The organism is Arthrobacter sp. fls2-241-R2A-200 (assembly GCF_030209745.1).
Taxonomy (GTDB): Bacteria; Actinomycetota; Actinomycetes; order Actinomycetales; family Micrococcaceae; genus Arthrobacter.
Window position 1 is genome coordinate 287,409 of record NZ_JARVRJ010000001.1, and the last position, 57,671, is coordinate 345,079.

Sequence of the window (57,671 nt, forward strand, 5' to 3'; positions counted from 1 at the left end):
GATTCCCAGCAGGTTGTCATCATCGTGGCAGCAGTAATCCTCATGGTTGCCACGGACCAATTCATCCGGCGTTCCCGGACAGGTCGCGGTATCCGAGCCGTGGCGCAGGACCCGGATACGGCCACCTTGATGGGCGTCAACAAGGAAAAGATCATTGTGACCACGTTCATCATCGGTGGAGTCCTCGCCGGCGCAGCCGCCTTGTTCTACGTCATGAAGATCCCTTCCGGTGTCCAGTACAGCGGTGGCTTCATTCTGGGCGTCAAGGCATTCGCGGCAGCTGTCCTCGGTGGCATCGGCAACGTTCGCGGTGCATTGCTCGGCGGCCTGCTGATCGGCCTGATCGGCAACTACGGCCAGGTTCTCCTGGGCAGCTCACAATGGACTGACGTTGTTGCCTTCGTTGTCCTGGTTTTGGTATTGATTGTGCGGCCTGAAGGTATCTTGGGCAGCTCGCTAGGAAAGAGCAAAGCATGAGCACTACAGAAGGACCTACCCTCATTCCGGACGATGCTGCTGCTCAGGCCATGATGGACCGGGAAGCCAAGATGAAGCCTCGAAAGGGGTGGTTTCCGGGGCTTGGCGAGAAGTGGAATACCCTCTCCCGCCAAAAGCAATGGTTGATCCTCATTGTGGTGGTGGTGATTGCCTACCTGCTTCCCATCCTCAACCCGCCGTTGATCACCACCGAGCCCGGCAATAACTGGCAGATCGCCCTGGCGCAGATGTCTGTTTATGCCTTGGTGGCGGTAGGCCTGAATGTCGTCGTGGGTTATGCGGGCCTCTTGGACCTCGGGTACGTGGCGTTCTTCGCCGTCGGTTCCTATACCGCAGCGATGTTCACCAGTCCGGACTCGCCCTATGTGCACATTCCGTACCTGTGGACGCTGCCGTTGGCGATGGCCATCACCATGTTCTTCGGGGTCATGCTGGGTGTGCCTACACTACGATTGCGCGGTGACTATCTGGCAATCGTGACTCTTGGCTTCGGTGAGATTGTGCGAATCCTGGCCACGATCATCCCGGCCATGAAAGGCCAAGTGGGTTTCCAGAACGTGGGTCACCCGCCGGGAACGGACTCAGGCGGGCAGCCCATCTTCCTGAACTCCAACGGAACTCCCTGGTATTGGCTGACGCTGACCATCATCATCCTCGTTCTCCTGGCCGCCGGAAACCTGGAACGCAGCCGGGTTGGACGGGCCTGGATTGCCATCCGCGAGGACGAGGACGCGGCCGAAATCATGGGCGTTCCCACCTTCAAGTACAAGGTGTGGGCGTTCGCCATTGGAGCCTCGGTCGGCGGCCTCTCCGGGGCCTTGTTCGCAGGCCAGGTGGGGTTCGTGAACAATCAGAAGTTTGATATCGCAACCTCCATCCTGTTCCTCGCTGCCGTGGTCATGGGAGGCACCGGCAACAAGGTAGGCGCCATCCTGGGCGGTTCCTTGGTGGCGTACATTCCGCTCAGGTTCACCGCAATTGCCGAATTCAAATACCTCATCTTCGGCGCCGCACTGGTGCTCATCATGATCTTCCGCCCGGGTGGCATCTTGCCGGCACGTCAGAGCTTGCTCGCGTACGGGCGGATCGCGTACAACAAAGTCAAAGCCTTGGCCATGAAGAAGCCGGGTACCGGGCAGTTGACTACAAGCACAGGAAAGGGGGCCGGCGATGAGTGAGGCAATTGAACCGGACATCGACGTCGAGGCCCTTAAGGAACAAGGTGTCGATCTCGAAGTTGCTGAGAAGGTTGCTCCGGAGCGCGAAATTGCAGTCAGCGTGGGCGATGCCCTGGTGCAGGTCCAGAACCTCACCATCAAGTTCGGCGGACTCACTGCGTTGGATAACGTGTCCTTCGATATCAACCGTGGCGAGATCCTGGGCCTGATTGGACCGAACGGCGCAGGCAAAACCACCTGCTTCAACGCGATGACCGGTGTGTACAAACCGACCTCCGGGAAGGTGCTGCTGGAGGGGCGGGCCCTCAACGGCTTGGCCCAACACAAGATCACCCGGCGCGGGCTTGCGAGGACATTCCAGAACATCCGCCTCTTCGGTGAGATGACGGCTCTGGAGAATGTGGTGGTGGGCTTGGACGCCCGGCACAGGACCAGCGTCGGTGGGGCCCTGCTGCGTTTGCCCACGCACACGCGGGAGGAAAAGTCCGCCGTCGAGCGTGGCATGGCCCTCTTGGAGTTCGTCGGCATCGCTGATCACGCGCATTTCCTGTCCCGCCACCTGCCTTATGGTTACCAGCGGCGCTTGGAGATTGCCCGGGCGCTCGCTACGGACCCTAAGGTTCTCTGCTTGGACGAGCCTGCTGCCGGCTTTAACCCGGCGGAAAAAGAAGAACTGATGGCGCTCATCCGCACCATTAGGGATGACGGCTACACCGTGCTCCTCATTGAGCACGACATGAAGCTTGTCATGGGAGTCACTGACCGGATCGTTGTGCTTGAGTTTGGCAAAAAAATCGCCGACGCCGAGCCCAAGGTGATTCGCGATGATCCCAAAGTTATTTCCGCCTATCTCGGGGAGCCTGAAGATGACGTTGCTTGAGCTCAAGAACGTTTCCGTCCACTACGGCCGGATTCAAGCCATTCATGACATGTCCTTCAAAGTCGATGAAGGGGAAATTGTTTCGCTGATTGGCGCAAATGGTGCTGGGAAGACCACCACCATGAGGACTGTTTCCGGGCTTTTGAACCCGTCGTCCGGATCGATCACGTTTGCGGGGCAGGACATAACGCGAATGAAGGCCCATATCCGGGTGATTCGCGGGATATCGCAGGCACCGGAAGGCCGGGGCATCTTCCCGGGGATGACCGTCATGGAGAACTTGGACATGGGTTCCTACGGTAGGAAAGACAGGTCCGTGGTCGCCAATGACCTTGAGCGGGTGTTCGACCTGTTTCCTCGCCTTAAAGAGCGCGCCAAGCAGTTCGGCGGAACCATGAGTGGTGGCGAGCAGCAGATGTTGGCGATCGGGCGGGCCTTGATGTCTAATCCGAAGTTGCTGTTGCTCGATGAGCCTTCCATGGGGCTGGCTCCGCAGTTCATCCGGCAGATCTTCAAGATCATCACCGAGATCAACAAACAAGGAACAACCGTTCTCCTCGTCGAACAGAACGCGAACCAGGCCTTGGCCCGCGCACACCGGGCCTTCGTCCTGGAGACGGGGGAGATTACGCATAGCGGCACCGGAAAGGACTTGCTGGCCAATCCGGCCATCAAGGAGGCCTATCTCGGCGTTGGGTAGTTCCCGGCGGCGCCCGTTCCTGGACGGGTGCCGCCGTCGTCGGTTGTTGGGTCCGCCGCTAGTTTTAGGGTCACAGTTGCGTTTCTTCCTGTGAACAAGGGAACTAACCCAACGGGGCAGCCGTGGTAATTGGTACCGTGAATTATCACTCAGCCCTTTCAGGAGGACATCCCCCATGGCACTAGGCGGCAACCCCATCTTCAACGGAAAGAACTTCCGTCGAGCCACGCAGGCCCCGCCTGTTTCGCAAAATCCCTACGGCCAGCCGTTCAACCAAGGTCCTGGCCGGGTCCAGGGACAGGTCATGGACGGCCAGGCGGCTTGGTCCGCCCAGCAGCAGAACATGACCAACGAACAGCTCCAACACCTCTACAACCAGCCATCAGCCAGCCCCGCGGACACGGGGCGCATGACGTTTGACGACGTTATCATGAAGACCGTTGCCTGCCTTGTGGCATTGGTGGTTGGCGCCGGGATCACGCTCTTCGTTGCCCCGGGCCTGTCCAGCGGACTCATGATTCTGGGTGCTTTGGGCGGATTCGTGCTGGCATTGGTCAACACCTTCAAGAAGCAGCCATCACCGGCGCTGATCCTGGCTTATGCCGGACTCGAGGGCCTGTTCCTTGGTGGTCTCACGCGCGTTTTGGACAACATGTACCCGGGTGTCGGAATGCAGGCCGTCATTGGGACTTTGGCAGTTTTTGCCGTGACGCTGGTGCTTTTCAGGAGCGGCAAGGTCCGCGCCACGCCTAAGATGGTCCGCTTCTTCATGATCGCCACCATCGGCTACGCAGTGTTTGCCGTCATCAACCTGGTCATGATGTGGACCGGCGCCGTCCAGGAACCCTTCGGTCTCAGGAGCAGCATCCACATTGCCGGGATTCCGCTGGGCGTCTTCATCGGCATCCTGGCCATCGGGCTAGCTGCGTTCTCGCTGATCATGGACTTCACCAACATTGAGCACGGCGTCCGTGCCGGTGCGCCTGAGCGTTATTCGTGGACCGCCGCGTTCGGCCTGACTGTGACCCTGGTGTGGCTCTACGTTGAGATCATCCGCCTGCTCGCGATCCTGCGGGGCGACGACTAGCTCAAGCGCTCCAAAACCACGGCCATCCCTTGGCCGCCCCCGACGCACAGCGTCGCCAGGCCAAGGGTGGCATCGCGCTCCTTCAACCCGTTCAGGAGCGTGGTGGTCATCCTCGCTCCGGTCATACCGAACGGGTGCCCGAGCGCGATCGCGCCGCCGTGGACGTTGAGTTTGCCTGGATCGATGCTGAGCTCGCGGGCACTGGCGATCACTTGCACCGCGAAGGCTTCGTTGAGTTCCACGAGGTCGATGTCATCCGTGGTCAGGCCAGCCAATTCCAGCGCCCTCCGCGATGCCTCCACCGGGCCCATGCCCATCAGTTCGGGGGAGAGGGCGCTAACACCCGTGGAGACCACCCGGGCCAAGGGTTGCAATCCCAGTTCGCGCGCCCGGGAGTGGCTCATGACAACTATTGCTGCAGCGCCGTCGTTCAGGGGACACGCGTTGCCGGCAGTAACCGTGCCTTCGGCACGAAATACTGGCTGGAGCGCGGACACAGCGTCCATGGTGACTCCTGGCCTGGGGGAGTCATCGCGGTCCACCACGGACCCGTCCTTCCGCGTATAGGGAGTGATCTCCCGGGAATAGAACCCGGATGCGATAGCCGTCTCCGCCCGGTTCTGGCTTAGAACGCCCCACTCGTCCTGTTCCATTCGCCCGATTCCATAAGTGGTGGCGACGTTTTCCGCCGTTTGCCCCATGGAGATGTAGATGTCGGGGAGCCGGCCACCCAGCCGGGGATCGGTCCACGGAGTATTCGACGCCGTTCGGGCGGCAGTGCGTTGGGCCGCGGCGGCAAAGCGGGGATTGTGAGTTGAGGTATCTGTCTCACCGGCGCCCACCCAGTTCTGGTACTTGGACACGCTTTCCACTCCGGCGGCGATGACGGCGTTGGCCTCTCCTGATCGGATCGCGTGGAAGGCCATCCGCAGGGCCTGGAGGCTCGACGCGCAAAAACGGTTGACAGTCGCTGCCGGAACACGGTCCAGTCCGGCCAGCACGGCAACTACCCGCGCCATGTTGGAGCCGGCCTCCCCGCTCGGTTCCGCACAGCCCAGCAGAAGATCATCCAGCCCTTGGCCATCCCCGTTGCCGGGCTCGAACGCAGGAATTTTTGCCAATGCTGCCTCCACCATGGCAGTGGCGAGATCATCCGGACGCTCATCCTTCAGGGCACCTTTGAAGGCTCGGCCAATGGGACTTCTGGCGGTAGAAACAATGACAGCCTCAGTCATGGCCCCAGCATACGCCCGGCCACGGCAACCAGACTCCCGTGGCCTGTCCGGTCAATGCTTTACGCGAGCCGGCGTGCTCCTGCTGCGGGCGTAACAGTAAAGACATCCGGTGCGGTGAAGGCCGCCTGGGCAAAGGCATGTACGACGGCGTCACGCACCTGTTGCTCCTGGGCCACTGGAGTCAACGCGATCGCCGAGCCGCCGAAACCACCTCCGGTCATGCGGGCCCCAATGGCACCGCTCGCTCGCGCAGTTTCAACAGCGAGGTCGAGCTCGGGGCAGGAGATCTCGAAGTCGTCACGCATGGAGGCATGGCTCGCGTCCAATAACCTGCCGATGTGGGCCGGACCCTGGCGGGCCAGAACGTCCACGGTTTGGAGGACACGATCGTTTTCCGTGACCACATGCCGGACCCGTCGCAACGTGGTGTCGTCCAGGAGCGTCGCGGCTTCAACCAAATCAGCCACGCCGACGTCGCGCAGGGCTTTGACGCCTAATGTCTTGGCACCCAATTCGCAGGAAGCGCGGCGCGAGGCGTAGCCGCCGTCGGCGTGGGAGTGTGAGACCTTGGTGTCGATGACCAGCAGGACCAGGCCCGACGCTTCGGCGTCGAACGGGACGAGGTCCACGTGCTGGTCGCGGCAGTCCAAGAAGACGGCCCGCCCTTTCGCGCCTCGGAGGGAGGCCGACTGGTCCATGATTCCGGTGGGTGCGCCGACGAAGGCATTCTCGGCCCGTTGGGTAGCCAGCACCAATTCCTCCGCGGCCAAACCCGCGCCGGTGAGCTCGTTCAGTGCAGTAATAACGGCGCACTCGATCGCGTGGGAGGAGGACAGCCCGGCCCCGAGAGGCACGTCTGAGTCGAGAAGGAGGTCGAATCCGGGTACCTGCACGCCGCGTTCTTTCAGGGCCCAAGCAACCCCCAGTGGGTACCGCGACCAGCCACGGCCGGACCCGGGCTCCAGCCCTGCGAGATCGTCCTGAACCAGGCCATGGCCACCGAAGGTGGAAAGAAGGCGCACAGTGGAATCGCTGCGCAGCCGCAAAGCCACTTTTGCGGTCTTGTCGATCGCGAAAGGCAGCACGAATCCCTCGTTGTAATCGGTGTGCTCACCGATCAGGTTCACCCGTCCTGGTGCCTGCCAGACGCCGTCGGGAGTTGCGCCGAACGTCTCCTCGAAGCGGGAGGCGAGCATGCCGGTGCTGGAATCGGTGGTCCTCATGCGGACGAGCCCTCCAAGGTGGTGGATACGGTCTGGGTCGGGGCGGCACTGCCGGGCGCCACACTGCTGGGCGCCACACTGCCGGGCGCCACACTGCGCAGCCGCTCCGCGACTGCTTCCGGTGTGGTGTCGTTGATGAATGCCCCCATCGCAGCTTCCGAACCGGCCAGATACTTCAGCTTATCGGCGGCTCGCCTGGGTGAGGTCAATTGCAGGTGGAGCTGACCTGCCGGTCGAAGCGCCGGATCCAAGGGCGCTTGGTACCAAGCGGAAATGTAGGGCATGGGCGTTGGATAGAGGGCATCCAAGCGATTGAGCAGGTCCAAGTAAACGGTGGCCAGCTCATCCCGTTCTTCGCCTGTCAGCCCGGCCAAATCGGGGACACTGCGGTGCGGGACCAGATGCACTTCCAAGGGCCAGCGAGCGGCAAAAGGAACGTAGGCGCTGAAGTGGTCGCCCTCGAGGATCATGCGGCTGCCGTCTTCCCGTTCAGCCTTCAATAGCGACGCCGCGAGCGTCTCTTTCGCGTCGACGTCGTCGTAATACTTCCGCGCCACCGCACCCAGTTGCGCTGCACGGGGCGTGAGGTACGGGTACGCGTAAATCTGCCCGTGCGGGTGGTGCAGGGTGACGCCGATGTCCGCGCCACGGTTCTCGAACGGGAACACCTGTTGGACACCGGGAAGCCCGCTGAGCGCCTCGGTTCGCTGAGCCCACGCCTCGATGACCGTACGGGCCCGCGTTTCACTGAGCTTGGCAAAAGCGCCATTGTGCTCCGGTGTGAACGCGATGACTTCACATCGCCCGTGCGCGGCGCCTTTGATGCCATGCCGACGCACCGCGGGCAGTTCCGGGACGTCTCCTGCCGTGGGGCCGAGGGAGGGGAAGCGGTTCTCGAACACCACGACGTCGTAGTCGGGAGCCGGAATTTCCGAGGGGTTCGCGGCAGTGGTGGGGCACAACGGGCATTGATCCGCTGGGGGCAGGTGCGTCCGGGACTGGCGGTGTGCAGCCACGGCCACCCAGTCGCCGGACAGGGCATCGTACCGAACCTCACCCGGTTCACCCCGCGCTGGAAGGGCCCGGTGGTCAACCAAGGACTCCGCCTCCCGGACAGGGGTGGTGGGGTCATCGAAGTAGATAAGTTCCCGGCTGTCCGCAAGGCGCGTGCTGGTGATTCGGCTCATGATTCGATTATTCCATAAGCAACCAAAAGCGCATAGAAGCGAACATTAGTTAACATTTGCTAGGAATGATCCAGGCAGGCCAGTCCGAAGGCGTGCGCTCCGGGAGATGCAGTACGGTAATGCCATGCATGCTTCCGAGCCTTCCGTGCCCGCCGTTGCACCGGCCCCACCTGCCGAAGAAACAGCAGCGCCATACCGTTCCCGACGCTTTGCCACGGGGCGGCAGTTCGAACTCCGTCGCGGCGACGCGCTCGCCGTCGTCGTCGAACTTGCCGCCGGCCTGCGCCTCTACTCCCGAGGCGGTGTGCAGTTGACCGAGAGCTACGCGGATGATCAGATACCGCCTGGCGCCGCAGGGATTACCCTTGCGCCGTGGGCCAACCGGATTGCGGGCGGCCTATGGCACCTCGACGGCAAGAAGCAGCAACTGGATATCACCGAAGTATCCCGGAACAACGCCAGCCACGGGCTGCTGCGGAACACCGGTTACGCACTGGTGGATGAGTCCGAATTCTCCGTGACCTTGGAAGCGACCGTCTTTCCCCAGCACGGCTACCCGTTCCTGGTCCGGCATCGAGTGCGCTACGAACTGGATGCGAACCTTGACCTCCGAGTGGCCCAAACACTGGTGAATGACTCCACCGCGAAGGCCCCGTTTGTCTTGGGTGCCCATCCGTATCTCCGCGTTGGTGAGGTTCGGCCGGAGGATCTGGTCCTGACTGTCGCCGGCGCTTCGCTCTTGGTGACGGACGAACAATTGATTCCACAGAGCTCGGCACCCGTGGACGGCGATTCCGATTTCCGGACGGGAGTCACTGTGGGTGATCGCCTCGTGGATGTGGCACTGACGGATTTGACGTTCGACGACGGCGTGGCCCGGCACACTCTGACGGCGCCGGATGGCCGGAGCGTGAGTCTTGAACATGGAGAGGCATGCCAGTATGTGCAGGTCTTCATCACGGACACGTTCCCCGGACGATCCAGGGCCGTCGCGATTGAACCCATGACGGGGCCAGCCAACGCCTTCAACAGCGGCACCGGCTTGCGCTGGCTCGAACCAGGGGAGGAATTTACCTCCCGCTGGGCCATCACCGCGTCCCTCTAGGGGCCCGGTTTCCGTTAGGGGGCGGGCTACGGAATTATGGGGTCATGACGCCACAACCTGACGCCAAACCCCGCACCGACCGCCAAATCGCCGAGGACATCCCGTATGGGGTCCGCATTGCCGCCGCTTGGTCGTGGCGCGTGGGTTTGATACTGCTCATGATCGGCGTCCTGGTTTGGCTGCTCAGCCAGGTCAGTTTCCTCATGATCCCCCTGATGGTCGCCGCACTCCTGGCTGGTTTGTTGTATCCCGTTGTCGCGTTTCTCCGTGACCGGAAAGTACCCAACGGCGTCGCCGTCGCTATCACCGTACTCGGCTTCATCGGCGTTATTGGCGGGGCGCTGGCATTGGTTGGCAGGCAGCTCATTTCCGGAATTGGTGAGCTATGGCAGGAAGCGCTGGTTGGAATTCAACAGGTCCAAGGGTGGTTGGCAGACGGACCGCTGCACCTGACCGCGGACCAGATCGACCAGTACATTTCCGACGGCGTCAACGCCCTCCAGAACAACAGCAGCAGCATCGTGAGCGGTGCAGTGTCCGTTGGTAGCACGGCAGGCCATTTCGCCGCGGGACTCGTACTGTCGCTCTTCATCCTGATTTTCTTCCTGTTGGAAGGCAGCCGCATCTGGTCGTTCCTCGTGCGCCTGATGCCCAAAGCCGCCCGCAGTGCCACCGATGGTGCCGGCCGCCGCGGCTGGACGTCCATGGTCAGTTACGTGCGGATCCAGATGTTCGTAGCTTTCGTTGACGCGGTGGGCATAGGCGTCGGTGCCGCCATCATCCAGGTGCCCTTGGCCCTGCCCTTGGCGGTCCTGGTGTTCATCGGCTCCTTCATCCCGGTGGTAGGGGCCCTGGTGACCGGCGCCATCGCGGTGCTGCTCGCCCTCGTGGCCAATGGACCGGTCAACGCGCTCGTCATGCTCGCAATCGTCTTGCTGGTGCAGCAGCTCGAAAGCCATATCCTCCAGCCTTTGGTCATGGGCAAGGCAGTGTCCTTGCATCCAGTGGCCGTGATCTTATCCGTGGCAGCTGGTTCCTACCTTGCAGGGATCCCGGGAGCGTTGTTCGCCGTTCCGTTGCTTGCCGTAGTAAACACGGCAGTTCGCTACATCGCGGGCCGGACATGGGAACATAATGAAGGGCGTGGCACGCCCGACGTCGGAGCTGATCATGGCGCCGACAGCAAGACCCTTGCATCGGGGGACCCCTCCGAGGACCCTGCGGCCGCCACCAACAAAGGAGAATAGTCAGTGAATACCCTCGAAACCCTGCCCGTCACCCTGGACGATGTCCTTAAGGCGCAGGAACTGCTCGAGGGGATTATTACTAAGACTCCGGTGGAAACGTCCCGGGCCTTGGGCAGTCTCGTCGGTGGCAACGTCTACTTCAAGTGCGAAAATCTCCAACGCGCAGGCTCCTTCAAAGTCAGGGGCGCCTACGTTCGCATGGCCCGGCTCACCGATGAGGAAAAGAAGCGCGGCGTCGTAGCTGCTTCCGCCGGTAACCATGCGCAGGGTGTCGCCGTGGCAGCAAAGAGCCTCGGAATCAACGCCCGCATCTACATGCCCCTTGGCGTGGCACTGCCGAAGCTCGCCGCCACGCGCAGTCACGGCGCGGAAGTGATCCTGCATGGACACAACGTGGACGAGGCCTTGGCGGAAGCGCAGCGCTATGCCAACGAAACCGGCGCCGTTTTTGTCCATCCCTTTGACAACGTGGACGTTGTTGCAGGACAAGGGACCATTGGGTTGGAAATCCTTGAGCAGATCCCCAACGTGGACACCATCCTCATGGGCGTCGGCGGTGGCGGGCTGTTGGCCGGCGTCGCCGTCGCCATCAAGGAGCGGGCCAAGGAGCTTGGCCGTGAGATCCGCGTCATCGGCGTGCAGGCGGAGAACGCCGCAGCCTACCCGCCATCCTTGGCTGCTGATGCGCTGGTGCCGCTGAAGAAGGTGTCCACCATGGCTGATGGCATCGCGGTGGGCCGGCCAGGCCAGCTTCCGTTCAGCATCATCCGCGAACTGGTGGACGACGTCGTCACCGTCAGCGAAGACTCACTGGCGCGGGCCCTCATTTTCCTGCTGGAACGGGCCAAGATGGTTGTGGAGCCCGCTGGAGCGGTGGGAGTAGCCGCCCTGATGGACGGCAAAATTGAGAACCCGGGGAACACCGTCGTCGTGCTTTCCGGCGGCAATATCGATCCCATGCTCATGCTGAAAGTGATCCAGCGAGGCCTCTCCGCGGCAGGGCGTTTCATGACTGTTCGCATGATGCTCGATGATCGCCCCGGCTCGCTGGCCACGATTGCCCGCATCATCGCCGAAAACGATGCGAACGTGACCGGCTTGGACCACACCCGCCTGGGCGGTGCCATCAGCATGGGTGACGTCTCCATCACCATCAACCTGGAAACCAAGGGTCATGAGCACGGCGAGCAAGTCCTCGGCGCGCTGCGGGCCGAGGGCTTCCAGCCGATCGTGGTGCACTAGCAAGGAAGCGCCCATGGTCATCGACACGCCCAATGGGCCCGACGCCGCCAAGGAAACACTGGCCGGCCGGGCCAAGGGCGGGTTGCTGTTCATGGGCGGCTTCGTGATCCTGCTCTACGGAATCGAGTTCCTCAACTCATTCCTGGCGCACAGGCTCAACGCGGACTTCGGACTGAGGCCGCGGAACGTTGCCGGAATCCTGGACATAGCGACCTTTCCGTTGCTGCACGCCAACTTCAACCATCTGCTCTCCAACACGCTGCCGTTGATCATCTTCGGGTTCCTGGCGTTCCTCTCCGGCTTCCGCGTCTTCATCACTGCGCTGGCATTCAGCTGGTTAGGATCCGGGCTCACCGTGTGGTTGATCGGCGAGGGAGGGGTCACGGTGGGGGCCTCAGGGCTCGTCTTTGGACTGTTCGCGTTCTTGTTGGTACGCGGGTTTTTCAACCGAAGCTGGTGGCAGATCTTACTGTCGGTGGTGCTCTTCCTCGCCTACGGAAGCATTCTTTTTGGCGTCCTGCCCACGGTGATGGGATATGTCTCGTGGCAGGCCCATCTTGGCGGGGCAGTCGGGGGGATTATTGCAGCCGTTCTCCTCCGTCCCAAAGGGCATTCCTAGCGACGTGCCTGAGCCGACGTGGAAAGGCGGGGACGCGAACCGCCCGGGACGCAAAAACGCCGGCCCGCCCATGAAAGGGGGGACCGGCGTCGTGCGTTGCTTGGGCCTTGCGAGCTGCGGGTTAGGCGACGTACGGCTTCGCGGAAACGATTTCCACAGGAATCTCTTTGCCGTTAGGGGCGACGTAGCTCAATTTCTCGCCCTCTTTGTGGCCGATGATGGCCGCGCCGAGCGGGGATTTTTCGCTGAAGACATTCAGGTCTGAGTCACCTGCGATTTCGCGGGAACCGAGCAGGAATTTCTCTTCGTCGCCGGCGATGCGGGCAACCACGAGCATTCCGGGTTCGACGATTCCGTCATCTGCCGGTGCCTCGCCCACCTGGGCGTCGCGCAGAAGGACGGTCAGCTGGCGGATGCGGGCCTCGATCTTGCCCTGCTCTTCCTTTGCCGCGTGGTAGCCGCCGTTTTCCTTGAGGTCGCCTTCCTGGCGTGCGGCTTCGATCTTCTGGACGATATCCGCCCGGCCAGCGCCGGAAAGGTGGTCCAGCTCAGCCTTCAAGCGATCGAAAGCTTCCTGGGTAAGCCAAGCTGCTGTGGCGCTGTTGGTGGTAGACACGGATTTCTCCTCTTGATCTGACAATGCAAAAAGCCCCGCCTAGGTGGCCACTCGTGGAACTCAGTAACCAACTTAACGGGGTGAAGGTTTCATCCATTGTAGTAAATCCTTTGGACGAACCCAAACCGGATGAGGGGCAGGTCACACGATTGTTATTTACCCTTGTCCACGATCCAACAACTGTCCACGACGCCGGACACCGCGGGGGACTCGGTCCGGAGGACCGCCCGTTGGCTGGTGGTGCTGCCACCGTCCGCACCCTGACGGGGATCGTTCGGCCCTATTTCCTCCACCTTCCAACCCACCACCGCGAACTTTGAATCCAGGGCCTTGACGGCGCACTTTGCTGTGGCCGAAGGGTTCTTGGTGACTTGGTAGTCCACCTCAGCTTGGGTTCCATCGACGGCACTGTAGCCGATGTCCTTCGACGTGACCGGTGCTTGCGTGGAGCTGGTGGCAAGCCAGACCGTGAAGGCGATGCCGACTATGAGTGCGGCGATGACGATGATCCGCTTGGCCGTTCGGGTCAGGCCACGCTTTTTACCGCCGTAGCGATTGGCTAGGCTGTTATCTGCTGGCACGCCGGTGGCCGAAAGATCCTTTGAAGTCACCTGTCCAGTTTAGTGCGGCCATTGCTAGGTGCCGCACTGCCCGGGAATTGTTCGATCCATGAAAGAGGAGCCGTCACGTGACAGCGTCCAGCAGTTCCGACCAGCAGCTCCGGCTGTTGGCCGTCCACGCCCACCCTGACGACGAGTCAAGCAAGGGTGCGGCGACCATGGCAATGTACGCCGCTGCGGGAGTCGATGTCATGGTCGCTACCTGCACCGACGGTTCCCGGGGAGACATCCAGAATCCCGCCATGGAAGATGCTCCGCACCCCAAACGGGACATGGCCGGAGCCCGCCGCCTCGAAATGGCCAATGCGGCGGCCGTTCTTGGCATCCGCCAGCGGTGGCTCGGATTTGTCGACTCCGGACTTCCGGAAGGGGATCCACTCCCGCCACTGCCGCCCGGATGCTTCGCACTGCAACCGCTGGAACGGGCCTCTGCGCCGCTGGTTCATCTGGTGAGGGACTTCAAGCCGCACGTCATGATCAGCTATGACGAAAACGGCGGCTATCCGCATCCGGACCACATCATGGCGCACAAGGTGGCCGTCGAAGCGTTCGAAGCCGCGGGCGATCCCACCCGTTACACGGACATGGGGGAGCCGTGGGCTCCGAGCAAGCTTTACTATGACCGCGCCTTCAGTCCCGATCGCTTCCGGGCACTGCACTTTGCGCTCGAAGAAGCCGGCCTTCAGTCTCCTTACGCTGAACGGCTCGCCAAGTGGTTGGAGGCCGACGCCGAAGGCCACACCCCGCCGGAACCGGCGCACAAAACCACAACGCAAGTGGATTGCGGTGCCTTCTTTGAAGCGCGGGATGATGCGCTCCGTGCCCACCGCACGCAGATCGATCCGCTGGGCTTCTTCTTTGCGGTCTCATCCGAGTTGCAACGCAAAGTCTGGCCGTGGGAGGACTTCACCTTGATCCACTCCACGGTGTCCTCCGAGCTACCGGAGAAGGACCTCTTCGCCGGTATCAGATTCGCGGCATAAGATAGGTACCGGCGGTTTCTATGGTTTGTAGAAATCGCCGGGTGGCCGTCCAGTTCCGGCCACGTACTGATCCCTCCGGCACGCACCGGCGCCCACAGAAGGTTTGAACGTGCACCACTTGATTCTCGCCCTGACCGTCAGCCCGTCGCCTGATCCGACACTGTCCGGTTTGCGCCCCGGCCTGTCGGAGGACCAGGTGACGCCGGGTACCTGGGGCTTTGTCCTTACGGCCTTCATCGTCGTTCTGACGACCCTCCTAATCGTGGACATGGTCCGCCGCATCCGCCGCGTCCGCTACCGGGCGCAGGTCGAAGAAGCCCGCTTGGCGGCCGAGTCGGACGGCTCCGTGAACGGTGGCGACCGGGCGGACAACAACGGCGATACGGGTTCCTCAGCCCGCTGACCGGAGCGCCGCTGACTCTGGCGGGCAGTGGGCGCAACGCATTCCCCCCGGAGCTCGCCGCCGGGAGGCTCTGACTAACCCGTATGCATCACAAGGTCAATGGGTCGCGCTCGCGGAGGTCTGGGCGATGATGGAACTGTGAACCGACTTGCCAGCGCCTACAGCCGCTACCTCCTCCAGCACAAGGACAACCCGGTGGATTGGTTTCCGTTCGGGGATGAAGCCTTTGCCGAAGCAACGCGCCGTGACGTTCCGGTGTTTTTGAGCATCGGGTATGCGGCCTGTCATTGGTGCCACGTCATGGCGCACGAGTCCTTCGAGGACACCCAGACAGCCGAGTATCTGAACGCCCATTTCGTGTCGGTGAAAGTGGACCGCGAGGAACGGCCGGACGTTGATTCGATCTACATGGCGGCGACGCAGGCCATCAGCGGCGAGGGCGGATGGCCCATGTCCGTCTTCCTGACCCCGGACGGCTTGGCTTTCCATGCCGGGACATATTTCCCGCCCATTCCTTTGCCGGGCAGGCCGTCGTTCCGCAATGTGCTTGAGGCAGTGCATGAGGCTTGGGTGGAGCGCAGGGATGCGGTGGAACAGAACGCACGGGGACTGGCAGCGAACATGGCTTCTGCCCAGTCGGCCGGCGTCGTGCGGCTTGACGGGCCGCCCGAACTGCTCGATGCCGGGCTCCTTTCAGAAGCCGTCAGCGTCCTGGCCCGCTCCGAAGACGCAGACGCCGGTGGGTTCGGCGGCGCCCCTAAGTTCCCGCCGTCGGCCGTTCTGGAATTCCTGATCCGCCACGCCGCTGTCCCCGACGACGGGGATGGCACCGCCAAGACGGCAGCTGACATGGCCGCTCGCGCGTTGGCCGGCATGGCCCGCTCCGCTTTACGCGACCAGCTCGACGGCGGATTCGCCCGGTATTCAGTCACGGCCGATTGGTCCGTGCCACACTTCGAAAAGATGCTGTACGACAATGCCCAGCTGCTCCGCGCCTACTCGCACTGGGCGCGCTGGGGCGGCAATGAGGTGTTCGGGGCCGAGGAAGCGGCACGCGTGGCGTCAGCGTGTGCGGATTGGTTGCTCGGGTCCCTCCAGCTGCCCGGGGGCGCCTTGGCCTCGTCGCTCGATGCCGACACGGTGGTCGATGGCGTCCACGAAGAGGGCGCAACCTATCTTTGGGCGCCAGGGCAAGTGAAAGACGTGCTCGGGCCGGAGTTGGGCGGGGCCGTGTGCGCCATGATGAACGTGGACGTAAAGGGGACCGTCTCGGAGCTGGGATCCCCGCTGCACCCTGCACGGCAGTTGTCTCCGGACGAGCAAGGGCTCTGGAACCGGGCCCAACCCGCGTTACTGGCTGCCCGTACCCGCCGGGATCAGCCGGCCCGGGATGAGAAGGTGGTCGCCGGATGGAATGGCATCGCCGTCGGGGCCCTCGCGGAAGCCGGCGCCATCTTGGACCGCCCCGAGCTGGTCGAGGCCGCTGAGGCCGTTGCGGGTTACCTTCACGACGTCCACTGGGCGGACGAGGAACAGCTCCTGATTCGGGTCTCGCACGAGTCCCGGGCCAGAGGCATCGGTGGGTTGCTGGAGGATTACGCGTTCTGCGCCGATGGACTTTTTGCCTTGTTCGCCGTGACCGGCAGAAAACGGTGGTACCGGCTCGCTGAACAGCTCATCGAGGCTGCATGCACGCGTTTTGCCAGCAACGGCCAACTGGCCGACTCCGCCGCGGAATCCGCGCAGGTCTTCAACGCGCAGGGGCAGCACGCGGCGCTGGATCCATTCGACAATGCAACCCCCAGCGGTGCGGCCGCTTTCGCGGGAGCATTGCTGACTTACGCGGCGTACTCGGGGTCGCAGGAGCACAGGCTCATGGCCGGCAACATCCTCGGCCTGCTGCCGCCGCTTGCGGCCCGGGCCCCGCGGGTTGCCGGCTGGCTCCTGGCCACCGCGGAAGCGGCGCTGCAAGGTCCGGTGGAGGCCGCCGTCGCCGGGCCTGACACGCCTCAACGGCGCGAACTGCATGCGCTGCTGTTGAAGTCGGCCCACCCCGGCCTGGTGGTCGCCGTGCAGGAACACGACGACGGCGGCCCCGGCAACGCCTACGCTCCCGCCTCCGAAAGGGACCGGATTCCGGAAGCTGAGGTTCCGCTGCTGCTCCACAGGTCCGGAGGACCCGATGGCTCCGCTCAGGTTTACTTATGCCGCGGCATGGTCTGCGAGCGACCGCTGGAGGATCAGGACGCCGTTCAGGCGAGGTTGGAAGCCATGGCTTCGGAGCGATGATCCGTAAGCTGTTGAGCTAACTGAGTACGGCCATCATGATGGCCGTGAAGTGCGCCGCGAAAGCGAGAACGGTGAAGGCGTGGAAGAGCTCGTGGAAACCGAAGTGCTGCACGCTGAAGTTCGGTTTCTTTATCGCGTAGAACACGGCGCCGGCGATGTAGAGAGCGCCACCAACGCAGATAAGGATCGCAGCGGCCGGATTGGCCGCGAAGAACTGCGGAAGGTAGAACAAAGCACCGCACCCCAGGGCGATGTACACGGGCACATAGAGCCACCGAGGAGCATGCGTCCACAGGATCCTGAACAGCACCCCGACGATCGCACCGGACCACACGAGCCACAACAAGGTCACCGCCTGGGACCGTTCGAGCAAGGACCAAGCCAGCGGCGTATAGCTGCCCGCAATGACCAGCATGATGTTGGTGTGGTCCAGCCGTTTAAGGACCAGCCGCGTCTTGGGTGCCCAGTTGCCTCGGTGGTAGACGGCGCTCACGCCGAAGAGCATCACGCCTGTGACGGCATACACGGCGGACGTTATTTTCCGGTCCCCTGTGGGGGCTACTGACACGAGTATGATCCCTGCCGCAAGGGCGAAAGGAGCAGCGACCGCATGGATCCATCCGCGCCACAGGGGCTTGGTTTCAAGAATCTCGGCCATGGTTCAAGAATAACCTGAGCCTCGGTAAGTTACTCGCGGGTAACTCAGGCGCTTGTGCTCGGTAACCTAGGCGCTTGCGCCGTCTGCACCGGCTATCCAGCTCGGGAAGGTAGCCTTGGATGTGCGTCGTCGTACACGCAGGGAAGTCGTACAAGTAAGGAAGTCAGGTGAGAGTCCGGTGGAACTGCCCGGTTTCTTCTATGGCTTCTATGAGCGCAAACTCCTGCGTTCACTCAAGCAGGACAAGATTCCGCGCCACATCGGCGTCATGGTGGACGGTAACCGCAGGTGGGCCAGGCAATTCAATGCCCCCACCAGCCAAGGACACCAGGCGGGCGCTGACAAGATCCACGAATTCCTGGGCTGGTGCCAAGAGCTCGGCGTCGAGGTCGTAACCCTGTACATGCTCTCCACGGACAACATGAACCGTTCGGGGGAAGAGCTTGACCTGCTCATGGGCATCATTGCCAACACCATGGATCGCCTCGACGAAGACGACGCCGTATCCGTTCATGCCATGGGCGCCCCCGAGATCCTGCCCGACTATTTGGCCGAGCGCCTCAACAAGCTAACGTCCCGAACGCCCGCCCACGAGAAAATCCATGTGAACGTCGCGGTCGGCTACGGCGGGCGCCGCGAAATCGTCGACGCCGTCCGGGAACTTCTGCATGAGGCCGCCGCCAACGGACGCACGATGTCCGACGTCGCCGATGAACTTTCCGTGGACGACATCTCACGGTTCCTTTACACCAGGGGCCAGCCGGATCCTGATCTGGTGATCCGCACCTCCGGGGAACAGCGGCTTTCAGGTTTCCTCATGTGGCAAAGCGCGTACAGCGAGTTTTATTTCTGCGAGGCACTCTGGCCTGCCTTCCGTAAGGTCGACTTCCTGCGGGCACTGCGGGACTATGCCGGCCGGCAACGCCGCTTCGGGTCCTAGGCTTTCCGGTTAATCCGGAATTCTCCTTCCGGACATCCGACTTGCCGATGACGGATAGTGGAAATTCCTGTGAGTGGGATTACGTTAATCCCATCAGCAGGCAAAACCGCCCGCTGATCGGGGAGGCCAGTACATGGAGCGAACTTTCGCACCAGTTACATGGGAGGCCACGCCCGGCCTTCCGGCCGAGCCGCTTCACCATTAGGCCGGGCGACCGCCCGGGGCTGGAGTCGATGTGGCTATTTCAGAGCAACTGCCCGTGATGGATTCCGACGCGAAAAGCGCAACTCCCTCCCGCGCCAAGCGGACTTCAGGCAAAGCGCGGACCGCGACGCCGGCCGCAGGACGCAGCTATGTGATCGACACATCAGTCCTCCTCTCGGACCCGCACGCTCTCCTGCGTTTCGCCGAGCACGAAGTCATCGTTCCGATCGTGGTCATCACAGAACTCGAAGGGAAACGCCACGACCCCGAACTCGGCTATTTCGCCAGGAAAGCCCTCAGGCTCCTGGACGATCTCAGGATCGAACATGGTGGACTCGACCACGCCATACCGATCGGAACGGCCGGGGGACTCCTCAGGGTGGAAATGAACCACATCTCTCCTGAGGTGCTGCCGGCAGGGTTCCGCGGCGGAGATAACGACAGCCGTATCCTGGCTGTCGCCAAGAACCTGGCCAACGAAGGCCACAACGTCACAGTGGTTTCCAAGGATCTTCCTATGCGGGTCAAGGCTTCCGCCATGGGATTGCACGCCGACGAGTACCGCAACGAACTTGTCAAAGACTCAGGCTGGACAGGCATGGCCGAGGTTGAGGCCACCGAGGAAGAAATCACCACCCTTTACGGCCACGAACCCGCCTTCATACCGGCAGCGGCCGAGCTCCCGGTTAACACTGGCCTCGTCCTCCTCTCCAACCGCGGCTCCGCCCTCGGACGGGTAGGGACGGATAAGCAGGTCCGTCTGGTCAAGGGCGATCGGGATGTGTTTGGGCTCCATGGCCGCTCTGCGGAACAACGGCTCGCCATTGACCTGCTCATGGACCCGTCGGTGGGCATCGTCTCCATTGGCGGCCGCGCTGGAACCGGCAAGTCCGCGCTGGCCCTGTGTGCCGGCCTTGAAGCCGTGCTGGAGCGCCGTGAACACCGCAAGGTAGTGGTCTTCCGGCCCCTCTACGCCGTGGGCGGCCAGGAACTCGGCTACCTCCCGGGGTCCGAGTCGGAAAAGATGAACCCCTGGGCGCAGGCCGTTTTCGACACCCTGGGTGCGTTGGTCAGCCAAGAGGTCGTTGAAGAAGTCATGGACCGCGGCATGCTTGAAGTCCTTCCCCTCACCCATATCCGCGGGCGGTCACTCCACGATGCCTTCGTGATTGTCGATGAGGCCCAGTCACTTGAGAAGAACGTCCTGTTGACCGTGATGAGCCGCATTGGGCAGAACTCCAAGATCGTCCTCACCCACGACGTCGCCCAGCGCGACAACCTCCGCGTGGGACGGCACGACGGCGTTGCCGCCGTCGTCGAGACGCTCAAGGGGCATCCACTGTTCGGCCACATCACACTGACCCGCTCCGAGCGGTCGCCGATTGCGGCCCTTGTGACGGAGCTGCTCGAAGGGGCTGAAATCTAACGCTCGCAGCCGGTACCTTCCGCAGTCCGGCGAAGGCCAGACATCCTCTGCGTGCTAGCTCGTTCCTCGCTTTGACGCACGCTGCCGGATGCCTGGCCTTCGCGATGCCGGACTCAGAGCTTCAGGTAGTTCTTCAGCTCTTCGTGGCCTTGGACTTTTAGGGTCCACTGCGGGCGTTTGAAGGTGTCCGGGGTCAGCCGAACCCGTTGCACCTCTTGGACTTTGCCGCCCCAATCGTCGCGGAAGATGCCATTGGGCCTGTAGCCGAGGCTTGCCGAAACGCCCAAAGACTGCTCGTTCCATACAGCTGCCTCAGACTCCGCCGCTTCAGCGTTCAGGTAATCGAAGGCATAGCTCACGACGGCGGCGCGCATCTCCTTGCCGAAGCCGCGGCCTTGCGCCGGCTGCCTGAGCCAGGAGCCCGTGCCAACGGTTTTGAGGGATGCAAAGTTGTTCGCGGCGATGTCCTGGACACCGAGAAATTCGTCATGGTGCCAGATGCCCAGAAGTAGCGTCCAGGACGCAGGCGTGAAGTTAGCGCGGCAACGCCAGTACCACTGGGCCATGTTGGGCGCCAGTTCATGGCTTGGAAGGTCCGCCCAAGGGGTACTGAAGGGGCTTTTGCCGGGCTGGTGGACACCCGAGCGGGCAGCAGCGACGGCGGCAGGGATGTCTTCGTCAAGGATCGGGCGGAGGCTAAGCCTCGGCGTCGTCAGGGTGAGTCCGAAGGGGGGCCAGAGTTCTGCCAGCGAGGTCATCGCCGTAGCCTAGCCCGTGGCGCGGCCCCGTGCGAGTCATGCGCCTGCCCACGCTGTGCTGGATTGCCGGGTCACGCTTCCGGGATGAAGCTACCGGGATCAGGCCGCCGGGCCGATGTCCCAAGGGATGTGGCGGCGGACATCGGTGAGGTTCATGGACTCGGCCAAGAACAGGTCATCCAACATGTACTCATCGACGCCGAGGATGTTCAGCCAGTGCCCCTTGCCCGCGGAATCGCCGTCCAAGCTCTCGCTGGCTACACAGACTCCCGTGCCGACGTCGACTCTTACCAGGGTCCGTTCGGGGTGGACCAAAGGTTCGGCAGGGTCCGATGGGACGTATGTCCGGCTGGGAGTGACCACAGTTTCGAGTGCGGGACGGCCTTCATGGTCCACCTCGCGGGGCGGTTCCAGGAAGACCCGGTTGGTGTCGGGAAATTCGATGGGTACAGGTGCATTGCCGGCGAGTTCCACAGGATCCAGCGCGGCCGCGAGCCTACCGTTCCCGAAGGAGGGCTCGCCATAGGCCGCCTCCGGGCGACGCCGGACCAGCCCGGCGTCGTCGTACACCGGTGTCACCAAGTGCGCGGGAAGCAACCAGGAGCGGCGGGTGGCGCTGACATAAAGATCATCCCGGGAGTCGTTGATGCCGGTGGTGCTGTGAAGCAACTGGCCATCGGGCGTTTCGAGCCGGAGAGCTCCGGGCCTCCTTAGCCAAGCACGCACCATGGTGGAGCCGTTTCCGGGCCGCTCGTGGTTTCTGGGACGCTCAAGGTACTCGAACCTGAGGGTAGTCCATCTCCACGGCGAAGATCGGCAAAGGTTCCGGAATGTGGAGGATAAGTCGAAAGCGAGTCCGCCTGCACCATATTGGCCCATATCCACAGTTTACCTAGGGTCGAAGTCGGCGAAGAAGGCACATAGGGGGATAGCATCCAAAGGTGATCCGACGACTCTCCGACCTCTGGGATGCCAGCCCGCTGGGCTTCTGGCTGGTGGCTGCCGCGTGCCTGTACTTCCTAGCGATGGCTGTCCGGCTCACGGTGATCGATGTTCGGAGCCACCTGCTGCCTAACCGCATCGTGTTCCCCTCCTACGCCGTGGCGGGAGCGCTCCTGCTCGCGGCCGCAGTTGTTGGATTCTTTGGCGGTACGGACGGAACGAGCAGACTGGGTGTGGCGTTGTTCGGCGTTCCCGGGCTTCGTGTTTTGGCAGGAGGAGCCGCGTTATGGCTCTTCTACTTCGTCCTCAGGGTCATCCATCCACCGGGCATGGGCTTTGGCGATGTCAAGCTTGCCGGCGTCCTGGGCCTCTACTTGGGCTACCTCGGATGGAACCACGTGATGGCGGCCACATTCGCTGCTTTCCTGCTCGGTGGCCTCTGGAGCTTGGCGATACTTGCCGCCCGGCGTGGCACCCTGCGTTCAGCCATTCCTTTCGGCCCCTTCATGCTCGCGGGAGCCGCGCTCGCCATGGCGGTGCTCCCGGCGTAGGGATGGCCTGTCTGCAAGGGCAAGCCTGCCCTGCGACGGGACTTCGGCCATAAGGAAACTGACATCATGGGTGCACCGGAATTTGTGCTCAAGCTGCGGGAAAAGATCGGTCATGACCCGCTATGGCTGCCGGCCGTGCGGGGCGTCGTTTTCGATGACGACGGCAGGGTGCTGCTGGGCCAGCGTGCGGACAACGGGCACTGGGCACTTATCACCGGCATGCTCGAGCCGGGCGAACACCCCGCGCCGGGTTTGGTGCGGGAGATCTTCGAGGAAACGGCCGTGGTGGGGGAAACTGAACGGATCATCGCCATCGGAGTGGTTGGCCCGGTAACCTTCCCCAACGGCGACGTGTGCGACTTCCTCGACATCACGTTCCGCTGCCGATACGTCTCCGGAGACGCTCGGGTGAACGACGACGAGTCCCTCGCCGTGGGGTGGTTCGAGCTGAACGACCTTCCGGACTTGAGCGCCGGCAACCTTGAAGCAATAAGGCTTGCCACGGAGCCCGAAGGCCCCGTGGCATACCAGACTGAAGACTGAACTTACGTGGCGCCCACGTTCGGACGTTCCGTGCCGCGGCCGCCGTCGAGCTTTACGGCACCAGCGGGGCTTTCTAGGCCTTGTGTGCCGGGCGCGTCATGGTGGTGACATCCAGCGCCTTATCCAGCTGCTCCTCGGTTAGTTCGCCGCGCTCGAGGTAACCGAGGGAGACCACTGCCTCACGGACGGTGAGCCCTTCCGCTACGGCCTTCTTGGCGATCTTTGCCGCGGCCTCGTACCCGATGAACTTGTTCAACGGCGTCACGATGGACGGCGAAGCCTCAGCCAGGAAGCGGGCGCGCTCCACGTTCGCCGTGATGCCGTCGATCATCTTGTCAGCCATGACGCGGCTGGTGTTGGCCAGCAGGCGGATGGATTCGAGCAGGTTCGCGGCCATGACGGGGATGCCGACGTTCAGTTCGAAGGCGCCGTTGGTGCCGGACCAGGCAATGGCGGTGTCGTTGCCGATGACCTGGGCGCAGACCATGATGGACGCTTCGCAGATGACCGGGTTGACCTTGCCGGGCATGATGGACGAGCCGGGCTGCAGGTCCGGGATGGCGATTTCGCCGAGGCCCGTGTTGGGGCCAGAGCCCATCCAGCGGAGGTCGTTGTTGATCTTCATGAAGGAGATCGCGATGTTGCGCAGCTGGCTGGAGCCTTCGATCAACCCGTCGCGGTTGGCCTGTGCCTCAAAGTGGTCGCGTGCTTCGGTCAGGGGGAGCCCGGTATCGGCTGCCAGCAACTCGATGACGCGCTCCGGGAATCCTGCCGGGGTGTTGATGCCTGTGCCAACTGCCGTGCCGCCGAGGGGAACTTCAGCGACGCGGGGGAGCGCAGCGTTGATGCGCTCGATGCCGTAGCGGACCTGGGCGGCATAGCCACCGAACTCCTGGCCCAACATGACCGGAGTCGCGTCCATGAGGTGGGTGCGGCCGGACTTGACGACGTCCTTGAACTCTTCAGCCTTACGGTCCAGTGACGCGGCGAGGTGCTCCAAGGCCGGAATCAGGTCGTTGATCAAGGCCGAAGTGGCGGCAACGTGGACCGACGTCGGGAAAACGTCGTTGGAGGACTGGGACGCGTTCACGTGATCGTTCGGGTGGACAACTTTGTCGCTCCCGGCCGCCGAGAGCGCGCGTGACGCGAGCTCGGCGATGACCTCGTTGGTGTTCATGTTGGAGGATGTGCCGGAGCCGGTCTGGAAGACGTCGATGGGAAAGTCGCCGTCGTACTTGCCGGCAGCGACCTCATCGGCTGCCGCAGCGATCGCCTCGGCGAGCTCGCCGTCGAGCACCCCCAGCTCGGCGTTGGCCAGTGCGGCAGCCTTCTTGACGCGGGCAAGGGCCTCGATGTGGGCGCGCTCAAGGGTCTTGCCCGAGATCGGGAAGTTCTCCACGGCGCGCTGCGTCTGGGCGCGGTACAAGGCATTCACGGGCACGCGAACCTCGCCCATGGTGTCGTGTTCAATACGGAACTCAGTGGTGGAAGTCATGGGGCTAGCTTATGGCGATTGGACGCTTCCCTGAAAACCCGAAAGGAGTGCTACGTGCTCCGGCACGGAGGCCGGAGCACGTCCTCCTAAAACTCGCCGATCCCTGAAACCAGGTCTGCACGGCCCTCACGGAGCTTGTAGGACAGGCCCACCACGGCTACGCGGCCGTCCTGGATGGCGTCGGAAATCACACGTGAACTGTCGGCCAACCGCGCAGCTGTCTGCTTGACGTTTTCCACCACCATGTCATTGACCTCCGTTTGGTCATTGCGCAGGGCAGTCAGTACAGAGGGCGTAATGCGTTCCACCAGGTCCCGGATGAAGCCACCGGGCATCTGGCCGGTTTCGACTGCGGCTTTGGTGGCTGTCACGGCTCCACAGTTGTCGTGGCCGAGAATCACGATCAGTGGCACACGGAGTTCGCTGATGCTGTATTCGAGGGAGCCAAGCACAGCATCGTCTATCACTTGGCCTGCCGTGCGAACCACGAAGGCGTCACCCAGGCCGAGATCGAAAATGATCTCGGCGGCGAGGCGGGAGTCCGAGCAGCCGAAGATGACGGCGAATGGATTCTGGCCCTCCACCAACGAGGTTCGATGGGAGGAATTCTGGTTGGGGTGCAGGGATTCACCGGAAACAAAACGTTCGTTGCCCTCACGGAGACGGCGCCACGCCAGGGCTGGGGTCAGATTAGTAGGCATGAGCCTTACTTTACGGCGCAGCCCCTGCAGACCGTGAAACTGTTGCGCCTTATTTGGCTGACGCCGTGGGCGACGGCCGGGCGGAGGCGATCGGTGCTTGGTCCGCGGACTTAACGACGGCGGCGGCGAGCGTTGCGAATTCGTCAAGGCTGGCCGTGCCGTTCAAGATCAGCGTGGTGCCACGATAATCCAGGACCATGCTGCGTGTACCCTTGCCCGAGTCCCGTAGTACCCAGTCCTGGCCGCCGGCGTTCCGTGTCCCTGTGACTGGAAGGTTTCCGGCTTGCTGCAATACCCAAGTGGGGTTGGCTTGGTTGGTCTGCGTCAGGCCGATAAAGGCCGTCTTCGGAGTCACGAAGCCGATCTCCCAAGTGGGCACACCTGTGCCGCTGCCGGAGTCCCAGCGGGCGTAGTTCGGCTTGAATGTGTCGCCGGTGTTCGGCGTTACCGGTGTGAATCCCGCCACATCTGCGGCATCATGGGCAATGGCTGTGACATCTACAGGGGGCCGGAAGTTGTCACCTTTGGGTGCCGGGTTCATCAACACCACGGGGAGGAAAGCGAGCACGCACAGCAGCAGGGCAATGATCATGCCGATGACGGAGGCGTTGGCCCGCTTGGCTGCCTTTGCTGCAATCACGGGCTTGTAGGGGGCTTCCGGGGTGTTGCCCTGGCCGTTACCGGCGACGGGAGGTTCACTCCCTGCCACGGACTTGTCCTGCGTTTCGTTCACCCTTCCATGATCCCTTATCGCGGACCGGAACACACAACCGCGCCTGTCCGGACCCACGGCTCAGCTCGTGGTCATCCAATGACCGGCAAGGCAGGCGGCGACTATGATCGTTGGTAGAGGACCCCCGGGTTGCTACGAGCAACCATGTCCGGTCCCTGCATCGTCACTCGAAGAAGAGGTTCATGTGTCTCCTGCGCCAATGACCCAGCAGTATTCCACGATTTCGCCGTCGCTTGCCGTCGGCATCGACGAACCCGACCGCAACCTTGCGCTGGAACTCGTCCGCGTTACCGAAGCCGCAGCCATTGCCGGTGGGCACTGGGTAGGTTTCGGTGATAAGAACAAGGCAGACGGCGCCGCCGTCGATGCCATGCGTTCATTCCTTCAGACCGTCCACTTCAATGGCGTCGTGGTCATCGGTGAAGGCGAAAAAGATGAAGCCCCCATGCTTTTCAACGGCGAGCAGGTTGGTGACGGCACCGGTCCCGAGTGCGACGTCGCCGTCGATCCCATTGACGGAACCCGCCTGACCGCACTGGGCATCAACAACGCCCTCGCGGTCCTGGCCGTTGCTGAGCGCGGCTCCATGTTTGATCCTTCAGCTGTGTTCTACATGGAAAAGCTGGTCACCGGTCCCGAGGCCGCCGACATGGTGGACCTTCGACTTCCGGTCAAGCAGAACCTGCACTTGATCGCCAAAGCCAAGGGCGTCAAGGTCAACCAGCTCAACGTCATGATCCTCGATCGTGACCGGCACCGCCCGCTTGTGGAGGAAATCCGCGAAGCAGGTGCGCGCACCAAGTTCATCATGGACGGCGACGTTGCCGGCGCCATTGCTGCAGCCCGTTCAGGCACCGGCGTCGACGCTTTGATGGGCATCGGCGGCACCCCGGAGGGCATCGTGACGGCATGCGCCATCAAGTCCTTGGGCGGCGTGATCCAGGGCCGCCTGTGGCCGACCTCCGACGATGAAAAGCAAAAAGCGATCGACGCCGGACACGACCTTGACCGGGTCCTCTCCACCAACGACCTCGTCACCTCCGACAACTGCTACTTCGCAGCGACCGGCATTACCGACGGCGACCTCCTGCGTGGAGTGCGCTACCAGAAGGACCGTGTTCTGACACAGTCCATCGTGATGCGTTCAAAGTCCGGCACCGTGCGCTTCGTCGACGCCGAGCACCACGCATCCAAGTGGGAGACGTACGCGCGCAAGGCGTAACTTCCCCCTGTAGCGCGTCTTAGGCGCGAAAGCGCCCCGTTGCACTGCGGCTATCTCCTCGTACCTCGTCGATTTGATGCCGCTGACGCGATGGGGCGCTTTTCGTTGTGGTGTTGCGTTTGTGCCGCGGTTACGGCCTGGTGCGATTTGGGGGAGGGGATCAGCGGCGGACCTTGTCCCGGAGGGCTCTTGCCAGTTGGTAGGCGCCGTAGCGGAGTTTGTTCACTGGGAGGTCCCAGGTGCCGGGGTAGGAGACTTCACGGCCGCCGAAGGACTTCTTGAAAGCTGTGAAGCCCGCCCATTTGTGGTCCGGCTGGTCCTCGGGCGCCACGCCCCACAGGTCAACGTGCTTGAGGCCCTTTTCCTTTGCATCGGCCATCAGCGTGACCAGGAGCGGGATTCCGGCGCTGAGCTTCCGATGGGTGTCATCCAACGCCGCATGGGCGTAAACCCTGGTGTCAGCGGAATCGTAGGCAAACGCAGCGGCAATAGGTTCGCCCTCCAACTCGGCGATGAAAAGCGTTCCAGCACCGGCCGGCAGCAACGAAGCTGCCACTTGGGTGAGGTACTCATCGCTCTGGGGCTTGAAGCCGTTGCGGGCAGCTGTCAGGTGGAGGAAGTGCAGGAGCACCGAGATCTCTGCAGGGTCTTGGGACGCACGGAAGGTAACACCCTTTTTGTGGATGTTCCTGTAGAGGTTCCGGTTGGTTGGCTTCATCCCGGCCAACACGTCCTTGAAGTCACCTTCCAGGTCCACGATCCAGCTGAGCTCGGGTTGCTGGTTGACCGGCGCGGGCCGCATGCCACGCCCACGCAGGATCGGCCCGGCGTCGGCCGCCGTAAAGCCGGCTTGGACAGGCTCCATGCGGATAAAGACGGCGTGCTCGGCTTTCGCCAACCGGACCAAGGCGGCGGTGGCGGCGTCGAAAGCCTCCAAAGACTCGGCAACCGGGCCGTAGGGCGCATAGATGACCTTGCCCGCGGGATTCTTCTCTTCAATGGCGAGGAAACTCCAGCCAGGGCCTGATTGCTCGTGGACACGGCGGCCCAGTGAACGCTGGACGGCGGCCCACGCGGGCGTTTGCAGGAAAAATTCCATAGTCAGTTCCCCAAACCTGTGGTCACGGCGAAGGCGATGCTGGTCTCGGTCGCGCCCTGCACCGGGTGGACATTGACGGGAGCCTCGATGTCCGGGATGAACGCCGCGGCGCCGCGCTCCAGCCTGAGATCGCTCTTGGGCGAATCGAGGACCATGGCGCCGGCAACAACCACGACGACGGCCGGCCCGTTTTGTGCCAACGGCACCGGCACTGCGCCTGGCTCCAGTTCGATGCGCTGGAGCTGGAATTCCTTGAAGGGTGGACGATACAGTTCCTGCCCGAATTCGGTCCCGCTGACGTCCACACGTGGTACGCCGAGGGCCTCGAAGCGGACTGTCTTGAGGAGTTCCGGAACGTCGACGTGCTTCGGTGTGAGCCCACCGCGCAGCACATTGTCAGAGGATGCCATGACCTCCACGCCCAAGCCACGGAGGTACGCGTGGACGTTCCCGGCCGGCAGGTAGACAACCTCACCGGGTTCCAGGCTGACGTGGTTCAGGAGCAGTGAGACAAGGACGCCGGGGTCGCCGGGAAACGCTTGGTTGATCTCCAGCATTGCCGTCAACGTATCAGCGTGGGGCTCCTGCGGTGCCCCGGAGGAGAGGACTGCAACGATCTCCTCGATGGGCTGGGCGGCGTCGGCACCTGCTTGGAGCAGCCGCTGGAACGCGGCCCTCAATGCTGCCGACTCGTCCGGCTGGCCAAGATCGGCAATGACCTCGGTGATGATGTCCGGAACTCTTGCGGCGGCGGAATCAAGGACCTGCGCCAGGTGCTCAAATGTGGCCTTGGATTCGGCGGCCGGCCGGAAGCCACACAAGGCCTCGAAAGGGGTGAGCGCGAAGATCATCTCCGGCTTGTGGTTGTCATCGCGGTAATTGCGGTGGGCCGCGTCGGCAGCAATGCCCTCTGCGTTCTCCCGCGCGAAACCTTCCCTGGCCTGCTCAAGGCTTGGGTGGACCTGCAATGACAGCGGCTGTTCAGCGGCCAGGAGCTTGGTCAGAAAGGGCAGGCGTGGGCCGAACTCCGCCAGGCTTTCGGGCCCAAGGAATTGTACCGGGTCCGAGGCGATGAGAGCGTCGAGCGGTTGTGTGACACCGTTCGGGTGGATAGCTGTGGAGGGGGAGTCAGGGTGTGCTCCGATCCATAATTCAGCCTCAGGATCACCCGAGGCCGGCCGGCCCAGCAACCCGGCGATCGCCGTCGTCGAACCCCATGCGTAGGGGCGCAAAACATTTTCGATCTGATACACGACAGAGGGTCCTTATCGTTTGCGGTGAACGGCGGGAAGGAACGGCGGGAAAGAACGACGGGAAAGAGGGACGTACCCGTTATAGCGGGGCGCATTGTCCGTTGGTGGCCACAAGGTTCCGGATGCCTTGCTCGTCGCCTTGGGCTTTGAGTCCGTTGAGCAGCTCCACCGTAATGGGCGTCCCATCGGGCGTGGTGGTCACCGGGGTGAAATCCGATGCCACTTGCTTGGGCACTGCCTGCTTGGGCGCGTTTGCCGGCGCGTTTGCCAGTGCGACCCGGAGCGTCTGCGGAGACGCAGCAGACGCAGTGACGGCGCCATCGGCATGAGGGGTGGCTGCGGCCTGAGGGGCGGCGCCTGCGGAGCCCAGCAGGTCGTGGACCTTGGAGTGGATCACGTCGAAGTCCGGCGTCGTCGAGAAGGCGGCATCAAAGTCGGGAGGTCCGATTGTCATCCGTTTCACCGCCTGGTTCTTCGATTTCAATGCCAGATCCACGAAGCTTCCGAGCTGGCCGGAGGAAATGTTGGACTCAACAACCTTGGTACCCGCGTTGGCTATGTCCTCGAACTTGGTCAACAACGTGGCAGGGTCCAGCTGCTTAAGCATGGCTTGCTGGACGCACTGCTGCCGGGAAATGCGGGCGTAGTCGTCCACGAATTCGCGGGAACGCCCGTACCAGAGGGCCTGGAACCCGTTGAGGTGCTGGTCCCCGGCCGCGATCCAGCCGTCAGGCATTCCGTGGATCCCGTTGGCCTCGTCAATGGTGGGGCCGCTGATGGGAACCCAGCCGCCGGCTTTGATGCGGATTCCGCCCATGGCATCGATGAGTTGGGCGAAACCGTCCATATCAACCAATACGTAGGCTTGCACGCTGATACCCAAGGTGCCCGACACAGCCTCGAGGGTAGCTTGGGCGCCCGGATCAGCAACTCCGGGGTACAGGTCTTGGTATTTGTTGGTGACCTCGGTGTTGACGGCGTTTATCAGGCATTCGTCACCGCAGTTGTAGCCGTCAGGGTAGATCTTGCGCATGGGCGACTGCTCGCTGAACTGGGCGTTCTGGAGGTTGCGCGGTACTGAGATGATGGCGCTGGCGCCCGTTTTCGCGTCGACGCTGATGACGGACAGGCTGTCAGGCCGCCGACCGGTTCGATCACTTCCTGCATCACCACCCATCATGAGGAAGTTGTAGCGGCCATCCACGGGAGTCATTGCCCGACCGGCGTCGAAAATACTGCCAATTGCGTTGCGGCTCACGTTCAGGACGTACGCCATGTACCCCAGCGAACCGCTGGCAAGGACAGTTGAGCACACCACGACGACGGCGACGATGGGCCGCATGCCTGGCGCGAGCAGGGTGGGCCTGATGATGCGCAAAGTGTTCAGGAAAAGCAGGCCCCAGCCCACGGCCAACGCCACCAGGACCACGATGACCACAAGGGAGGCGACCGGGTGCGTAACGATGCTGAGCACCGCGGATCGATCCACCAAAGCCAGGAAGATCGCAAGTACGGCCACAGCCCAAACCGCCAGGGTGACGCGCAGTGCCAAGCGGCCAAGCTGGCGGTTACCGGCGACTATCTGCGCGCTTCCGGGTATGAAGAGAGTGAGGAGGACCAGCACGAAGGCCCGCTTTGTCCGAACCGGGGCGCTAGCCCCGGAAGGAAAGCGAAGCGGATCAGTCAGCTTGGGGGCAGGCCGATCGGAGGTCTTGTGCACCGTAGTCATCCTCTGCCTTCCTAGGCGGAACTCCGCGCAGATCCGTTGGCGGGGGAGAAGACCTCCGCGACTTTTTGGCGCAGGTTTCCACCCTTCTTCGTGGCCACGTCATTGAGTTCCTGCGCGAAGGCGAGCAGGTCAGCGCGGAGTTTCTCCGCGAGCTCGTCCGTGCCGGAAGCCAACATACGGACGGCAAGGAGTCCGGCGTTGCGCGCGCCCCCGATGGAAACGGTAGCCACCGGAACACCCGCAGGCATCTGGACAATCGACAACAACGAATCCATGCCGTCCAAAGTCTTCAGAGGCACGGGAACACCGATGACGGGAAGGGGAGTCACTGACGCCAGCATTCCGGGGAGGTGCGCGGCGCCACCGGCACCGGCAATGATCACCCGCAACCCACGTTCGTGGGCGGTCTGGCCGTACCGGATCATCTCCGTTGGCATGCGATGGGCTGAGACCACGTCCGCTTCAAAAGGGATGCCAAATTCCGCAAGGGCTTCAGCGGCCGCTTCCATGACGGGCCAGTCTGAGTCCGATCCCATCACCAAGCCGACGAGAGGTGCTGTTTGATCAGATGTCACAATGTCTCCTCAGGGACGCTTGGGCCGGCATATGGCCGTTGCGGATGATGTTGGCCACTGCGGTGGCGCGTTCCCGAACGGAATCGACGTCGGCGACCGAAGTGCCCACCAAGTTGACGTGTCCGATCTTGCGGCCAGGGCGGACCGACTTGCCGTAGCAGTGGACTTTGGCCGCAGGCTCAAACGCCAGTGCCATGGGGAAAGCTCCGAACAGGTCCTGGTTGTCGCCACCGAGGAAGTTCTTCATGACAGTCACCGGTGCCAAAGCATCCGTAGCGCCGAGGGGGAGGTCCAGGACTGCGCGGAGGTGCTGTTCGAACTGGCTGGTGACGGAACCGTCCTGGGTCCAGTGCCCGGTATTGTGCGGGCGCATGGCCAACTCGTTGATGAGGAAGCCTGCCCCGACGCCCGGCGTCTCGAACAACTCCGCGGCCATGACGCCAGTGACACCGAGGTCGTTTGCGATGCGCAAGGCCGCCTCTTCGGCCGCGGCTGCCACTTCAACCGGGATGTTTTGGGCCGGTGCAATGACTTCGTCGCAGACTCCGTCTACCTGGATAGTGTGAACCACGGGCCAAGCTCGGGACTCCCCACCGGGAGTGCGGGCAACGAGGGCTGAGAGCTCGCGGCTGAAGTCCACTTTGGCTTCGGCCAGCAGGGGGCTCATGGCGTCGAACCAGGCGGCGCTGTCCGCGGCGTCGTCGGCGGTGTCGATGATCCTGACACCCTTGCCGTCGTATCCGCCTCGGGGTGTCTTCAGCACCACGGGCCAGCCAATCCTGTTGCCGAACTCCACTAGCTCATCAACGGTGTGGACCGCGGACCACTCCGGGTTGGGCAGCCCCAGGCGATCTATGGCCGCCCGCATGACCAGCTTGTCCTGGGCGTTGACCAAAGCATCAGGGCCGGGCTGGACGTTGACCCCTGCGTCGATGAGGGCACGCAGGTGCTCGGTGGGTACGTGTTCGTGGTCGAACGTGAGAACATCCACCCCCTTGGAGAACTCGAGGAGCGCATCAAGGTTTTTGTAGTCACCGACAGGGGCAGTTGCCACGGCCGCGACCGCTGAAACGTCCTCGCCCTCGGCCAATACCCGGAGTTCGAAGCCCAATGCGGTAGCGGGGGGAGCCATCATTCGTGCGAGCTGGCCGCCGCCAACTACGCCAATTACTGGAAAAGTCACAAGGTTCAGACTACCGAACCCGCGGCAGGATCCCTGATTCTGCCGCCCCGGTTACACCGTTTATCCGCCCGGGACCGCCCCCTATCGGGCTTCTCACAGTCCACTCCCGGGTAGCACTTGGAAATGGGCGCTAAAATGGGTTTGGCCCATCGGCCCACTTTTCAACGGCCATGGAGGGTCATGATCACCACACTTGCAGATCGCATCCGCGGACTGGCTTCGCTTTTTTGGCGCGAAGTCGCAAAGTTCGGCGCCGTTGGCGGTGTTGCTTTTGTCATTGACTCGGCCATCTACATCTGGCTCTTTTCCGGTCCGATGCACGGCAGCGAAGTATGGGCCAAGGCCATTGCGACGATCGTGGCAAGCGTGTTCTCCTGGGTGGCCAACCGGTTCTGGACCTTCCGCCACCGCAAGCAAGCCAACGTGATGCGTGAGGCGGTGTTGTTCGCCGTCATGAACCTTGTCGGTTTGTTCATTGCCTCCGGCTGCGTGTGGGTTGCCAAGTACATCCTGAACTTGAACGACAAGCCTTCGCTCTTCATCGCAGGAAGCGTAGTGGGCCTCATCCTGGGCACCATTTTCCGCTTCTTCGCCTACCGCTTCTGGGTGTTCAACGAGGAGTTGGATTCCGAGCCCGAGTTCTCCAAGGACCACGAACTCATCGACCTGCACCACAAAACGGGCAACCCCGCCACGGGTGAAGTGCCCTCCGTCGAGAAACGCTAAGGACCGCAGGCCGGCTGTTCAGGAGCGGCTGTTCAGGAGCAGCTGTTCAGGAACGGCTGTTCAGGAGCGGCTGACGCGCTCGTTCGCGATCAGGTGGTCCGTGACATCCGTCCCCGGGTGGACGAGCACGACCGAACCATTCACAGTCCATGCCCCGAGGGACGCTGCGAGCCCTGATTCCAAGCCCTCGGAGGCCCGGACCAGGAGCCGCACACCGGGTTCGTCCACGGTGGCGAAGTCCGTCAGTAGGCCGTTGTGTAAGTGGCTGACCGTTCCGCGCACTGCCGGCAGGTCCGGCGTCGGCTCGTTGTGCGCCATGAACACGTCACCATGTGACCGGACTTCCGCTGCGTAGTCGACGACGCCGGCCGGCAGGTTTCCGGGCCAACGCATTGCCAGTGCCGCAAGGGGTACCGCCACTACCGCATCAAAGCCGCCCCCGGCGTCGTCGGGTGTGTCGGTCACGAGGATATCCGCGGGAGTTCCGTCCATGACGACTTCCATCCCTACTTGCCATGCCGCCAAAGCCCATACAAAAGACTTCCAGTGCGCCGGGACGTCGAGACGAAGTGCCATCCCCGGTTCGGCATCCAGCTCGTCCTGCAGGAGGTTGCTGGTCTTTGCTACCCAGTTGTCCAAGACGCGGCCGGAGAGCTCAACGCGTTCGGAATCAGGGCCGTACCAGGTGAGCCTCGGGGAGGTGGACTGGCCCGACCTCAGGGTTGTCATCAGGTCAACTGCCGGGATACTCATGCGCCCATCTTGCCACGCTCCACTTCACCCTTCACGCTCCAATTCGATGCGAAGCTGCAGGACATGCCGCGCGCACGGCGCATTCTGCAGCGAGACCCCGAATCGGGAAAGTCAGTCTCCTTAGGGGTACTGTGATTTGCCCCACACCCCTTGTTTCGAGGCGGAGATGGGCCGCGGCGTCGACTTGCAAATTCCCCGATAATTCAACGGAAGTTCATGGGATCTGATGCAAGACTTCCATTTCCCGCGAAGTTGCAAGGGCGGCGTCGTTCAAAAACTCGGGCGTGGCGCATCCCACGTTTGTCCGGGAACTTGATTATTATCCCGGCGCGGCTTGACTGCCGCTAGTTACACGCGTGTAATTAGTAATCAACGCCGCTGCACAGAGGACCGGGTCACTGCCGGGAATCGGAATCCATCCACGCAGCAGCTGCAAAATCAGGAGGGACGCCATGGGGCAAGCGTTGCGTATCCAGGAAGATGCAGTCGTCGCAGGACATGCGTCGGTGAAGTACCGTTCGCGGGAAGTACCGGGGGATTGGTACGTGGACCCGGCAGATCCGGAAGCGGCAAGCCGTTACAACCAGAACGTGCAGCAGTCACTCGAGGACCAGGCAACTGCCCTCTTGGCTGAACATGAGGCGTTGATCGGAGACCTGCCCGCGGGTCCCGATGATGACGTGGACGATCCTCCCATGGAGGTGCGCCGTCCCACCGAAACCCCCTCCCAAGCTGTGTGGATCGGGCTTCCCGGCCAAGGCGACTTCGATGACGAAGGTGAACTGGGCTGGCAAACCGACGCGCTGTGTGCACAGACCGACCCCGAGGCCTTCTTCCCTGAAAAGGGTGGCTCCACCAGGGACGCCAAGAAAGTCTGCGGGGCGTGCAACGTCCGTTCCCAGTGCTTGGAGTACGCGCTCACCAATGACGAGCGGTTTGGTATTTGGGGCGGCCTCTCTGAGCGGGAGCGTCGTCGGCTTAGGAAGCGAGCGGTCTGATTCTCAAGGAAGTTCACGTTACCGCCGTCGTGGTTTCCCACGACGGCGGCAACTATCTCCCCAGGACACTGGCGGCACTGTCGAACCAAACACGTTCGCCGGATGCCGCCATTGGTGTTGACGCAGGATCCTCGGACAACTCGCTGGCATTGCTCCGCGAAGCTTTGGGCCCGGGCCACGTCATGTCATTCCACCCGCCGGCGAAGTCCGGATTCGGCGCCGCCGTGATGGCTGGACTTCAGGACCTCGCCCCGGCCCCGGACAGCGGCGGCCAACCAGCCGGCGTCGTCCACTGGGTGTGGTTGCTGCACGATGACGCCGCACCGGCGGCGGACGCCTTGGCTGAGCTGCTGCATGCCGTGGAACGCGCGCCGTCGGTTACCGTGGCAGGCTGCAAGCAGCTCGGTTGGGACAACGAACGGCATTTGGTGGACGTGGGCTTGTCTACGAGCCGCTGGGCTGAGCGCCTCACGCTGATCGACGCCGATGAAGTCGACCAAGGCCAGCACGATAACCGCACGGACACCTTCGCCGTTAACTCCGCCGGAATGCTGGTCCGCAGGGACGTATGGGAACAGTTCCAGGGCTTTGATCCGGCACTGCCCGGAAGCGGCGACGACGTCGACTTTGGCTGGCGGAACTGGCTGGCCGGAAACCGCGTGATTGTGGTCCCCAGCGCGCATATGTTCCATGTGGAGCACCGGCCCAACGGCTTGGGCACCTCCTCCGCCGCGCGGAAAGCCCAAATCCACATGCGGCTTAAGCATGCGCCATGGTGGAACGTCCCCTTCCAGGCCTTGGGCGCCCTCCTTGGCGCGATGGTCCGACTCCTGCTGAGCATCCTGGTCAAGGAACCGGGCTATGGCTTCTCGCAGTTCACCGCTACAGTCGCGGCTTTGATGCGGCCGGCAGCTGTACTCCGCGCCCGTCGTGTCGCCGCAAAGACGCGGCGGGTGCCACGGTCCCTTGTCCGGAAGTTGCAGAAACCAACACGTGAAGTCCGTGCCAACAGGCGATCCCTGCTGGAAGCTATCCGGCCCGCGGATGATTCGCCTGTTTCGGACCTCTTGGCGCCGGAGCCCAGTGGCGACGCCGCTGACGACTTCGCAGCCCTGGCCACCAATGAGCGCGGATGGGTGGGAACGGGCGCAGTAGCTGCGGCGTTGCTTGCCTTGGTCGCCGCACTCGTGGGCCTCCTGGGACTTGTTGGATCCAGTTCCGTGGCGGGCGGGGCATTGCTCCCGCTGTCCTCCGCCGCCGGATCTGTTTGGGCCAACGCCTCCGCATGGTGGATTTCATTGGGAGCCGGATTGCCTGGCCACGGGGATCCGTTTGGTTACGTCCTGTGGCTCCTGTCTTTGGCCGGCGGCGGGGCCGGGAATGGAGCCATGGTGTGGCTCTTTGTTCTGGCGCTTCCTCTTTCAGCGGTGGCCGCGTGGTTCGCCGCGGGTGCCCTCACCAGGTTGCGGCGCTTCCGGGTTATTGCGGCCTTGGCCTGGTCCGGAGCCCCGTCACTCCTGGTGGCGGTCAATGAGGGACGTGTGGGTGCGCTGCTTGCCCACCTGTTGATGCCGTTGCTGCTGCTGGCACTGCTGCGGGCCTGCGGTGCCGCGATTGATCAGCGGCACTCCCCGGGACAGCGCCAGCTGGGCCAGCGGACAGTTCGAGTCAAGAAACCGGGAATCAACGGAGTACCGTCATGGACTGCAGCTGCGGCGGCCGGGCTCGTCATGGCAGTAGTCACCGCGTCAGCGCCCTCCCTCATAGCGCCCATCGTGGTTTCGGTGGTACTTGGTGCTGTGATATTGGGCCAGCGGGGTAAGACCCTGTGGTGGTCCCTCCTTCCCACCATTGTCTTGTTCCTGCCTTACGCGATCTCCGTCCTCGACCGGCCCCGGGCTTTGCTGGCCGATCCCGGCCTGCCTCTCGCTTTCAACGCTGCGCCCTTGTGGCAGCAGCTGCTTGGCCAACCTTTGGCGTTTGACGTCGACGGCGGCCTGACGGGCCTGTCCGTCTTCGGACCCGGTTCTTTCCCCTGGGCCTTGGTGTTGGCCTGCCTCATTGGCGTGCCGGTGTTGCTCCTGGCTGTTATCGCCCTTTTCCTCCCGGGGCGGCGGACCGCGCTTGTCCGCGTGTTCTGGTTGGCAGCCTTGGCCACGCTGGCGAGCAGCTGGCTGGTAGGCCACCTGGCGACCGGGATGAACAATTCCGTGATGGTAGGCCCGTTCACAGGCCCGGCTATCTCTGCGGCCGGCGTTCTACTGCTGTGCGCTGCGTTGCTCGGTGCCGAAAAACTCTTCGCAACCGGTGGAGCCAGCACCACCAGACCCGGGCGGAAGCCGGCCTTACGCCGTGTAGCTTCGGGCTTGATAGTGGCACTCATGGTTGCCGGCCCCTTGGCATCCATGACTGCTTGGGCTGCCCAGGATGTGTTGATGCCGTCGCCGGGCTCCGGAGCCGTCCCCACGACCGGTGCATCTCTCGGTGTTGCCCGCCAAGTGTGGCCCGTGGACCACGCCACCTTGCCGGCCACCGCCGTCGACCTTGGCCACGGACCCGAGAAGGCCCGTACTCTGGTCATCACCAGCGGCGAACAGGGCACCTTCACGTCGTCGCTGATGAGGGGTGAAGGCACCACGATGGATAGCCTCTCCACCATTGCATCAGCCCGCACGATCATCGGCCCTCCGGGGCGTGAGGAAGCTGCCGCGGACGATCCCGCCACCACTTCCTTGCGCAGGGCGGTGGCCACCATCGTTGCAAGTACGGGTGTGGACCCCCGAGCCGATCTTGAGCAGCTCGGCGTTGGCTTTGTGGTGCTGAAGGCCGCCGATAATGCCGCGCAGTTGACCGCCAGCAGGATCGACGCAGTCCCAGGGCTCGTCGCCGTAGGCCAGACCGACGCCGGTTGGCTGTGGCGTGTTGTCTCGCGGAACCAAGCCGCTTCCACGGCCGCCGATACAGCCCACCGGGCCCGCATCGTGGACTCAAAAGGCGCAACTGCGGGCTTCCTCCCGTCCGAGGATGTTGCCGTCAACGCTCCAGTGCCTGCCGGCGACGCCGGCCGCATGGTGGTTTTGGCTGAGAGGTCAGATCCCGGTTGGAGTGCCTCGATTGACGGTCACCAGCTGAAGGCCACCACCTCGGGATGGTCACAAGCATTTGAACTTCCCGCTGGCGGTGGACACCTCGAGGTCCGCTATACCAACCCCTGGGCGTTGTGGTTGGGCATCCTCCAAGTCGCCGTGATCGGACTGACCGTATTGCTTGCCGTTCCAGTGCCTGCTCGACGCACGCGGACCGGCATGTCGAGGGATGAAGTTTCCCTCCGTAAGGAGTACAGCAATGTCTGACGAGCTGAACAGCGTCAACGACGCCGGTGACGTGCCGGGCGCCAAGGCCAGCAGCACCAAGGCCAGCAGCGCCAAGGCTGAAAATGCCAAGGCCAGCAGCGCCAAGGGGCCGGGCAAAAGGGAGTCCAGCGGGTCCAGTCGCGCGAAAGACTCAGGCTCGCGCAAGAAAGGATCCCGTACGTCCCGCAAGGGCGTAATCGTTGGGGTGCTCTCCGGCGTCGTGATCCTTGCTGCAGGCGGAGCGGCGGTTGCTGCAGCGTCCGTGTTGCCCGGTCCGTCCGGTGGTAAAACGCTGAATGTACCGCAGGCGGATGTCCCGGCAGGCCAAGCGCTCGGAGTTTGCCCGGAACCGGCGCGGCTGCTCAATGGGAGCGTCGTCGGCACCGATGCCGCGTTCAGCCCCGTATCGACCACGGCAGCCAGTGCGCTCAACGCCGTGGTGCTGAGCAATGCGGCCGGCGTCATTCCGGGAAGTAAAGTGACCGCGCTGTCCGGCGCTGCGGTGGCGGAGATCGCTAAGGCGCCAACGGCCAGTCCGACGCCGACCACCGGCCCTCCGGTCCTGGCGGCAGCTTTGGCCTCCATCAGTCCGGTGACGTCCGCAACCGTGGTGGGCGCTGATCCCATCGGCAATGAGCAGGCATCCATGGCCGCAAACGTCACGTACTCCGCCACGGACGGTGATCTGCGCGGGCTTGCCTCAGCGCAGTGCCAACAGCCCGGCAACGATGCTTGGATCCTTGGAGCGAGCACGTCAGTTGGCCGCACCGCTGTGCTGAATGTCAGCAATGCCTCCTCAACCCCGGCCACGGTGAACCTTGATCTGTTCGGGAGCCAAGGGCAGATTCAGGCTGCTGATGCTCGCGGCCTTTTGGTGGCCCCAGGAACAACCCGATCCATCAATCTCGGGGGACTGGCCCCTGGGCAGACCCAACTTGCCGTCCATCTCCTCAGTACAGGCGGCCCGGTTGCCGGAACCATTCAACAGAGCGTCCTGCGGGGGTTGGTTCCCGGCGGCGTCGAGTACTTGTCCCCAGGCGCTGCGCCCTCCAACCTCCAGGTGATGTCCGGGGTCAATATCCAGGACACCGCGGCGATCAAGGCGCTCGGCGGCAAATCCGACTTCGCGGACGCCCTCCCCGCATTGCAGCTGGCCGTTCCCGGATCAGCGGACGCGGTCATCCAGGTTCACGTCTACGGCGCCAACGGCGAGCGTCAGATTCCCAACGGGGGAGTAGTGACGGTGAAGGGCGGCACCGTAGCGACACTGAACCTGGACGGACTGCCGGCCGGGACGTACTCGGTGGGCGCCAGCTCGGATGTGGCTTTTGCTGCCTCGGCCCGGGTGACACGTGGCGCAACAGTGAATGATCCAAGCGACTTCGCTTGGTCGCCGGCCTCCGCACGGCTCGGCAGCCAGCATCTCGTGGCGGTCCCTCGGGAGGGCAACGCGTCGTTGACCTTCGGCGTTCCCGTAGGCCGTGGAACGGTCAGCTACGCTCCGGTGACAACGGACGGGAAGATCGGCAAGGCCATTTCCGTGGATATGTCCGGAGGGACGACGTCGTCGATCGATCTGCCGGCGAAGTCCGGAGCGTCTGCCGTGGCGGGATACGTCGTTTCAGCCTCGGGCGATCCGGTCTATGGCGCGCTCCTCCTTGGTAAGGACGGCCGAAACGATGTTTCGGTGGTTGCCATCCCGGACGCAGCCGCTGGACTTGAGAAGGTGCCGGTTTCGGTCGGTTACTGATAACGACGGCGGTAGACAGGGTCAAGCGTCTCCGGCGGGACGCCGAGCATTTCTGCCGTGTACTCCACCACCACGTCATGCACCAGGTCCTGGAGTTCCTCGCGATTGGTTGAGCCCTGCTCGACAACCCGCCGGTACACAGTGATCATCGGTGCTTGGCCGCGGCCTCCGGGCGTGTAGGACCCCATGGGTGCGGGGCCGCCTTTTGCGACCAGCACCTCAAGGTCAGGTGGGATCTCGTCGACGGCGAAGAGTACGCCGTCGAGTTGCTTTCCCCACATGTCCTGCAGCCGTTCCGCTGAGTCCAGCACCATGTCATCAAAGCGCTCGGAGCGCGAACGGAAACCGGGAAGGTTCGGGAGCATCAACTCGCCGCGCAGTCCCCGGCCATGGCGGTTTCGCCTGCGCCTCCGGAAACTGCGGCCCGGGCCAGCGCTTTGCTCCGCCTGATCGCCACTGGCGTCAGTCCCCTCTGCGTCAGTCCACCGGAGGGTGAATCCGGGAACGTGTGGCTGTGACTGCATGTATCGACTTTAGTCCGGAGGGACCGGCAACGCGACATCATCAGGCCGGAACGGCAAGAGTGCCGTCCCCGCGGAAATTCTTGCGCGGGTCACAGCCCCCAATGCACAAGGTAGGTCTCCATAAGCGCTAATCTGGGGTGTTGTGGGTGCTATCCGTCAGTGTTCAAGATCAGCTTGCCGCCAGTCTGCGGTGGCCACTTTGACGTACGTGTACGCAGACTCCACGGCCGTTTTGGGCCCCCTGGCCACCTACGCCGAGCCGCATGCCTATGACCTTTGCTCCCAGCACGCCGGCAGCCTCACGGTTCCTCGTGGCTGGGAGGTCCTGCGTTTGGCGATGCCGGCCACCAGGCCTGAGCCTGGTCCGGATGACTTGCTTGCTTTAGCAAATGCTGTCAGGGAGGCCGCCTCGGCAGCTCCGGAGACCGCCGCGCGGCACAGCCACCCGCAGATTGAGCCGCCGGCTGCCGCGGAAGGAACCCGCCGCGCCCACCTGCGCGTACTCCGCGAACCTTCGTAGTTCTTACCCACTGAGGCAAGTCACGCGAGGCGTCGTCACCGCGTCGTTGCAGGTGGACGCAGGGCCGCGAGCCTGGGACGCAATTCGTCGTCCGCGGACCAGGGGAGGGACTGCGCGGTAGGCTGGGATCAGCAGATAAGTCCACCTAGCGTGCCACCACGGCGCCATCCAGGGAGCATCATTTATGCCAAAGGTCAGTCCTGAACTGTTGTCCATCCTGCGCTGCCCCGTGACCGGTTCCCCACTGGTCCAGGAGGGGGAAGAATTGGTCTCCACCGAGCCGGGAGCCGACGGCGAAAAGCTCCGCTACACGATGGAGGACGGCATTCCGTTGCTGCTTCCCCCGGAACTTTTGGCAGCCGCGAACGCTGCCGGCTCCAGCCACACCGATTCCCAGGCCTGAACGGCTTCCCCTCCACATCCGCACGTCCGGTTAATCCCTAAGGAACTTCCATGACTTTCGACTTCAAAGTGGCTGACATTTCCCTCGCGGAGGCGGGCCGCCACCAGATCCGCCTTGCTGAGCACGAAATGCCCGGCCTGATGTCACTCCGGGCGGAATTCGGAGCGGAGCAGCCGCTGAAGGGTGCCCGGATCGCCGGATCGTTGCACATGACAGTGCAGACTGCGGTCCTCATCGAGACCCTCACAGCCTTGGGTGCCGAGGTCCGTTGGGCTTCCTGCAACATCTTCTCCACGCAGGACGAGGCCGCGGCCGCCGTCGTTGTCGGTAACGGTACGCCGGAAGACCCGCAGGGTGTCCCGGTCTTCGCTTGGAAGGGCGAAACCCTCGAAGAGTACTGGTGGACCGCGGAGCAGATCCTGACGTGGCCCGGCGCGGAGACCAATCCCGAACTCGGTCCCAACATGATTCTCGACGACGGCGGTGACGCCACGATGCTGCTGCACAAGGGCGTGGAATTCGAAGCCGCCGGTGCAGTGCCGGCAGCCACCGAGGAAGATCCTGAGGAATACATACTCATCCTTGACCTCCTACGCCGCACATTGGCCACCGACCCGCAAAAGTGGACCCGGCTGGCGGCCCGCATCGAAGGCGTCACGGAAGAAACCACCACCGGCGTACACCGCCTGTACCAGCTTGCCGAGCAGGGCAAGCTGCTTTTCCCGGCCATCAACGTGAACGATTCCGTCACTAAGAGCAAGTTCGATAACAAGTACGGCATTCGCCACTCCTTGCCGGACGGGATCAACCGCGCCACCGACGTCCTCATGGGCGGTAAGGTCGCCGTCGTCTGCGGCTATGGCGACGTCGGCAAGGGTGCCGCAGAGGCGCTGCGCGGACAGGGATCGCGGGTGATTGTCACGGAAATCGACCCCATCTGTGCCCTGCAGGCCGCCATGGACGGCTACCAGGTTGCCAAACTGGAATCCGTCCTGGCGCAGGGCGACATTTTCATCACCACCACGGGCAACAAGGATGTCATCATGGCCGAGCACATGCTCGGCATGAAGAACAAGGCGATCGTGGGCAACATCGGCCACTTCGACAATGAAATCGATATGGCCGGATTGGCCAAGCTGCCCGGTGTGAAGAAGGTGGAAATCAAGCCGCAGGTCCACGAGTGGGTCTTCGACGCCGGTTCAGATGACGAACGTTCCATCATCGTCCTGTCCGAGGGACGCCTCCTCAACTTGGGTAACGCCACCGGTCACCCGTCCTTCGTGATGAGCAACTCGTTCGCGAACCAGACCATTGCGCAGATTGAGCTGTGGACCAAGAGGAACCAGCCTGCGGGCGAACGTGAATACCAAAAGCAGGTTTACGTCCTGCCGAAGATCCTGGACGAGAAGGTGGCGCGCCTGCATTTGGACGCCCTGGGCGTGGAACTGACCGAATTGAGCAAGGACCAGGCAGACTACCTCGACTTGGACGTCGCTGGCCCCTACAAGGCGGAGCACTACCGCTACTAGGACCGCGGCGGTCCGGCTGTGCCTTATTTCCGGCTGTGCCTGATTCGCTTGACGAATCATGCGGCGTCGACGGTCCGTGCGTCGGCGCCGCATAATGACAGCGAGCTTACAGTTGCATTTCAATCTGGCCGCGGCCGGGGTTGATCCTCGTGTCGGCCCAAAGCCGGACGGTAGGCTCGACTGCAGACAAGAGAGCCGGCGGCAGGATATTGCCGGTGGATGCCTACGGAAGTGAAACCCGCTGTGAGCGACAAGAGCCAGACACCGCAAGAGCCCGACACCGGTTCCCATGAGGACCCGGACGAGCCGGCTTTTGACTGGATGAAGCCAGCTTCGTCCAGCGGTTCTTCCGCAGCGGCGCCCACCGACGAGGTGCAGGGCGCCGCCGCCGGAGCTACCGCCGGCGCAGCCGGCCCCACCGAGCAGCCCAGCCCCACCGAGCAGCCCGGCCTCACCGAGCAGCCTGGCCTCACCGAGCAGCCCGGCTCGCGTGCCGACCGGAAAGCCGCCGAAGCGGGGACCGCCGGCGCCCACCAGCCAGTGGCCGAGACTCCCGTGTTCGCGGACACCTTGGCCCACACGCCGGCGGACAAGCAACCGTCCGCGTACTCCGAGCAGTCCACCTATTCGGAGCCGCTGCCGACGTCGGCCCTCCAGGTCCGTCCGCCGGAAGAGGAGGTGGCCCGCCGCAACGCCGAGCGTGAACAAGCAGCCAAGGTCAAGCCCGTTGGCCCCCGTGTTTTCCAGGTCCTGCTGGCTGTCTTCTACCCGATCATCCTTTTGGTCCTGGCAGTCCGCGCCGTGACCAGCCCGCTGTTCCTCTGGGTGGAGTACAACCGTCCTGGCTTCCCCGGAGACGGTTACGGCTTCAGCACCGATGACCGGATGACCTACGGCTCGTACGCTGTGGACTATTTGAGCAACTGGGCCGGTCCCCGCTACTTGGGAGGCTTGGTCACCCAAGACGGCACCAAGCTTTTCCGCGACGGCGAAGTTGCCCACATGGCCGACGTCAAGGTCGTGATCCTGTCCACGTTCCTTGGTGGTCTCTTGCTGGTGCTGCTGAGCATCATCGCCATTCTGTATCTTCGTAAGCGCAGCAAGGGCGGCGTCCGTCGCGGCCTCTTCGCAGGCTCGATCGTCACGCTGGTCATCATCATCGCCTTGGGCGTCCTGGGCACGCTGAACTGGGAGCAGTTCTTTACCGATTTCCACCACGTTTTCTTTGCCAACGGCACCTGGACCTTCTCGCTGGATGACACCCTGATCCGCCTCTTCCCGGGCCAGTTCTGGGTGGACGCCGGCATCGTGATCGGTGCCCTGGTCTTCATCGCGGCCGTGCTGACGTTCATCTTCACGTGGCCCACCCGTCGTCGAAGGGGACTTCCGCCGCGCAAACAGCGCAAGGCCGCCAGCCAGGACGCAACGGTAGAAGGCTCCAACCATGGTGACTCCAGCGCGGGCGAACTTGCCGACGTCGACGGGGGTGGCGAGGAAGCGGAAACGCTCGACGCCGGAACCCGCGCGGGCGCACACGCCAGCAACGCTTCGGTAGACGCTGAAGACGATGCTCACCGGGAAGCGAAAACCAGAGCCAAGCGGTAGCGCCCTTATTTTCGGTAGAGCTTGTCCACGACTCCTTGGAAATCGTGGATCACAGCCGAGCGCTTGAGCTTGAGCGACGGCGTGAGATGGCCCGATTCAACGCTTAAATCGGCAGTGATGAACTCAAACTTCCGGATGGACTCAGCCGCCGAAACGAGCTTGTTGGCCTCGTCCACGGCGGGTTGGACGGCTGCCCGTACGCGCTGATCCTCAACTGCTTCAGCCACGGACAGGGGCTTTATCTTCTGTTGAGAGCACCACTGGGCCAGCCCTTCGGGATCAAGGCTCAGCAAGGCTGCGATGAATGGTCGGCCCTCGCCAACTACCACGGCATGGGCGATCAACGGGTGTTCCCGGAGCTTCTCCTCCAGAGGCGCCGGGGCCACGTTCTTACCACCAGCGGTGACCAACAGGTCTTTTTTGCGGCCGGTGATGGTCAGGAATCCGTCCTCGTCGAGTTCACCTAAATCCCCGGTCCGGAAGAAACCATCCACGAACGTGGCATCGGTGGCCTCGGGATTGCCGTGATAGCCCTTGAAAACGCCGATGCCTTTGACCAGGATCTCACCGTCGGGCGCCACGCGGATGGTGGTTCCTGGCAGTGGTATGCCGACGGATCCAATGCGGGTCATGCCGGGCGTGTTGACCGTGCAGGGGGCCGTGGTTTCCGTCAGGCCGTACCCTTCGAGGACCGGAACGCCGGCGCCATGGAAGAAGTGGTTATCCCGCAGGCTGAGCGGGCTCGCACCGGAAACCGTGAAACCAACGTTTCCGCCGAAGACCTGCCGGACTTTGGGATACAGGAGGCGGTTGAACGTTGAATGCTTGAGCCCCAAGAGCCACCCCGGACCTGCCCCTTCACCGCGGGCGGCGAGGTCCACCGCCGTCGAATACTCCACAGCTGTGGCAGATGCCGCGGCGAACAAAGCGGATCGGCCGCTCATGGCGGCGGCGTGGCTGGCCCCGGCGTACACCTTCTCGAAGATCCGGGGGACGGCCAGCAGGAACGTGGGTTTGAAGGAACCGAGATCCGCCATCAGCCCGGCAGCGCCGGCGCTGTGCCCCAAGGTGATTCCCGCAGTGAGGCAGACAACCTGGACGGCGCGAGCAAGGACATGCGCCAAGGGGAGGAACATCAGTGTGCGGGCGCCGGGCTGCATGAGCAGTTCAGGGAGGAACGGTATGACGTTGCGGGCTACCCGGACGAAGTTGCCGTGGGTGATTTCGCAACCCTTTGGCTGGCCTGTGGTGCCGGAGGTGTACACGATGGAGGCGACGTCGGACAGCGTGGCGGCGCTGCGTTGGCGCTCCACCTCGGTATCCGAGATGCCCATGCCGACGGCGGCCAGGCTGGTGAGGTTCGGGGCGTCGCCGTCGTGATCCATGCGGATGATGGTGACCGGATCCTCGCCCAGCGCAGTTGATTTGTCTACCAGGGAACGGACCATGCCCGCCTTCGAGTCCTCCACGAAGACGCGGCGAGCTCCGGAATCAGCGAGGATCCACTCAATTTGGCTCGCAGAGGACGTCTCGTAGATGGGGACGGTAACCCCGCCCGCCATCCAGATGGCGAAATCCACCAGTGTCCATTCGAAGCTTGAATGGGACAACACCGCTACGGGATCGCCAGGGTTCAGGCCGCCGGCGATCAACCCCTTGGCCAGATCGGTGACGTCCGCCAGGAAACGGGCAGCAGAAACATTGAGCCAGCCGTTAGGGGTCTTGTGCGCGTACAAGATGCCAAAAGGATCCTTACGGCAACGTTCCAGAAGAAGGTCCGTGACGTTGGTGCTTTCATCTGCCTCGACCAGGAGCTCCGTACTAGCTTCCCTCACGAGCGTGTCCCTAGATCCACGACGGCATCCACATCCTCATGTGCCATTGCTGGTAACTGATCACTTCCGCAGTCAGTACCGGGTAGAAGAACGCTGTTAACAGCACCGCCACCACCAGTACCAGGGTTACTGCGTAGAGCCCCGACCGGCGGCGCCAGGGCGGATCATTGCTGCGCCCCAGGACAAGGCCGAGTACGTAGGTGAGTCCCAGGACCAAGAAGGGTTCGAAGGACACTGCGTAGAAGATGAACATGGTGCGTTCGGGATACATGAACCAAGGCAGGTATCCGGCTGCAACCCCGGCCAAGATCGCTCCGGCGCGCCAGTCGCGGCGGCCGGCCCACCAGAAGAGCAGGATCACCAGGGCAATGGTTCCGCCCCACCACACTACGAGGTTTCCCAACGGCAGGATGGCCGACGAACAGGCCTGCACGTCGCAGCCGGGCGTGCCCTGCTTGGGCGCTTCATAGAAGAACGATGTAGGCCGACCCATCACAAGCCAGGTCCAGGGACTGGATTCGTAGGGGTGATCGGCGGTCAGGCCTTGATGGAAGTTGAACGCCTCAATGTGGTAATGCACCAGTGATCGCACGGAAGCGGGGAGCCAATCCCAACCTGGCGTCGGGTTCGTCGCAGCCCACTGCCGGTAGTAGGCGTCCTTGGAGAGGAACCATCCTGTCCACGTCGCAGCGTAGGTCACGGCGGCAGCGGGAATGAGGGTCACGAACGCTGGTAATCCGTCCCTGATGATGCCCGTGCTGAACCAGGTCCGGATTCCGGCGACGCGGCGAGCATTCATGTCCCACAGGACAGTCATGATTCCAAAGGCAGCCACGAAGAACAGGGCCGACCATTTGGTCCCCACCGCCAAGCCCATGGAGATTCCGGCAACGAGGCGCCACCACCGCATGCCAAGCCATGGGCCGGTCACCAATTGCGTGGCGGAAGGCCGGGAACCGCCCGAACCAGCCGCTTGTGCGGCCAGCCGGGAGGCCAGACGACGGCGGCCGTCGTCGCGGTCCAACAGCAGGGCGCCAAAAGCGGCCAGGAGCCAAAAAGTCAGGAAGATGTCCAAAAGAGAGGTGCGGGAGAGCACCAAGTGGTGCCCGTCGATCGCAAGCAGCAGCCCCGCTATGGCAGCCAACGTGTGTGAACGGAAAAGCTTCAAGGCAATGAGCGAAACCAGGAAGACCGTCAACGTGCCCGTCAACGCCGCACTGAAACGCCAGCCGAACGGGTTGTCGCCGCCGAACAGCCACATCCCGAAAGCGATCATCCATTTGCCCACGGGAGGGTGGACTACGTATTCGGGCGTGTCCAGGAGGACATTGGGATTTCCTGCGTTGAACGAGTCGTTGGCTTGCGCCGGCCAGCTCCGCTCGTAGCCGCTGACCAGGTAGGAGTAAGCATCCTTGACGTAATAGGTCTCATCAAAGACCAAGCTGTGCGGCGTATCAAGCCGGAAGAAGCGCAGGATGCCGGCCAAGACGGCCGAGATCGTGGGAATCAGCCAAAACCACAAGCGCAACGACGCCGGATAGTCCCGCCAGCTCTGGATTGTCCCGATCAGCCGTTCCCGCAGGGCCGCCTCGGTGAATGCCTCCGCGGGGCGTGCTATCCAGCGGTGGCGGTCGAGTCCGCGTTCAAGCCCCCGGCCAAGCGCCCGCCCTGACGTGCGGCCGGGGCCGCCTTGGCCGCTGTCGGATGACGCCGCAGGGGTGCTGGACGTAGCGTCGGAAACGAGCGTCTGGTTCACCCGCCCATGCTACCTTTCGATTCCCGCTGCAGGGTTGACCCCGCGCGGCATTAGGCTTGGCAGGTGGACGAACAACAGGCAACCCCGGATAACGCCGATTTCAGTGACGACGCTCATGCCGAGGTGGGCGAGGACTTCAGCGACGAACTGGTTGGTCTGGTTTCCGCGGCTGCGGGCCCGGCCGGAGCCCCGGGTGTGGGCAGGATCGTCCTGGCAGCCACCCCCATTGGCAACGTCGGCGATGCGTCGTCGCGGTTGGTCGAGTTGCTTGCCACTTCCGACATCGTGGCAGCCGAGGACACGCGCAGGCTGCATCGCTTGGTCACCGCGCTGGGCGTGGAAGTAACCGGCCGCGTGATCAGCTATCACGAACACAATGAAGTGGCCAAGACGGGCGAGTTGCTGGATCACGTACGCGCCGGAAAGACCATCCTCATGGTCAGCGATGCCGGCATGCCCGCGGTCTCCGATCCCGGTTTCCGCCTGGTCGAAGGAGCAGTTGCTGCCGGGCTGACCGTCACGGCCGTTCCCGGGCCGTCTGCTGTGCTCACTGCGTTGGCCCTGTCCGGCCTACCGACCGACCGCTTTTGCTTTGAAGGCTTCCTGCCGCGCAAGTCGGGGGAGCGAAACTCCCGCCTAGCCGATCTGGCTGACGAGCGACGGACCATGGTGTTTTTCGAAGCGCCGCACCGCCTTGAAGTGATGCTGCGTGCCCTGCACGAGCGCTTCGGCGCGGAACGCCGCGTCGCCGTCTGCCGTGAACTGACCAAGACGTACGAAGAAGTCCTCCGCGGAACGTTGCGCGAGCTCCTGGAGTGGGCTGAAAACAATGAAGTCCGCGGCGAAATTGCCGTGGTGGTCGCTGGTGCGCCCGAACAGGAACCTGGCAAGCCCGAGGACCATGTGGCGGCCGTGAACGAGCTTATTTCCCAAGGTATGCGCCTCAAAGAGGCCGTAGCGGCTGTGGCCGAGGACGCCCGGATCAGCAAACGGGAACTCTACTCGGCGGTCCTGGCAGCACGCTGATCAGAGCTGTGCACCTGCACAAATCGGCGATGCCCAGGCAGTGCGCGACGGCGTAGACACTGCTTCTTGCCGGGCAGTACGGTGGCAGTAATTCAAGCCACTTCTGGCAAGGAACCCAAGCGGTGCACTTCTCCAAAGGCACCCAAGACGAAGGAGTCGCCATGACTGTCACGGTTGAACGCGAAAGCGAACTGCTGGCTTCTGTCCCTACTGGCCTGCTGATCAACGGTCAGTGGCGCCCGGCGGGATCCGGTAAGACCTTTGATGTAGAGGACCCGGCCACGGGCAAGGTCCTGCTGAGCATCTCCGATGCCGGTGCCGAAGACGGCGCGGCCGCCCTCGACGCCGCCGCTGCCGCCCAGGCAGACTGGGCCCGCACCCCCCCGCGCGAACGCGGCGAGATCCTGCGCCGCGCATTTGAACTGGTCACCGAGCGGGCCGAGGACTTTGCCCTGCTGATGACCCTGGAAATGGGCAAGCCGTTGGCCGAAGCCCGTGGCGAGGTCACCTACGGCGCTGAGTTCCTCCGCTGGTTCTCCGAGGAAGCTGTTCGCGTCTCCGGCCGCTACTCTGCAGCCCCTGACGGCAAGAACCGCCTCCTGGTGCAGAAGAAGCCCGTTGGCCCCTGCCTGCTGATCACGCCGTGGAACTTCCCCTTGGCCATGGCCACCCGCAAGGTAGCCCCCGCCGTCGCCGCCGGTTGCACCATGGTGCTCAAGCCCGCCAACCTGACCCCCCTGACCAGCCTGCTGTTCGCACAGGTCATGCAAGAGGCCGGTCTTCCGGCAGGTGTCCTGAACGTCATCCAGACCTCCACCGCGGGCGCCGTGACCGGCCCGCTGATCAAGGACGACCGCCTACGCAAGATCTCCTTCACCGGCTCCACGCCCGTTGGCCAGGCCTTGATCCGTGAAGCTGCGGACAAGGTCCTGCGCACGTCCATGGAACTCGGTGGCAACGCCCCGTTCGTCGTCTTCGAAGACGCCGACCTGGACAAGGCCGTTGAAGGTGCCATCGCTGCGAAGATGCGCAACATGGGCGAGGCCTGTACGGCTGCCAACCGCTTCATTGTGCACGAGTCCATCGCCGACTCCTTCGCTGAGAAGTTCGCCGCCAAGATCGGTGCACTCACCACGGCCCGTGGCACCGAGCCCGAGTCCAAGGTGGGTCCGTTGATCGACGGCAAAGCCCGCGATGGCGTCCACGCCTTGGTCACCGAGGCTGTGGCAGCCGGCGCCGAGGCAGTTACCGGTGGCTCCGCCGTCGACGGTCCCGGTTACTTCTACCAGCCCACGGTCCTGAAGAACGTCCCGGCCGATTCCCGCATCCTCCAGGAAGAAATCTTCGGTCCGGTAGCCCCGATCGTCACGTTCTCCACCGAGGATGACGCCGTTCGCCTGGCCAACAACACCGAATACGGCCTGGTGGCATACGTCTTCACCAAGGATCTCAACCGCGGCCTGCGCATCAGCGAACGCCTGGAGACCGGCATGCTCGGCCTCAACGCCGGCGTCATCTCCAACGCGGCGGCACCGTTCGGCGGCGTCAAGCAGTCCGGCCTGGGCCGCGAAGGCGGTTCCGAAGGCATCGAAGAGTACCTCTACACCCAGTACGTAGGTATCGCGGACCCCTACGCCGACTAGGCTGCAGGATCCAGTCCACCGCTCTCGCAACAAGAACGGTTGACGCAAAGTAAAGGGCCCGGCCCGGAACCACAAGTTCCGGCGCCGGGCCCTTTGCTGTAGCGGGCCTTTGCTGTGGCGGGTCAGACTCACCGGCGCCCTATCGCCTCTCGGGTAACAGCCTGCCCAGCTTTCGCCAGCTCCGGGTGAGGGCCCACCCCGCGGAGTTACCCGCCGTGCGCAGCGACCGGAGCGGCGCCCCCAAACCGCGGGACCACCGATGCATCAACGACGGCGGGACCCACTCCGCGCGGAAGCGCACGGACCAGCGGGCGTTGCTGCGAAGCGATTCGCGAACGACGGCGATGCGCGGCGCAGCCGGTGTTGCCGCTGGTGGTACGCCACCTCGACCCGCAGGCTGGCCGTACCGATCGCGTTCGAAGTCGGAGGTAAGGGATGCGACCGCCACGTGGGCGGCGTCGTCGATGCCTCCTGCCTGACCCAAGGCGGCGCTGGCACGTAGCCGGGCGGAAAAGTGGCGCGGCGTTTCACTGGGCGCGGAGGGCATGCCGTAATCGGTGGCCAAGTCCTGCAACTCCGCCCACGCAAGCCCGGGAGCCGGGTCCCGGTATCCGGGAGGCGGGGTGCCGGCACGCGCTGGTGGGCGAACAGCGAGCCGTCGGCGGCGCTGCGCTGTCCGGGCCAGCCGGGGGGAGCAGAGGAAGGCAACCAGCAGCAGGAAGCCGGCAGCCCCAACACTGATCACGGGAAGTGTGCTGACCTCGGCGGGACCGGCAACGGCAGCGGAAGCTCCCGCCGTCGGGGTGGCGGTGGGCGCTGGCGCCTCGGGGGTCGCAGCGCTGTTCTTTTCATCGGTGTTTGAGGTGATACTGCCGGGTACCGTGGGATCGGTCGCGTAATCGGGAACAACACCGCGGGAAGGTGTGGGCTCGAACGGAACCCATCCGAGGCCTTCGAAGTACAGTTCGGGCCAAGCATGTGCGTCGCGGGCGTCCACCTCATATTCAGGGAATGACCCTTGGCCAACCAGCGCGACGGACTGTCCGGTGGGATGCCCGGGGGCGTAGCCCACAGCAACGCGGCTGGGGATACCCTCAACACGCGCCATGACCGCCATGGCGGAGGAGAAGTGCACGCAGTAGCCGCTCTTGACCGTAAGGAAGTCGGCCAGGACGGACAGTCCGTTGCCGTCATAGCCGTTCTGGACGGGAGCCTGGAGCGAATACGTGAACTCGCTGGAGCGCAGGTACTTTTGGATGGCCAGCGCCTTGTCGTAGTTGTTGCCAGCGGACGCCGTCACTGTGTTGGCGGTCTTCCGCACGATGTCCGGGAGGTTTGCCGGGATCCGGAGAAAGTCGTTGGAGATGCCGCGGGGAGCGGCGTTGGCCAGCGCCAGGGCTTGGGCGGTTATTTTGGGCGACGCCGAGAAAACCACGTACCGCTGCCCGCGGGTACTGCTGTCCGTGCTCATGATGCTCAAAGTGGCCGGGTCCCACGTCCAACTCCCGCTGAGCCCGTTGACCGACGCGGGGGCGAACGGCGCCGGAAGGTACGGGCTGGTGAACTGGCCGGCGTCGATGGAAGTGACGGCGGGGACGGTGGGGCCCTGCAGGGTGTAGCCGGCGTCGATCTTGTCCGTACCGGGACGGCGCTGACCGGCCCGATCGTCGGGCGACCACGTTTCGCCGTCGAAGCTGTCTATGGTCACCGACCTCAGGTACTCGGCGCTTCCGGAGCTCGTGGCATAGGTGATCCGTCCAGCACCCGTAGGGCTGCGCAGGCTGTTGCCCAAGGTGATCATCGGGTTCAATCCGTTCGCCGTCCCCCAAGGACTCAATCGCGAGCCTTGGGGGAAAGTACCGGAGTCGAAGCCCGGAATCGCCAGGGGGACCACCAAAGCCAGGCCAAGAGCCAGCCCGCCGGCCACCATGGAACGTTTGAACTGCGAAGAACCGCGTGTGGAGCCGGACTGCAGGCGGGGGTCATGGGCAAACCACTGGCTGGTGCCGAGGATGAGCAGGTAACCGATCCCGGCCCCGAGGAACCCGGCCACGCCCACACTCTGCGGTTTTACGGTGGCTGGAACCACCATGACAGCAAGTAGCCCCAGACCGCTGACGGCGGGCATGGACAGCGGAACGGCCAGCGCATCCATCAGGATGACCAACAGGCCCAGGCAGGCACACATAACGAAAACGATTCCCGCGTTGGGAGGAACTGGCGCGGTCTCGGAGACTACGGTTTCTGCTGCCCGCTGCATCAGCTTGCCGACGGCGGCCAAGGTAGCCGGGGTGGGGATGAACCCGAGCAGGCTTTCTTGCCTGCAAAAGATGAAACTCAAGATGGCCGCCAGCATGCCCAGCGAGCCGGCGGTGGCCAGCAACGGACGCGCCCTGAGTGAACGGAGGGCAGCCAGGCTCAGCGCCGCCACGGTCACCGTAGTGATCAGTGGCAGCAGCCAAGCCCAGCCCCGGAAAACCCCATTGAGGGACAACGACGAACCCAGGACGGCCACGGCGATGGAACCCGCCATGAGCCACGGGTAGGGGCCCGCGCCGGCCGTGCGGGGCTCGCGTGTGAGGGATCCGGACGTGGGGGAGCCCGCTGTGGGGTCTGCTGTTGGGGAGTCTGGCGAGGCGCCATCCCCGCCCGGGTTCGGACGTATCCGATGTTCCTGTCCCGCGCTCATCGTGGCACCGCTGCTCCGCGTCGAACGTCCATGGCTGCTCCGGCCGCCGCCACGATGCCGCCTTCCTCGAAGGCCGACCATGCCTGGGCCAATGGTGTCCGGGCTGTCACGGCAGCGGCACGCCACCCGGCCCTCGAGAGAATCTCCACAGCCTCGTCCCGGGGGTGCACCCCGTCGGTCATCACCAAGGCAAAGGCGTTGGCACCATAGCCTGCCGCCGGTGCGAGGGCCCGGGCTTCGGCTACGGTCAGGTTTCCAAGGAGGGCCAAGAGCGGGCCCCGTAGCCGGTGCATGGCAAGTTTGTCCATCAACCCGTCATCGAAAGGGGCGTCGGAGAAATCAGCGCCTACCGTTCCGGCGGCTCCGTCATGGTGCTCGGGGCGGGCGTGCCTGGGGCCGGTCAGTTCGATCGCGGCAAGCCCCTCCGCGATGGCATGCAGGCCGCCGAGCCCGGAGAATTCCTCTGCTTCGGGGTCCGGTGCCGATCGTGAATGCAGGAATGCAGGGTTTCCGAACGCGTCGAGGAGGCGCAGTGAGTAGTTCCGCTCTGCCAAGTGGGCCGCGATGGACATGGCCGCTGTGACCATCCACTCAAATCCCGGCCCGGTGATGAGGTCCGAGTCTTCGTCATGGCCGCTGAAGCCGGTGCCGAGCCCGGCAGCGAAGGCGGTGAACCGATGATCGAGGATAACCGTGGCCTCCGGAGTGGTCACCGATTCCTCTTGCCGCACCATGAGTTGCCCGTGCCGCGCGGTCGCCGCCCAGTGCACGCGCCGCAGCGGGTCCCCGTGCCGGTACTCCCGGGTCATGATGTCGTCATCACTCGGGTTGGCCCGGACCCGGGTGGCGGTGACGCCGTCGTTGCCTCTGGCCCCGGCCAGGCCCGTCACCGGAAGTTCGACGGCGGCCGGCGTCACCGTGAGGATGTCGCCGTCGCCGATGGAGTGTCGGCGCAAGGACAAGCCGAAAGGGTCGCTGAATTCCGCGGTCACCGGACCGATCCGGAACTGACCGCGCTTGCCGGACCGCAACTGGTATTCGTAGCGGCTGGTCCCGCCTGAAGCGGATCTCGCGGGAAAACGAAAGGCGGGAGGGCTGCCAAACCGCGGAGGTAGTTGCTCCTCCATGGTCACGTGCCCCGAGTCGAACCCGGAGCGGGCAACGGCTAAGCGAACGGTGGTGGCAGCGGAGGTTTCCACAGTGGATGGGTTGAACTCCCTGTACACCTGAAAGGAGGGCTTGAGCATCCGTACCCCTGCCAAGGAGAGTAAAGGCAAGAGGAACAGCAGCACCGCCAAGGTCAGCAGGTCCCGCCTGCCCATCACGGCTGCGCAACCGAGGGACACCGCACCGCTGCCCAGCAGGCCCCACCCACGGTTGGTGAACAAATGCGTGGGGAGCCACCCTGCTACCGACATCTTCCGTGCCTCCTAACCGGCGCGGCGTTCCCTGGCCCACGCCCCGGCGGGTTCTTTCGCAACGGGAACGGACGTCAGGATGCTGTGGAGAATGCTCTGCGGGGTGTCACCGGAACTTGCGGCTTTGCGCTCGAGGATGATCCGGTGGGCCAATACGGACTCGGCCACGTCCAGCACGTCGTCGGGCAGTACGAAGTCACGGCCGTCAAGGGCAGCGGTGGCTTTGGCAGCCCGCAGGAGCTGTAGCAAGGATCGCGGGCTGGCCCCCAGGCGCAGGTTCGCGCTGTCCCGGGTGGCACGGCCGATTGCCACCGTGTATTCCTTGATGGCAGTGGACACGTAGACCTGCTGGACCATGGCGATCATGGCAGCGACGTCGTTGGCGGTAACCACCGGAGTGACTTTGACCAAAGGGGAGGACGATTGATGTGTTTCCAGCATCTGGATCTCTGCGTCCTTGTCCGGGTAGCCCATGGAGATCCGCGCCATGAAGCGATCACGCTGGGCCTCGGGCAACGGGTAGGTACCTTCCATTTCGATGGGGTTTTGGGTTGCCACCACCATGAAAGGCAGCCCCAACTGATATGACTTCCCGTCCACCGTCACCTGGTGCTCCTCCATGCACTCAAGGAGGGCGGACTGGGTCTTGGCTGAGGCCCTGTTGATCTCGTCACCGATGACGATGTTGGCGAACACGGCACCGGGACGGAACTCGAACTGCCGGGAGGACTGGTTGTAAATGGACACCCCCGTGACATCGGAGGGCAACAGGTCCGGGGTGAACTGAATGCGGGAAACGGTGCAATCGACCGTCCTCGCCAAGGTTTTGGCCAACAGGGTTTTCCCAACCCCCGGCACATCTTCGAGCAGCAGGTGGCCCTGGGCGAGGAGCACCGTCAGGGCGAGCTTGGCGGCGTCGGCCTTTCCGTCGATGACCCGGTTGATGGAACCCAGGATGAGCTCACTGGCCTCGTGGAAGCGCTCGGCGTCCATCGGGTGCTGACCGTGGCCGTTGAGTGCCGCGTCCCGTGGCTGGGCAGGTTGGACTGCGGCCTCACGCTGTGACTGCTCAAGCCGCTGTGAATGCTCGATGGCGACTGGTCGCTTGGACTCCATGGATTGCCCTTCAGCCGTGGCCGCCTTTGGCAATCCTCCTGGAGCGCTGCCAATGCGGGCTTTCCGTCCAGCCTACCTAGACAATGGCTTTGGCAGACAGAGTGCCCGCGGAATTTCTGCGCAGCCGGATTAAGGTGGGAGCATGTGCAATTCCCTCGCTCCTGCTCCCTACCGTGCTCGTGACGACGAGCACGAGGCCCTCCCTGCGGAAACAGGTACGTCCCGCAAGGATTACCCACCAGCTCCAGAACCCCTGCCGGTACCAGTGATGGACAACCACACCCACCTGGATTTCCGGCACGGCGTGATCGAGGTATCGGTCCGCGATGCCCTGGACGCTGCGGAGAGCGTGGGGGTGCAGGGTGCCGTGCAGGTTGGCTGCGACCTCGAATCGTCCCGATTCACTGTCAAAGCGGTCGACGCCGATCCCCGCCTCCTCGGGGCCGTCGCCATCCACCCGAACGACGCACCGGAATACGCCGAGAGGGGCGAATTGGAAACAGCGCTCGCCGAGATCGAGCAACTGGCTGGCCACCCGAGGATCCGCGCCATCGGCGAGACTGGTTTGGACTTCTTCCGAACGCAGGGCGAAGGGTTGGCCCATCAGCGGTATTCATTCCGCAGGCACATCGACATTGCCAAGAGACTGGACCTGACGTTGCAGATCCATGACCGGGACGCCCATGATGACGTGGTGCAGGTCCTCCGTGAGGAAGGTGCACCCGACCGCGTGGTCTTCCACTGTTTTTCCGGCGATGAAGAGCTGGCCAGGACGTGCAACGAGCACGGCTGGTACATGTCCTTCGCCGGCACCATGACATTCAAGAATGCAGGGAACCTCCGCGGGGCGTTGGCAGTGGCAGAACCGGGGAGGATCCTGGTGGAGACGGACTCGCCATTCCT

General features: G+C 63.4%; 51 protein-coding genes (2 of these 51 cut by a window edge). 28 read left to right on the plus strand and 23 right to left on the minus strand.

The features are described from left to right. From QRN42_RS01350 to QRN42_RS01370, 5 genes are all read left to right on the plus strand, one after another. Positions 1-477, plus strand: the end of a protein-coding gene (locus QRN42_RS01350; RefSeq protein ID WP_284974364.1) for a branched-chain amino acid ABC transporter permease. Its footprint begins 543 nt before the window's first position; the window shows 477 of its 1,020 coding nt (coding positions 544-1,020); its start codon lies beyond the left edge, outside the window; its stop codon occupies positions 475-477. Continuing rightward, the gene (locus QRN42_RS01355) at positions 474-1,676 is read left to right on the plus strand and encodes a branched-chain amino acid ABC transporter permease (protein WP_284974365.1); all 1,203 of its coding nucleotides are present in this window, start codon (positions 474-476) and stop codon (positions 1,674-1,676) included. The genes QRN42_RS01350 and QRN42_RS01355 overlap by 4 nt, the downstream gene beginning before the upstream one ends. Continuing rightward, positions 1,669-2,556 carry an ABC transporter ATP-binding protein gene (locus QRN42_RS01360; RefSeq protein ID WP_284974366.1) on the plus strand — a complete coding sequence of 296 codons (888 nt, stop codon included), beginning with the start codon at positions 1,669-1,671 and terminating at the stop codon, positions 2,554-2,556. Before QRN42_RS01355 ends, QRN42_RS01360 begins: the two co-directional genes overlap by 8 nt. Next, positions 2,543-3,256: an ABC transporter ATP-binding protein gene (locus QRN42_RS01365; protein WP_284974367.1), complete on the plus strand. Its 714-nt coding sequence runs from the start codon at positions 2,543-2,545 to the stop codon at positions 3,254-3,256. The genes QRN42_RS01360 and QRN42_RS01365 overlap by 14 nt, the downstream gene beginning before the upstream one ends. A gap of 175 nt (positions 3,257-3,431) precedes the next feature. Next, positions 3,432-4,343 (plus strand): Bax inhibitor-1/YccA family protein, encoded by a 912-nt coding sequence (locus QRN42_RS01370; RefSeq protein ID WP_284977653.1) that lies wholly within the window; start codon positions 3,432-3,434, stop codon positions 4,341-4,343. Here the strand turns inward: QRN42_RS01370 and QRN42_RS01375 are convergent. From QRN42_RS01375 to galT, 3 genes are read right to left on the minus strand one after another with little or no spacing between them, the layout of a single operon-like run. Continuing rightward, on the minus strand, positions 4,340-5,578 hold the full coding sequence (locus QRN42_RS01375) for an acetyl-CoA C-acetyltransferase (RefSeq protein WP_284977654.1): 1,239 nt from the start codon (positions 5,576-5,578) through the stop codon (positions 4,340-4,342). The two genes, QRN42_RS01370 and QRN42_RS01375, sit on opposite strands and share 4 nt — an antisense overlap. A 59-nt stretch (positions 5,579-5,637) precedes the next feature. Next, positions 5,638-6,801, minus strand: a complete 1,164-nt coding sequence (gene galK / locus QRN42_RS01380) for a galactokinase (protein ID WP_284977655.1) — start codon at positions 6,799-6,801, stop codon at positions 5,638-5,640. Further along, entirely contained in the window at positions 6,798-7,988 is a 1,191-nt protein-coding gene (galT, locus tag QRN42_RS01385) for a galactose-1-phosphate uridylyltransferase (RefSeq protein WP_284977656.1), read from the minus strand. Before galT ends, galK begins: the two co-directional genes overlap by 4 nt. Before the next feature lie 106 nt (positions 7,989-8,094). Here galT and QRN42_RS01390 point away from each other — a divergent pair, with 106 nt between their 5' ends. Genes QRN42_RS01390 through QRN42_RS01405 form a run of 4 tightly spaced genes read left to right on the plus strand, consistent with a single transcriptional unit; the run spans position 8,095 to position 12,201 of the window. Then, positions 8,095-9,093, plus strand: a complete 999-nt coding sequence (locus tag QRN42_RS01390; RefSeq protein ID WP_410549496.1) for an aldose 1-epimerase family protein — start codon at positions 8,095-8,097, stop codon at positions 9,091-9,093. A gap of 44 nt (positions 9,094-9,137) precedes the next feature. Beyond that, on the plus strand, positions 9,138-10,340 hold the full coding sequence (locus QRN42_RS01395) for an AI-2E family transporter (protein WP_284977658.1): 1,203 nt from the start codon (positions 9,138-9,140) through the stop codon (positions 10,338-10,340). 3 nt (positions 10,341-10,343) lie between these two features. Further along, complete coding sequence (gene ilvA, locus QRN42_RS01400) at positions 10,344-11,582, plus strand: threonine ammonia-lyase (protein ID WP_284977659.1); 1,239 nt, start codon at positions 10,344-10,346, stop codon at positions 11,580-11,582. Between the two features lie 13 nt (positions 11,583-11,595). Then, positions 11,596-12,201, plus strand: coding sequence for a rhomboid family intramembrane serine protease (locus tag QRN42_RS01405; protein ID WP_284977660.1), 606 nt, complete (start codon positions 11,596-11,598; stop codon positions 12,199-12,201). A 121-nt stretch (positions 12,202-12,322) separates the two neighbouring features. Here QRN42_RS01405 and greA read toward each other — a convergent pair whose 3' ends face one another. Further along, positions 12,323-12,817 carry a transcription elongation factor GreA gene (greA, locus tag QRN42_RS01410; protein WP_284974376.1) on the minus strand — a complete coding sequence of 165 codons (495 nt, stop codon included), beginning with the start codon at positions 12,815-12,817 and terminating at the stop codon, positions 12,323-12,325. A 152-nt stretch (positions 12,818-12,969) separates the two neighbouring features. After that, positions 12,970-13,428, minus strand: a complete 459-nt coding sequence (locus QRN42_RS01415) for a DUF4307 domain-containing protein (RefSeq protein ID WP_284977661.1) — start codon at positions 13,426-13,428, stop codon at positions 12,970-12,972. Between the two features lie 77 nt (positions 13,429-13,505). Between QRN42_RS01415 and mca the strand changes: the two genes are divergently transcribed. From mca to QRN42_RS01430, 3 genes are all read left to right on the plus strand, one after another. Then, positions 13,506-14,420, plus strand: coding sequence for a mycothiol conjugate amidase Mca (gene mca, locus QRN42_RS01420; RefSeq protein WP_284977662.1), 915 nt, complete (start codon positions 13,506-13,508; stop codon positions 14,418-14,420). Between the two features lie 109 nt (positions 14,421-14,529). Next, entirely contained in the window at positions 14,530-14,823 is a 294-nt protein-coding gene (locus QRN42_RS01425; RefSeq protein ID WP_284977663.1) for a hypothetical protein, read from the plus strand. A 99-nt stretch (positions 14,824-14,922) separates the two neighbouring features. Beyond that, positions 14,923-17,112, plus strand: coding sequence for a thioredoxin domain-containing protein (locus tag QRN42_RS01430; protein ID WP_502869467.1), 2,190 nt, complete (start codon positions 14,923-14,925; stop codon positions 17,110-17,112). 16 nt (positions 17,113-17,128) lie between these two features. Here the strand turns inward: QRN42_RS01430 and trhA are convergent, their stop codons facing one another. Further along, positions 17,129-17,770: a PAQR family membrane homeostasis protein TrhA gene (trhA, locus tag QRN42_RS01435; protein WP_284977665.1), complete on the minus strand. Its 642-nt coding sequence runs from the start codon at positions 17,768-17,770 to the stop codon at positions 17,129-17,131. Between the two features lie 178 nt (positions 17,771-17,948). Here trhA and QRN42_RS01440 point away from each other — a divergent pair, with 178 nt between their 5' ends. Continuing rightward, positions 17,949-18,710: an isoprenyl transferase gene (locus tag QRN42_RS01440; RefSeq protein ID WP_284977666.1), complete on the plus strand. Its 762-nt coding sequence runs from the start codon at positions 17,949-17,951 to the stop codon at positions 18,708-18,710. A gap of 235 nt (positions 18,711-18,945) precedes the next feature. Then, the gene (gene phoH2, locus QRN42_RS01445; RefSeq protein WP_410549494.1) at positions 18,946-20,340 is read left to right on the plus strand and encodes an RNA 5'-3' helicase PhoH2; all 1,395 of its coding nucleotides are present in this window, start codon (positions 18,946-18,948) and stop codon (positions 20,338-20,340) included. Between the two features lie 113 nt (positions 20,341-20,453). Here the strand turns inward: phoH2 and QRN42_RS01450 are convergent, their stop codons facing one another. Further along, positions 20,454-21,098, minus strand: coding sequence for a GNAT family N-acetyltransferase (locus tag QRN42_RS01450; RefSeq protein WP_284977667.1), 645 nt, complete (start codon positions 21,096-21,098; stop codon positions 20,454-20,456). Between the two features lie 99 nt (positions 21,099-21,197). Further along, complete coding sequence (locus QRN42_RS01455) at positions 21,198-21,977, minus strand: hypothetical protein (protein ID WP_284977668.1); 780 nt, start codon at positions 21,975-21,977, stop codon at positions 21,198-21,200. Positions 21,978-22,039: 62 nt separating this feature from the next. Between QRN42_RS01455 and QRN42_RS01460 the strand changes: the two genes are divergently transcribed. Both QRN42_RS01460 and QRN42_RS01465 read left to right on the plus strand, forming a co-directional pair. After that, a complete protein-coding gene (locus tag QRN42_RS01460) occupies positions 22,040-22,591 on the plus strand; it encodes a prepilin peptidase (RefSeq protein WP_284977669.1) in 552 nt (183 codons plus the stop codon). A 66-nt stretch (positions 22,592-22,657) separates the two neighbouring features. After that, a complete protein-coding gene (locus tag QRN42_RS01465; RefSeq protein ID WP_284977670.1) occupies positions 22,658-23,134 on the plus strand; it encodes an NUDIX hydrolase in 477 nt (158 codons plus the stop codon). A 73-nt stretch (positions 23,135-23,207) separates the two neighbouring features. Here QRN42_RS01465 and QRN42_RS01470 read toward each other — a convergent pair whose 3' ends face one another. From QRN42_RS01470 to QRN42_RS01480, 3 genes are all read right to left on the minus strand, one after another. After that, positions 23,208-24,629 (minus strand): class II fumarate hydratase, encoded by a 1,422-nt coding sequence (locus QRN42_RS01470; RefSeq protein ID WP_284977671.1) that lies wholly within the window; start codon positions 24,627-24,629, stop codon positions 23,208-23,210. A gap of 86 nt (positions 24,630-24,715) precedes the next feature. After that, positions 24,716-25,330 carry a carbonic anhydrase gene (locus tag QRN42_RS01475; RefSeq protein ID WP_284977672.1) on the minus strand — a complete coding sequence of 205 codons (615 nt, stop codon included), beginning with the start codon at positions 25,328-25,330 and terminating at the stop codon, positions 24,716-24,718. 49 nt (positions 25,331-25,379) lie between these two features. Then, positions 25,380-26,063 carry a DUF4245 domain-containing protein gene (locus QRN42_RS01480; RefSeq protein WP_284977673.1) on the minus strand — a complete coding sequence of 228 codons (684 nt, stop codon included), beginning with the start codon at positions 26,061-26,063 and terminating at the stop codon, positions 25,380-25,382. Positions 26,064-26,262: 199 nt separating this feature from the next. Between QRN42_RS01480 and glpX the strand changes: the two genes are divergently transcribed. Then, positions 26,263-27,285, plus strand: coding sequence for a class II fructose-bisphosphatase (gene glpX, locus QRN42_RS01485; protein ID WP_284974391.1), 1,023 nt, complete (start codon positions 26,263-26,265; stop codon positions 27,283-27,285). 160 nt (positions 27,286-27,445) lie between these two features. Here the strand turns inward: glpX and QRN42_RS01490 are convergent, their stop codons facing one another. The 5 genes from QRN42_RS01490 to QRN42_RS01510 form a co-directional block, all read right to left on the minus strand. Then, the gene (locus tag QRN42_RS01490; RefSeq protein ID WP_284977674.1) at positions 27,446-28,384 is read right to left on the minus strand and encodes a lipid II:glycine glycyltransferase FemX; all 939 of its coding nucleotides are present in this window, start codon (positions 28,382-28,384) and stop codon (positions 27,446-27,448) included. A 2-nt stretch (positions 28,385-28,386) separates the two neighbouring features. Continuing rightward, positions 28,387-29,637: a mannose-6-phosphate isomerase, class I gene (gene manA, locus QRN42_RS01495; protein ID WP_284977675.1), complete on the minus strand. Its 1,251-nt coding sequence runs from the start codon at positions 29,635-29,637 to the stop codon at positions 28,387-28,389. A 79-nt stretch (positions 29,638-29,716) separates the two neighbouring features. Then, a complete protein-coding gene (locus tag QRN42_RS01500; protein ID WP_284977676.1) occupies positions 29,717-31,366 on the minus strand; it encodes an LCP family protein in 1,650 nt (549 codons plus the stop codon). Between the two features lie 11 nt (positions 31,367-31,377). After that, positions 31,378-31,902, minus strand: coding sequence for a 5-(carboxyamino)imidazole ribonucleotide mutase (gene purE / locus QRN42_RS01505; protein ID WP_284977851.1), 525 nt, complete (start codon positions 31,900-31,902; stop codon positions 31,378-31,380). A gap of 28 nt (positions 31,903-31,930) precedes the next feature. Beyond that, positions 31,931-33,124 (minus strand): 5-(carboxyamino)imidazole ribonucleotide synthase, encoded by a 1,194-nt coding sequence (locus QRN42_RS01510; RefSeq protein ID WP_284977677.1) that lies wholly within the window; start codon positions 33,122-33,124, stop codon positions 31,931-31,933. A gap of 180 nt (positions 33,125-33,304) precedes the next feature. On the opposite strand from QRN42_RS01510, the gene QRN42_RS01515 reads away from it, so the two are divergent. After that, positions 33,305-33,850 (plus strand): GtrA family protein, encoded by a 546-nt coding sequence (locus QRN42_RS01515; protein ID WP_284974396.1) that lies wholly within the window; start codon positions 33,305-33,307, stop codon positions 33,848-33,850. Between the two features lie 60 nt (positions 33,851-33,910). Here the strand turns inward: QRN42_RS01515 and QRN42_RS01520 are convergent, their stop codons facing one another. Then, positions 33,911-34,603 carry a TIGR03089 family protein gene (locus tag QRN42_RS01520; RefSeq protein ID WP_284977678.1) on the minus strand — a complete coding sequence of 231 codons (693 nt, stop codon included), beginning with the start codon at positions 34,601-34,603 and terminating at the stop codon, positions 33,911-33,913. A gap of 452 nt (positions 34,604-35,055) precedes the next feature. Between QRN42_RS01520 and QRN42_RS01525 the strand changes: the two genes are divergently transcribed. Genes QRN42_RS01525 through QRN42_RS01535 form a run of 3 tightly spaced genes read left to right on the plus strand, consistent with a single transcriptional unit; the run spans position 35,056 to position 40,704 of the window. Beyond that, positions 35,056-35,601, plus strand: a complete 546-nt coding sequence (locus QRN42_RS01525) for a WhiB family transcriptional regulator (RefSeq protein WP_284974398.1) — start codon at positions 35,056-35,058, stop codon at positions 35,599-35,601. Between the two features lie 29 nt (positions 35,602-35,630). After that, a complete protein-coding gene (locus QRN42_RS01530) occupies positions 35,631-38,954 on the plus strand; it encodes a glycosyltransferase family 2 protein (protein ID WP_502869468.1) in 3,324 nt (1,107 codons plus the stop codon). After that, a complete protein-coding gene (locus QRN42_RS01535; protein WP_284977679.1) occupies positions 38,947-40,704 on the plus strand; it encodes a DUF5719 family protein in 1,758 nt (585 codons plus the stop codon). The genes QRN42_RS01530 and QRN42_RS01535 overlap by 8 nt, the downstream gene beginning before the upstream one ends. On the opposite strand, the gene QRN42_RS01540 is transcribed toward QRN42_RS01535, so the two are convergent. Beyond that, positions 40,698-41,228 (minus strand): metallopeptidase family protein, encoded by a 531-nt coding sequence (locus QRN42_RS01540; RefSeq protein ID WP_284977680.1) that lies wholly within the window; start codon positions 41,226-41,228, stop codon positions 40,698-40,700. The two genes, QRN42_RS01535 and QRN42_RS01540, sit on opposite strands and share 7 nt — an antisense overlap. A gap of 142 nt (positions 41,229-41,370) precedes the next feature. Between QRN42_RS01540 and QRN42_RS01545 the strand changes: the two genes are divergently transcribed. The 4 genes from QRN42_RS01545 to QRN42_RS01560 all read left to right on the plus strand — a co-directional run bounded on the left by QRN42_RS01545 (position 41,371) and on the right by QRN42_RS01560 (position 45,285). Beyond that, positions 41,371-41,748, plus strand: a complete 378-nt coding sequence (locus QRN42_RS01545; RefSeq protein ID WP_284977681.1) for a DUF3499 domain-containing protein — start codon at positions 41,371-41,373, stop codon at positions 41,746-41,748. A gap of 184 nt (positions 41,749-41,932) precedes the next feature. After that, positions 41,933-42,151 carry a Trm112 family protein gene (locus QRN42_RS01550; protein ID WP_284977682.1) on the plus strand — a complete coding sequence of 73 codons (219 nt, stop codon included), beginning with the start codon at positions 41,933-41,935 and terminating at the stop codon, positions 42,149-42,151. A gap of 50 nt (positions 42,152-42,201) precedes the next feature. Next, positions 42,202-43,680 carry an adenosylhomocysteinase gene (gene ahcY / locus QRN42_RS01555; RefSeq protein ID WP_284977683.1) on the plus strand — a complete coding sequence of 493 codons (1,479 nt, stop codon included), beginning with the start codon at positions 42,202-42,204 and terminating at the stop codon, positions 43,678-43,680. 219 nt (positions 43,681-43,899) lie between these two features. After that, entirely contained in the window at positions 43,900-45,285 is a 1,386-nt protein-coding gene (locus tag QRN42_RS01560; protein ID WP_284977684.1) for a TIGR01906 family membrane protein, read from the plus strand. Positions 45,286-45,290: 5 nt separating this feature from the next. Here QRN42_RS01560 and QRN42_RS01565 read toward each other — a convergent pair whose 3' ends face one another. Next, the gene (locus QRN42_RS01565) at positions 45,291-47,120 is read right to left on the minus strand and encodes an AMP-dependent synthetase/ligase (protein WP_284977685.1); all 1,830 of its coding nucleotides are present in this window, start codon (positions 47,118-47,120) and stop codon (positions 45,291-45,293) included. A gap of 10 nt (positions 47,121-47,130) precedes the next feature. Then, a complete protein-coding gene (locus QRN42_RS01570; protein ID WP_284977686.1) occupies positions 47,131-48,876 on the minus strand; it encodes a dolichyl-phosphate-mannose--protein mannosyltransferase in 1,746 nt (581 codons plus the stop codon). A 195-nt stretch (positions 48,877-49,071) separates the two neighbouring features. Here QRN42_RS01570 and rsmI point away from each other — a divergent pair, with 195 nt between their 5' ends. Next, entirely contained in the window at positions 49,072-49,902 is an 831-nt protein-coding gene (rsmI, locus tag QRN42_RS01575; protein ID WP_350224858.1) for a 16S rRNA (cytidine(1402)-2'-O)-methyltransferase, read from the plus strand. Positions 49,903-50,063: 161 nt separating this feature from the next. Then, on the plus strand, positions 50,064-51,545 hold the full coding sequence (locus tag QRN42_RS01580) for an NAD-dependent succinate-semialdehyde dehydrogenase (protein ID WP_284977687.1): 1,482 nt from the start codon (positions 50,064-50,066) through the stop codon (positions 51,543-51,545). Between the two features lie 139 nt (positions 51,546-51,684). On the opposite strand, the gene QRN42_RS01585 is transcribed toward QRN42_RS01580, so the two are convergent. The 3 genes from QRN42_RS01585 to QRN42_RS01595 are packed head-to-tail and all read right to left on the minus strand — an operon-like array spanning position 51,685 to position 56,768. Continuing rightward, positions 51,685-54,234, minus strand: a complete 2,550-nt coding sequence (locus QRN42_RS01585) for a transglutaminase TgpA family protein (RefSeq protein ID WP_284977688.1) — start codon at positions 54,232-54,234, stop codon at positions 51,685-51,687. Next, positions 54,231-55,652, minus strand: coding sequence for a DUF58 domain-containing protein (locus QRN42_RS01590; RefSeq protein ID WP_284977689.1), 1,422 nt, complete (start codon positions 55,650-55,652; stop codon positions 54,231-54,233). Before QRN42_RS01590 ends, QRN42_RS01585 begins: the two co-directional genes overlap by 4 nt. A gap of 12 nt (positions 55,653-55,664) precedes the next feature. Further along, positions 55,665-56,768, minus strand: a complete 1,104-nt coding sequence (locus QRN42_RS01595; RefSeq protein ID WP_284977690.1) for an AAA family ATPase — start codon at positions 56,766-56,768, stop codon at positions 55,665-55,667. A gap of 142 nt (positions 56,769-56,910) precedes the next feature. Between QRN42_RS01595 and QRN42_RS01600 the strand changes: the two genes are divergently transcribed. Further along, positions 56,911-57,671, plus strand: the 5' portion of a protein-coding gene (locus QRN42_RS01600) for a TatD family hydrolase (RefSeq protein WP_284977691.1). 151 nt of this gene lie beyond the right edge of the window; the window shows 761 of its 912 coding nt (coding positions 1-761); the start codon lies at positions 56,911-56,913; its stop codon lies beyond the right edge, outside the window.

Excerpts from the sequence above, each read along its gene's own strand:
- QRN42_RS01560 (WP_284977684.1), top strand. The coding sequence starts at position 43,900 with ATGCCTACGGAAGTGAAACCCGCTGTGAGCGACAAGAGCCAGACACCG.
- QRN42_RS01580 (WP_284977687.1), top strand. The coding sequence starts at position 50,064 with ATGACTGTCACGGTTGAACGCGAAAGCGAACTGCTGGCTTCTGTCCCT.
- QRN42_RS01515 (WP_284974396.1), top strand. The coding sequence starts at position 33,305 with ATGATCACCACACTTGCAGATCGCATCCGCGGACTGGCTTCGCTTTTT.
- glpX (WP_284974391.1), top strand. The coding sequence starts at position 26,263 with ATGACCCAGCAGTATTCCACGATTTCGCCGTCGCTTGCCGTCGGCATC.
- QRN42_RS01585 (WP_284977688.1), bottom strand. The coding sequence starts at position 54,234 with ATGAGCGCGGGACAGGAACATCGGATACGTCCGAACCCGGGCGGGGAT.
- QRN42_RS01500 (WP_284977676.1), bottom strand. The coding sequence starts at position 31,366 with ATGACTACGGTGCACAAGACCTCCGATCGGCCTGCCCCCAAGCTGACT.
- galK (WP_284977655.1), bottom strand. The coding sequence starts at position 6,801 with ATGAGGACCACCGATTCCAGCACCGGCATGCTCGCCTCCCGCTTCGAG.
- QRN42_RS01525 (WP_284974398.1), top strand. The coding sequence starts at position 35,056 with ATGGGGCAAGCGTTGCGTATCCAGGAAGATGCAGTCGTCGCAGGACAT.
- QRN42_RS01405 (WP_284977660.1), top strand. The coding sequence starts at position 11,596 with ATGGTCATCGACACGCCCAATGGGCCCGACGCCGCCAAGGAAACACTG.
- QRN42_RS01375 (WP_284977654.1), bottom strand. The coding sequence starts at position 5,578 with ATGACTGAGGCTGTCATTGTTTCTACCGCCAGAAGTCCCATTGGCCGA.
- ahcY (WP_284977683.1), top strand. The coding sequence starts at position 42,202 with ATGACTTTCGACTTCAAAGTGGCTGACATTTCCCTCGCGGAGGCGGGC.
- purE (WP_284977851.1), bottom strand. The coding sequence starts at position 31,902 with ATGGGATCGGACTCAGACTGGCCCGTCATGGAAGCGGCCGCTGAAGCC.
- QRN42_RS01595 (WP_284977690.1), bottom strand. The coding sequence starts at position 56,768 with ATGGAGTCCAAGCGACCAGTCGCCATCGAGCATTCACAGCGGCTTGAG.
- QRN42_RS01465 (WP_284977670.1), top strand. The coding sequence starts at position 22,658 with ATGGGTGCACCGGAATTTGTGCTCAAGCTGCGGGAAAAGATCGGTCAT.
- QRN42_RS01520 (WP_284977678.1), bottom strand. The coding sequence starts at position 34,603 with ATGAGTATCCCGGCAGTTGACCTGATGACAACCCTGAGGTCGGGCCAG.
- QRN42_RS01540 (WP_284977680.1), bottom strand. The coding sequence starts at position 41,228 with ATGCAGTCACAGCCACACGTTCCCGGATTCACCCTCCGGTGGACTGAC.
- QRN42_RS01450 (WP_284977667.1), bottom strand. The coding sequence starts at position 21,098 with ATGACCTCGCTGGCAGAACTCTGGCCCCCCTTCGGACTCACCCTGACG.
- galT (WP_284977656.1), bottom strand. The coding sequence starts at position 7,988 with ATGAGCCGAATCACCAGCACGCGCCTTGCGGACAGCCGGGAACTTATC.
- QRN42_RS01430 (WP_502869467.1), top strand. The coding sequence starts at position 14,923 with ATGGGTCGCGCTCGCGGAGGTCTGGGCGATGATGGAACTGTGAACCGA.
- QRN42_RS01365 (WP_284974367.1), top strand. The coding sequence starts at position 2,543 with ATGACGTTGCTTGAGCTCAAGAACGTTTCCGTCCACTACGGCCGGATT.
- QRN42_RS01475 (WP_284977672.1), bottom strand. The coding sequence starts at position 25,330 with ATGCCTACTAATCTGACCCCAGCCCTGGCGTGGCGCCGTCTCCGTGAG.
- QRN42_RS01590 (WP_284977689.1), bottom strand. The coding sequence starts at position 55,652 with ATGTCGGTAGCAGGGTGGCTCCCCACGCATTTGTTCACCAACCGTGGG.
- QRN42_RS01550 (WP_284977682.1), top strand. The coding sequence starts at position 41,933 with ATGCCAAAGGTCAGTCCTGAACTGTTGTCCATCCTGCGCTGCCCCGTG.
- QRN42_RS01535 (WP_284977679.1), top strand. The coding sequence starts at position 38,947 with ATGTCTGACGAGCTGAACAGCGTCAACGACGCCGGTGACGTGCCGGGC.
- trhA (WP_284977665.1), bottom strand. The coding sequence starts at position 17,770 with ATGGCCGAGATTCTTGAAACCAAGCCCCTGTGGCGCGGATGGATCCAT.
- QRN42_RS01360 (WP_284974366.1), top strand. The coding sequence starts at position 1,669 with ATGAGTGAGGCAATTGAACCGGACATCGACGTCGAGGCCCTTAAGGAA.
- QRN42_RS01490 (WP_284977674.1), bottom strand. The coding sequence starts at position 28,384 with ATGGAATTTTTCCTGCAAACGCCCGCGTGGGCCGCCGTCCAGCGTTCA.
- QRN42_RS01370 (WP_284977653.1), top strand. The coding sequence starts at position 3,432 with ATGGCACTAGGCGGCAACCCCATCTTCAACGGAAAGAACTTCCGTCGA.
- QRN42_RS01455 (WP_284977668.1), bottom strand. The coding sequence starts at position 21,977 with ATGGGCCAATATGGTGCAGGCGGACTCGCTTTCGACTTATCCTCCACA.
- QRN42_RS01470 (WP_284977671.1), bottom strand. The coding sequence starts at position 24,629 with ATGACTTCCACCACTGAGTTCCGTATTGAACACGACACCATGGGCGAG.
- QRN42_RS01395 (WP_284977658.1), top strand. The coding sequence starts at position 9,138 with ATGACGCCACAACCTGACGCCAAACCCCGCACCGACCGCCAAATCGCC.
- QRN42_RS01390 (WP_410549496.1), top strand. The coding sequence starts at position 8,095 with ATGCAGTACGGTAATGCCATGCATGCTTCCGAGCCTTCCGTGCCCGCC.
- QRN42_RS01355 (WP_284974365.1), top strand. The coding sequence starts at position 474 with ATGAGCACTACAGAAGGACCTACCCTCATTCCGGACGATGCTGCTGCT.